At 40.8% G+C, this 57,671-nt stretch carries 45 protein-coding genes and 1 pseudogene (2 of these 46 running past the window's edge); 9 read left to right on the top strand and 37 right to left on the bottom strand.

Annotation, left to right across the window (positions count from 1 at the left end; genetic code table 11):
- Nucleotides 1-769: the 5' portion of an AEC family transporter gene (locus ACZSMY_RS12085; RefSeq protein ID WP_256705012.1), read on the bottom strand. It extends 128 nt beyond the left edge of the window; only the first 769 of its 897 coding nucleotides appear in the window; the start codon lies at nt 767-769; its stop codon lies off the left edge, out of view.
- A 567-nt stretch (nt 770-1,336) separates the two neighbouring features.
- Here ACZSMY_RS12085 and ACZSMY_RS12090 point away from each other — a divergent pair.
- Nucleotides 1,337-2,197, top strand: coding sequence for a CvfB family protein (locus tag ACZSMY_RS12090; RefSeq protein WP_042530079.1), 861 nt, complete (start codon nt 1,337-1,339; stop codon nt 2,195-2,197).
- A gap of 57 nt (nt 2,198-2,254) precedes the next feature.
- Here ACZSMY_RS12090 and ACZSMY_RS12095 read toward each other — a convergent pair whose 3' ends face one another.
- Together ACZSMY_RS12095 and argJ are read right to left on the bottom strand one after the other, a co-directional pair.
- Nucleotides 2,255-2,539, bottom strand: coding sequence for a hypothetical protein (locus ACZSMY_RS12095; protein ID WP_042530077.1), 285 nt, complete (start codon nt 2,537-2,539; stop codon nt 2,255-2,257).
- 105 nt (nt 2,540-2,644) lie between these two features.
- Nucleotides 2,645-3,835 (bottom strand): bifunctional glutamate N-acetyltransferase/amino-acid acetyltransferase ArgJ, encoded by a 1,191-nt coding sequence (gene argJ, locus ACZSMY_RS12100; RefSeq protein ID WP_289584425.1) that lies wholly within the window; start codon nt 3,833-3,835, stop codon nt 2,645-2,647.
- 1,243 nt (nt 3,836-5,078) lie between these two features.
- Here argJ and ACZSMY_RS12105 point away from each other — a divergent pair.
- Nucleotides 5,079-6,776 carry a M3 family oligoendopeptidase gene (locus ACZSMY_RS12105; protein WP_042530073.1) on the top strand — a complete coding sequence of 566 codons (1,698 nt, stop codon included), beginning with the start codon at nt 5,079-5,081 and terminating at the stop codon, nt 6,774-6,776.
- Nucleotides 6,777-6,888: 112 nt separating this feature from the next.
- Nucleotides 6,889-7,674 carry a Cof-type HAD-IIB family hydrolase gene (locus ACZSMY_RS12110; protein WP_042530071.1) on the top strand — a complete coding sequence of 262 codons (786 nt, stop codon included), beginning with the start codon at nt 6,889-6,891 and terminating at the stop codon, nt 7,672-7,674.
- A gap of 62 nt (nt 7,675-7,736) precedes the next feature.
- Here ACZSMY_RS12110 and ACZSMY_RS12115 read toward each other — a convergent pair whose 3' ends face one another.
- From ACZSMY_RS12115 to ilvD, 26 genes and pseudogenes are all read right to left on the bottom strand, one after another.
- Nucleotides 7,737-8,885 (bottom strand): mannitol-1-phosphate 5-dehydrogenase, encoded by a 1,149-nt coding sequence (locus ACZSMY_RS12115; RefSeq protein WP_042530069.1) that lies wholly within the window; start codon nt 8,883-8,885, stop codon nt 7,737-7,739.
- Nucleotides 8,885-9,325 carry a PTS mannitol transporter subunit IIA gene (locus tag ACZSMY_RS12120; protein WP_042530067.1) on the bottom strand — a complete coding sequence of 147 codons (441 nt, stop codon included), beginning with the start codon at nt 9,323-9,325 and terminating at the stop codon, nt 8,885-8,887. The genes ACZSMY_RS12115 and ACZSMY_RS12120 overlap by 1 nt, the downstream gene beginning before the upstream one ends.
- Before the next feature lie 50 nt (nt 9,326-9,375).
- Nucleotides 9,376-11,469 (bottom strand): BglG family transcription antiterminator, encoded by a 2,094-nt coding sequence (locus ACZSMY_RS12125; RefSeq protein WP_212928339.1) that lies wholly within the window; start codon nt 11,467-11,469, stop codon nt 9,376-9,378.
- 78 nt (nt 11,470-11,547) lie between these two features.
- Nucleotides 11,548-12,978: a PTS mannitol transporter subunit IIBC gene (locus tag ACZSMY_RS12130; RefSeq protein WP_256705016.1), complete on the bottom strand. Its 1,431-nt coding sequence runs from the start codon at nt 12,976-12,978 to the stop codon at nt 11,548-11,550.
- Nucleotides 12,979-13,258: 280 nt separating this feature from the next.
- Nucleotides 13,259-13,786, bottom strand: a complete 528-nt coding sequence (locus ACZSMY_RS12135; protein ID WP_193065510.1) for a chromate transporter — start codon at nt 13,784-13,786, stop codon at nt 13,259-13,261.
- A complete protein-coding gene (locus ACZSMY_RS12140) occupies nt 13,783-14,346 on the bottom strand; it encodes a chromate transporter (protein WP_193065509.1) in 564 nt (187 codons plus the stop codon). The genes ACZSMY_RS12135 and ACZSMY_RS12140 overlap by 4 nt, the downstream gene beginning before the upstream one ends.
- A gap of 40 nt (nt 14,347-14,386) precedes the next feature.
- Complete coding sequence (locus ACZSMY_RS12145) at nt 14,387-15,997, bottom strand: gamma-glutamyltransferase family protein (protein ID WP_425313005.1); 1,611 nt, start codon at nt 15,995-15,997, stop codon at nt 14,387-14,389.
- Nucleotides 15,998-16,207: 210 nt separating this feature from the next.
- A complete protein-coding gene (locus ACZSMY_RS12150; protein ID WP_042530059.1) occupies nt 16,208-16,693 on the bottom strand; it encodes a DUF751 domain-containing protein in 486 nt (161 codons plus the stop codon).
- Complete coding sequence (locus ACZSMY_RS12155) at nt 16,690-17,481, bottom strand: DUF3100 domain-containing protein (RefSeq protein ID WP_465147820.1); 792 nt, start codon at nt 17,479-17,481, stop codon at nt 16,690-16,692. Before ACZSMY_RS12155 ends, ACZSMY_RS12150 begins: the two co-directional genes overlap by 4 nt.
- A gap of 77 nt (nt 17,482-17,558) precedes the next feature.
- Nucleotides 17,559-18,827, bottom strand: coding sequence for a M20/M25/M40 family metallo-hydrolase (locus tag ACZSMY_RS12160; RefSeq protein ID WP_465147821.1), 1,269 nt, complete (start codon nt 18,825-18,827; stop codon nt 17,559-17,561).
- Nucleotides 18,828-19,043: 216 nt separating this feature from the next.
- Nucleotides 19,044-20,888 (bottom strand): asparagine synthase (glutamine-hydrolyzing), encoded by a 1,845-nt coding sequence (asnB, locus tag ACZSMY_RS12165; RefSeq protein ID WP_212928343.1) that lies wholly within the window; start codon nt 20,886-20,888, stop codon nt 19,044-19,046.
- A 186-nt stretch (nt 20,889-21,074) separates the two neighbouring features.
- The gene (gene rpiA, locus ACZSMY_RS12170) at nt 21,075-21,755 is read right to left on the bottom strand and encodes a ribose-5-phosphate isomerase RpiA (RefSeq protein ID WP_042530051.1); all 681 of its coding nucleotides are present in this window, start codon (nt 21,753-21,755) and stop codon (nt 21,075-21,077) included.
- A 1,889-nt stretch (nt 21,756-23,644) separates the two neighbouring features.
- A pseudogene (tnpA, locus tag ACZSMY_RS12175) lies at nt 23,645-24,031 on the bottom strand (IS200/IS605 family transposase).
- Nucleotides 24,032-24,276: 245 nt separating this feature from the next.
- On the bottom strand, nt 24,277-26,124 hold the full coding sequence (gene opp4A, locus ACZSMY_RS12180; RefSeq protein WP_042530047.1) for an oligopeptide ABC transporter substrate-binding protein: 1,848 nt from the start codon (nt 26,122-26,124) through the stop codon (nt 24,277-24,279).
- A 126-nt stretch (nt 26,125-26,250) separates the two neighbouring features.
- Nucleotides 26,251-27,144 (bottom strand): ABC transporter permease, encoded by an 894-nt coding sequence (locus ACZSMY_RS12185; protein WP_042530044.1) that lies wholly within the window; start codon nt 27,142-27,144, stop codon nt 26,251-26,253.
- 30 nt (nt 27,145-27,174) lie between these two features.
- Nucleotides 27,175-28,137 (bottom strand): oligopeptide ABC transporter permease, encoded by a 963-nt coding sequence (opp4B, locus tag ACZSMY_RS12190; RefSeq protein WP_042530042.1) that lies wholly within the window; start codon nt 28,135-28,137, stop codon nt 27,175-27,177.
- 7 nt (nt 28,138-28,144) lie between these two features.
- Entirely contained in the window at nt 28,145-29,077 is a 933-nt protein-coding gene (locus ACZSMY_RS12195) for an ABC transporter ATP-binding protein (protein ID WP_193065373.1), read from the bottom strand.
- A complete protein-coding gene (locus ACZSMY_RS12200) occupies nt 29,064-30,071 on the bottom strand; it encodes an ABC transporter ATP-binding protein (protein ID WP_042530038.1) in 1,008 nt (335 codons plus the stop codon). The genes ACZSMY_RS12195 and ACZSMY_RS12200 overlap by 14 nt, the downstream gene beginning before the upstream one ends.
- A 990-nt stretch (nt 30,072-31,061) precedes the next feature.
- Nucleotides 31,062-32,078 carry a threonine ammonia-lyase gene (ilvA, locus tag ACZSMY_RS12205; protein WP_042530036.1) on the bottom strand — a complete coding sequence of 339 codons (1,017 nt, stop codon included), beginning with the start codon at nt 32,076-32,078 and terminating at the stop codon, nt 31,062-31,064.
- 77 nt (nt 32,079-32,155) lie between these two features.
- Nucleotides 32,156-32,737, bottom strand: coding sequence for a 3-isopropylmalate dehydratase small subunit (leuD, locus tag ACZSMY_RS12210; protein WP_289585271.1), 582 nt, complete (start codon nt 32,735-32,737; stop codon nt 32,156-32,158).
- 12 nt (nt 32,738-32,749) lie between these two features.
- Nucleotides 32,750-34,156 (bottom strand): 3-isopropylmalate dehydratase large subunit, encoded by a 1,407-nt coding sequence (gene leuC / locus ACZSMY_RS12215; protein WP_465147822.1) that lies wholly within the window; start codon nt 34,154-34,156, stop codon nt 32,750-32,752.
- 51 nt (nt 34,157-34,207) lie between these two features.
- On the bottom strand, nt 34,208-35,314 hold the full coding sequence (gene leuB / locus ACZSMY_RS12220) for a 3-isopropylmalate dehydrogenase (RefSeq protein WP_212928347.1): 1,107 nt from the start codon (nt 35,312-35,314) through the stop codon (nt 34,208-34,210).
- Nucleotides 35,315-35,716: 402 nt separating this feature from the next.
- Nucleotides 35,717-36,754: a ketol-acid reductoisomerase gene (ilvC, locus tag ACZSMY_RS12225; protein WP_465147823.1), complete on the bottom strand. Its 1,038-nt coding sequence runs from the start codon at nt 36,752-36,754 to the stop codon at nt 35,717-35,719.
- 44 nt (nt 36,755-36,798) lie between these two features.
- Nucleotides 36,799-37,326: an acetolactate synthase small subunit gene (gene ilvN, locus ACZSMY_RS12230; RefSeq protein WP_042530026.1), complete on the bottom strand. Its 528-nt coding sequence runs from the start codon at nt 37,324-37,326 to the stop codon at nt 36,799-36,801.
- A 1-nt stretch (nt 37,327) separates the two neighbouring features.
- The gene (gene ilvB, locus ACZSMY_RS12235) at nt 37,328-39,049 is read right to left on the bottom strand and encodes a biosynthetic-type acetolactate synthase large subunit (RefSeq protein WP_193065369.1); all 1,722 of its coding nucleotides are present in this window, start codon (nt 39,047-39,049) and stop codon (nt 37,328-37,330) included.
- A gap of 846 nt (nt 39,050-39,895) precedes the next feature.
- The gene (ilvD, locus tag ACZSMY_RS12240) at nt 39,896-41,581 is read right to left on the bottom strand and encodes a dihydroxy-acid dehydratase (RefSeq protein ID WP_256705021.1); all 1,686 of its coding nucleotides are present in this window, start codon (nt 41,579-41,581) and stop codon (nt 39,896-39,898) included.
- A gap of 502 nt (nt 41,582-42,083) precedes the next feature.
- Between ilvD and ACZSMY_RS12245 the strand changes: the two genes are divergently transcribed.
- The gene (locus ACZSMY_RS12245) at nt 42,084-43,241 is read left to right on the top strand and encodes a pyridoxal-phosphate-dependent aminotransferase family protein (protein ID WP_212928349.1); all 1,158 of its coding nucleotides are present in this window, start codon (nt 42,084-42,086) and stop codon (nt 43,239-43,241) included.
- 3 nt (nt 43,242-43,244) lie between these two features.
- The gene (gene serA / locus ACZSMY_RS12250) at nt 43,245-44,831 is read left to right on the top strand and encodes a phosphoglycerate dehydrogenase (RefSeq protein ID WP_042530017.1); all 1,587 of its coding nucleotides are present in this window, start codon (nt 43,245-43,247) and stop codon (nt 44,829-44,831) included.
- A 103-nt stretch (nt 44,832-44,934) separates the two neighbouring features.
- On the opposite strand, the gene ACZSMY_RS12255 is transcribed toward serA, so the two are convergent.
- Nucleotides 44,935-45,717, bottom strand: coding sequence for an HAD family hydrolase (locus ACZSMY_RS12255; protein ID WP_465147824.1), 783 nt, complete (start codon nt 45,715-45,717; stop codon nt 44,935-44,937).
- A 139-nt stretch (nt 45,718-45,856) separates the two neighbouring features.
- Here ACZSMY_RS12255 and ACZSMY_RS12260 point away from each other — a divergent pair, with 139 nt between their 5' ends.
- Nucleotides 45,857-46,951, top strand: coding sequence for a branched-chain amino acid aminotransferase (locus ACZSMY_RS12260; protein WP_042530013.1), 1,095 nt, complete (start codon nt 45,857-45,859; stop codon nt 46,949-46,951).
- A gap of 250 nt (nt 46,952-47,201) precedes the next feature.
- Here the strand turns inward: ACZSMY_RS12260 and ACZSMY_RS12265 are convergent, their stop codons facing one another.
- Both ACZSMY_RS12265 and ACZSMY_RS12270 read right to left on the bottom strand, forming a co-directional pair.
- The gene (locus tag ACZSMY_RS12265) at nt 47,202-48,119 is read right to left on the bottom strand and encodes an aldo/keto reductase (RefSeq protein ID WP_042530011.1); all 918 of its coding nucleotides are present in this window, start codon (nt 48,117-48,119) and stop codon (nt 47,202-47,204) included.
- Nucleotides 48,120-48,684: 565 nt separating this feature from the next.
- Complete coding sequence (locus ACZSMY_RS12270; RefSeq protein WP_042530005.1) at nt 48,685-48,885, bottom strand: alpha/beta-type small acid-soluble spore protein; 201 nt, start codon at nt 48,883-48,885, stop codon at nt 48,685-48,687.
- A 170-nt stretch (nt 48,886-49,055) separates the two neighbouring features.
- Between ACZSMY_RS12270 and ACZSMY_RS12275 the strand changes: the two genes are divergently transcribed.
- Complete coding sequence (locus tag ACZSMY_RS12275) at nt 49,056-49,517, top strand: SRPBCC family protein (protein WP_212928352.1); 462 nt, start codon at nt 49,056-49,058, stop codon at nt 49,515-49,517.
- A gap of 81 nt (nt 49,518-49,598) precedes the next feature.
- Complete coding sequence (locus ACZSMY_RS12280; protein ID WP_193065277.1) at nt 49,599-50,465, top strand: YitT family protein; 867 nt, start codon at nt 49,599-49,601, stop codon at nt 50,463-50,465.
- Nucleotides 50,466-50,530: 65 nt separating this feature from the next.
- Here ACZSMY_RS12280 and ACZSMY_RS12285 read toward each other — a convergent pair whose 3' ends face one another.
- Together ACZSMY_RS12285 and mbcS are read right to left on the bottom strand one after the other, a co-directional pair.
- A complete protein-coding gene (locus ACZSMY_RS12285) occupies nt 50,531-51,472 on the bottom strand; it encodes a dipeptidase (protein ID WP_465147825.1) in 942 nt (313 codons plus the stop codon).
- A 10-nt stretch (nt 51,473-51,482) separates the two neighbouring features.
- A complete protein-coding gene (gene mbcS / locus ACZSMY_RS12290; RefSeq protein WP_455725954.1) occupies nt 51,483-53,063 on the bottom strand; it encodes an acyl-CoA synthetase MbcS in 1,581 nt (526 codons plus the stop codon).
- A 210-nt stretch (nt 53,064-53,273) separates the two neighbouring features.
- Here mbcS and ACZSMY_RS12295 point away from each other — a divergent pair, with 210 nt between their 5' ends.
- A complete protein-coding gene (locus ACZSMY_RS12295) occupies nt 53,274-54,272 on the top strand; it encodes a YcjF family protein (RefSeq protein ID WP_465147826.1) in 999 nt (332 codons plus the stop codon).
- A 97-nt stretch (nt 54,273-54,369) separates the two neighbouring features.
- Here ACZSMY_RS12295 and ACZSMY_RS12300 read toward each other — a convergent pair whose 3' ends face one another.
- From ACZSMY_RS12300 to yhbH, 3 genes are all read right to left on the bottom strand, one after another.
- Nucleotides 54,370-54,927: a GNAT family N-acetyltransferase gene (locus ACZSMY_RS12300; protein ID WP_042529993.1), complete on the bottom strand. Its 558-nt coding sequence runs from the start codon at nt 54,925-54,927 to the stop codon at nt 54,370-54,372.
- A gap of 182 nt (nt 54,928-55,109) precedes the next feature.
- Entirely contained in the window at nt 55,110-56,522 is a 1,413-nt protein-coding gene (locus ACZSMY_RS12305; RefSeq protein WP_226895206.1) for a SpoVR family protein, read from the bottom strand.
- Nucleotides 56,523-56,640: 118 nt separating this feature from the next.
- Nucleotides 56,641-57,671 carry the 3' portion of a sporulation protein YhbH gene (yhbH, locus tag ACZSMY_RS12310; protein WP_139089015.1) on the bottom strand. The gene runs 136 nt beyond the window's last position, so the window shows 1,031 of its 1,167 coding nt (coding positions 137-1,167); its start codon lies off the right edge, out of view; its stop codon occupies nt 56,641-56,643.

A 57,671-nucleotide genomic window follows, 5' to 3' on the forward strand; every position in this document is an offset into this window, starting at 1 on the left:
TCGGCATGGCAGAAATAATAATCAACACCGTCCCGATCAACGGGTCCATCGGCACAAGCCACACAAAGATGGCTGCCAGAATCGGTGCAGCAATCATTTTTAAGGTAACGGAAGAAAGCACAACCTGCCAATCTATCTTTAATGCCGTTAATGATCCCAGCTGCATACCGAGCATAATCATCATCACCGGAATAGCGGCGTCTCCGACCATTTCAATTGTAGAATGGATATAATCTGGTATTGTAATAGATTGCAGCGAAAAGAAAAAGGCTAATATCGCCGCATAGGTTGTCGGCATTTTTAAGATATTCATAAATGCTCTCCGCATCCCACTCGTACTTCTGGACGCATAGTAAATGCCGAAGAAATTATTCTGCAGGGATTGAACTACCATGATAAAAATGGCATAAGGTACTGCTGCATTGCCGATACTATATAAAACTACCGGCAGACCATAATTCCCCGAATTCATAAAGCCGGTTGAAAGAATGGCAGCACTCTCTTTATTTCCATCCCAGCCAAAGATTTTTGCCAGCATTTTATTAATAAATACCATGATATAAAATAAGGCAAACATATAAATGAGAATCACTAAAAATCCAGAATCAAATTCTGCATCATACAATGTTACAAATACCAGCGCCGGTGAAAGGATATATAAACAGACAGCAGACACCGACCGCACATCCAGCACACGGATACGCTGCAGGATAAACCCAGTTGCAAAAACAGCCATAATCGGTAAAATAACTTCAATAAATAATAACATATGTACATCTCCACGCTTTTTTTCAATTAATTCAAGTGTATCATATGGCGTCAACTCTATTTTTATGCCAAACTGTCATCAGCTGTAAATACCCTTCAAAATAAAGCATCTATTTGGTTACCATTCCTTAAGAAAATCCTCACAAACTAAAAAAAGTTGACAAATCGAAAGAAAAAGTACATACTAGTAGAGTTAAGAAGTAACAGTTGTGATTTGGCATTCTGTGAAGCTTTTTGTAAATGCTTATTCACACTGGCGCGGCTAAGGGGCCGCAAGGATGCAGCAGAAGGTTTGGGGCTGCATTGCTTAAGTTAGAAAAGATGATTTTAGAATATTTACCGCGGACATTCCGTAAGCGTTATACGGATAGATGGCTCAGCAAATCTAACTGAGTCAGGACAAATAAACGAATCATATGATTTAGGAATGGATTTAATTTCTCCTGAATTTTATGTTCCAACTTAAAATTAATTTTGATATCACGTGTTACTTTAATCATAAAGGGGTACTCTTTAAAGAGAGTATCCCTTTTCCAAATTTCACATATTTTTGAAAGGAGCATCTAATATGCCGACAGACTTGCCAATCGGTTCCATTATAGCCATGACCGTTTTACGAAAAATAGATACCGGATATGTTTTATCTGCTTATGGAGAAGAAGTGCTGCTTCATCATAACGAAGCACAATCCGCCTTAGAGCTGGATCAATCTGTGGATGTCTTCCTCTATGTAAATAAAAAAGGACAGGTAAATGCCACTACATATTTGCCCTCTGTCACACTTGGATTATATGACTGGGCGGAGGTTGTGGGTGTTCTTCCCCGTTTAGGTGTTTTCGTCAACATCGGCACCTCGAAGGATATTCTTGTCTCCAAAGACTCCCTGCCTTTATTTCAGGAAAGCTGGCCGCGCTCCGGAGACCGTTTATATATCACGCTGCAGCTTGATAAAAAAGGACGCCTGTTAGGTGTGCCTGCTTCTGAAAACATTATTGCGAATAATGTTTTTGCCGCACCGGAACAACTGAACCAGCAAACGGTTATTGGCACAGTTTATTATACGAATAAAGAAGGGGCAGCGATTATCACCAGTGAAGGCTATCGCGGTTTTATCCATCGAACAGAGCGAAAAATGGAACCTCGCGTCGGACAGGTGATTGAAGGAAGAGTGATTGCCGTGAAAGAAGACGGCTCTATTAATGTCTCTCTCCGCCCGCTGAAGCAGGATAGTTTATCCGATGATGCAGATGCTATTTTAAAGCATCTGGAAGCGAATAACGGCGCCATCCCTTTTCATGATAAAAGCGACCCCGAAGAAATCCGGGCCACGTTTCAAATCAGTAAATCTGCTTTTAAACGTGCAGTAGGAACATTATTAAAGCGGGGACAAATCAAACAGGAAAATGAACAAATCATTAAAGTGGAATAATCCAGTCATAAAAATAAAAGCAATGTCTGCTTTTTCGTACAGACATTGCTTTTATTTTTATGCTGCTGTATTTTTGTAAGAATCTAAAACTGCTGATATAATGAACCCAATTGCTCCCGCAAACATACAGGCAATTCCGATTCCGCCAAATCCAGCTCCTGCAAAATCAACTTTTGGTGCGATTGATGCTACAAGAATCAATAAAATTCCCACAAGTGCTAAGAATAGATTTGGATAATAACCAGCATGGGATTCTTTGGAAGTCATTCTAACGAGAAAAATACTGATAAGTGCTGTAATCGCTGTTAAAATAGCTCCAAATGTGATAACCGCTTCTACCATTTCCTCACCCCGCCATTAATTAATTACACTACTTTTAGTCTACAATTGAAGAATAAGAAAGTCAATATTCATCTCATCTGCACAAGGAGGAATATTGAAAAGGTATCAGGTTGTATATTCGCCATTAATCCGCACATAATCATAAGACAGATCGCATCCCCAGACAGTAGCCTGATCTGTCCCCAGCGCTAAAGACACCGTTATCTTTATTTCCGGATTCTCCAGATAGGATTGAATTTGGTCCAGGTTCTCCTTATCGCCAATCGGTTTTCCTTGATAAATTAAGGTATCTCCAAAATAAATTGCTATCTTTTCCAGATCCACTTCTATTTCATCTTCACATTTTCCGATTGCCATGGCGATACGCCCCCAATTGGCGTCTTCTCCAAAAATAGCCGTTTTCACAAGTGGCGAATTAACAATGCTTTTCCCTATCTTCTTCGCTTGCAGAAAACTGGAAGCTTCATTTACAGTTACCTCCACCAGCTTGGTTGCTCCTTCTCCATCACGGGCAATTTCTTTAGCCAGATCGATACTCATTGCTGTCAGAGCTTCTTTGAATGCTTGTAAATCTACCTTTCCAGCAGCCCCGTTTGCCATAATTGCTACCGTATCACTTGTACTCGTATCCGTATCAATACTGACCATATTAAATGATTGATTGACCGCTTCCTTCAATAATTTCTCCAGCTCATCTGCAGAAATAGCTGCATCTGTAACAAAATAAGAAAGCATCGTAGCCATATTCGGCTCTATCATTCCAGAGCCCTTCGCCATTCCAACCAGGGTAGCATCACCGATTTTGCACATTTTTAGTTTGGGATAGGTGTCTGTTGTCATTATTGCTTCCGCCGATTTATCTAATCCGCCTTCCACCAGATTATTTTTAAGATTTTTTATGCCTGCCCGCATCTTATCCATTGGCAGCTGGTACCCTATCACTCCTGTCGATGAAGGTAAAATATCCTCTGGAGCGATGTCTAATTCCGCAGCAATTAATTCGTTTAACTCGATCACATTTTTTATGCCTTCTTCTCCTGTCGCTACGTTTGCATTTTTACTATTGATCGCAAAGCATTGTAATTTTCCATTCGCAACATTTTGCTTTCCAATAGGAATAGGCGCTCCGCAAAATCTGCTTTGTGTAAACATGGCAGCCGCATTTGCCAGCTCTGTTGATAAGATAACCGTGAAATCCAGAGTTTCATCTTTGATTCCCAGGCTTTTCGAACATGTATAAAAACCTTCAGGCATATTTTCTAAAATATATTCCTTATCTTTCAGTAAATTTTTCATTTTTATGTACTGCCCCTTTTATTTAAAATCTCAACTTTCGCACATTAAAAAGTAACTTCATTTCCATAGAAACAGGAGTTGATTGTTCCTTCGCTAACACCCTTGATAAAGATTATAGAAGGTGAAGTGTAAAGCACCGCTGCGGCGACCATTTAGCTTCCCTAGGGGCACGCTCTTCAGCTAACTTTTTCCAAGAAGAGCACTTAGCAAAAGTGGATCTTCAGATGGTGCTGATCCCTCAGGAGTCAAAACGGTCCGCCTCCGCTAGCAGGATATTCTATGCGTGAAAAACAACTCACCAAACAGAAGTTTAATCAGATAGAACCTATTTTTCATGCTGCATGGTAACATGATCCGCCAAGATTCCTTTCTGTGCATCGAAGCGATTCCCTGTATTTCATATCCATGCTGTCATGATTGGTTATTCAAGCGAAAGCTGCTATTTCCTTCAGCTTATTAAAATCTTATTTCTTTCATTCGCTGTAGAATCCTGTCAGAGCGCAGGCCAACCACGCAGACTCCTATGAGAACAGGGCGAGCTGAAGATCCACTTGAAAAGCGGTTTTCTTTTCAAGTTAGCTGAAGCCGTCCCCATGGCAGACTAAAAGCGCAACGTCCTGGGGTTGCGATTACTCACCCCATCGAAAAGAGTTGTTGCAACGTCTGCACTAGTACGTCCTGGGACTGCGATTACTCGTCCCATCGAAAACATTTGTACGTCGGAAAGCGGAGTGGTTGGCCGGAGCGGAGCTATGCACCATCATCAATTCCAAAAAGGCCGGATATTTCACCAAAATGCAAGCATGGTAATGAAGAACATGTTCATCTTGGAATAGCAATATATATTTGCTTATTCTTAGGTGCGAAAATTGAGTTAATATCTTAAAATATACTAATCTATAGTTGTCGTAAGAAACTTTCTGATGAAAAATAATATATAATAAATATGCACTAAAATGATTAAATATGCAATATGTATTTTGAAATTATTCGAATAAATAGACGGGTAACATGCAGGGGACCCAAGATAGCACTTTTTCTTCTAAAGAAAACATGACATTCACAAATGCTTTAGCTAGGACTCGGACTTGCGATTACTCGTCCCATCAAAAGCACTGCACTTATACTTTATTCCTTTAATTCTTTATACTTAAAGTGCAAAAATAGAATACAATTCCCATAAATGGAGGTATACTTATAATTGGTATATATTTCTATGATATGAATATAAGGAGGAGGAAATATGCAAACGTTCGCAAATTACGCCTATGAACGACCGGATCTCCCGAAAGTGAAAGAGGATTTTTATCAAAAGCTGGAGCAATTCCAAAACGCTGCTTCCATGGAGCAGGCAATCACTGCTATTGATACCATTAACGCGATTCGGAATCACCTTTCAACCATGTATAATCTTGTATTCATCCGTGCTTCCATCGATACCCGCGATGCATTTTATCACGAAGAACGGGATTTTTTTGATGCGCATCTTCCGGAAATTCAGGAATTATCTACCGCATTTTATAAAGAACTCCTGAAATCTCCTTACGAAGCCCAGCTTCGAGATAAGTATGGTTCCCAATTATTTGATTTGGCGGAATGTGAAATCAAGGCTTTCTCGAAAGAAATCATTCCACTGCTGCAGACAGAAAATAAGCTGACCTCTGCTTACTCCAAATTAATTGCATCTGCCGACATTGAATTCCGGGGTGAATCATATACGCTGGCACAGCTCGGCCCATTTGCAGAGGACCCGGACCGCCAAACCCGAAAAGAAGCATTGGAGGCCAGACAAAGCTTTTTTGCAGACAATAAAGAAAAGCTGGATCGCCTCTATGACGATTTAGTGAAAACACGTCAACAAATTGCGGAAAAGCTAGGTTTCAAAAACTTTGTTGATGTTGGCTATCTTCGCATGCAGCGTGTTGATTATAACGCAGAAATGGTCCAGCGTTACCGCAAACAAGTGGAGGAAGTCATTGTACCGATTGCCACAAAGCTTTATGAAAAACAGGCTAAACGAATTGGTGTAGATTCCTTGAAATTCTATGATGAAGCCTTTGTTTTCGCTTCTGGAAATGCCGCTCCGAAGGGCAATCCAGATTGGATTATTAAAAATGGCAAGCAAATGTATGATGAATTATCAGAGGAAACCAGTGCATTCTTTCAGTTTATGCTGGACCGCGAGCTGCTGGATTTAGAGGCAAAAAAAGGCAAGGAGAGCGGCGGATATTGTACGTATATAGAAGATTATCAGTCTCCGTTTATTTTCTCTAATTTTAATGGAACCTCTGGAGATATCGATGTCTTGACGCATGAAGCAGGACATGCTTTTCAAGCTTATTCTAGCCGTCATTTTTCTGTGCCGGAATATTATTTTCCGACAAGCGAATCTGCTGAAATTCACTCCATGAGCATGGAATTTTTCACCTATCCGTGGATGGAAAATTTCTTTCAAGAGGATGTGGACAAATATAAGTATGCACATCTCTCTGACGCGATTCAATTTCTGCCATATGGCGTTGCAGTAGATGAATTCCAGCACCTTGTTTATAAAAATCCAGACTGGACATCAGAGGAGCGTAATCAGGCTTGGCGCAATCTGGAGAAGAAATACCTGCCGCATCGCGATTACAATGGAATAGAAAGCTTAGAATCAGGTGCTTTCTGGCAGAAGCAGGGGCATATCTATGAGGATCCGTTTTATTATATCGATTATACGCTCGCACAAATCTGTGCCTTTCAATTTTTAAAGAAATCACAGGAAAATCGGGAAAAAGCATGGCAGGACTATCTGGACCTGTGCAAACTCGGCGGCTCCAAGCCATTTTTAGAGCTTGTTCAATCTGCCGGTTTAGCGTCTCCTTTTGAAGAAGGAACGGTCGAAGCGGCGGTTGATTTTATTGAAGATTGGCTTGATCAGGTTGACGATCAGGCGCTATAACACATTTAGGTGAGAAGCTGATAAAGAAGGCTTCTCTCTTTTTTTGTCTGCTGGGTTTTGCCCTGACATTATGATAAAATAGGAGTAGTTTTAAGGAGAAAAGGAGATTACAATGACTTATCGCGCATTATTTTTAGATATTGACGGAACCATCCTGCAGCCGGACCACACCTACACGCCGTCCACGCAAGAAGCAATCCGGCAAGTAAAATCTGCTGGGTTAGATGTGTTTTTATGCACAGGCAGACCGTTTGTGGATATCCAAAATTTAGCCTCTAATTTTGAGATCACCTCCACGGTTACCTATAATGGCGCCTACGCGCTTCATCAAGGAGATGTTATTTTTAACGCACCGATGAAACAAGAGGATGTAGAGAAAATGGTATCCATTGCCGGTCAAAGTGAAAGTGAGCTGGTGCTCTACACAACCGAAAATAATTACTTCACTTCTCTAACGAATCCGTATGTGAAGGATTTCAATAACGTATTCCAGCTGCATCAAAATAAAATCTTCAGACCGGATGTCGCAGATAAAATTGTTTCAGCTTCCGCAATTAATGTGACAGAAGAGCAGGTAAAGGACTTTGAAATCACCGAGGATTACCACCTCTCCAAGGTCAACGTGCCTCATGCGAGTGAATCCTATGATGTGCTTCGGACTTCTGTCAATAAAGGGATTGCTATTAAACACATGCTGGAGCATCTGAATATCTCTCCTTCTGAGGTAATTGCTTTTGGAGACGGAATGAATGATAAAGAAATGCTCCAGTTTGTCGGCACAGGCATTGCCATGGGAAATGCCGATTCCAGATTAGTGGAATATGCGGACTTTCAAACAACATCAGTGACAGATTCAGGTATTTTTAACGGATTGAAAAAGCTTGGTCTGGTGAAATAGGTTAACGAAAAAGCATGGAAAGGCAGTATTTCCATGCTTTTTCTATCTAGCTAATATATCATTTAGCGCAGCTTCTCATACTCCAGCATGACCGCTTCCGTAATCGGATGATTCTGTTCTAATCCGCTTACCTCTGCAAAAGCTGCCGCCGGCCCTTTTTTTTGAATCATTCTTTGAAGCTTCACTGCTTCTTCATCGCTTTTATTTTGAAACCGTAAAGCAGCTGCCATCGCTTTGGCTAAATATGTCGGCGCAGCAGATGTAAATTCCAAATACATACTTGCCGGTCGTACAAATCTGTCTTTCGGCCCCAGCTTGCGAACCGGTCCTCTGCCCACACGGGTAACTTCATCGGAAATATGCGGGTTTTGGAATCGGCCGATGATTTTTTGGATATAGTCTGCATGCGCTTTGGCGTCAAATCCATAGGCTTCTATTAAAGCCTGGCCAGTCTCCTGTAATACGCCGTTTAAGGTATCCATCACCGCTTCACCCTGTAGTGCTTCATCAATGGTTTCATATCCATGGCAGCTTCCCAAATAAGCTGTCGCTGCATGCCCGGTATTGACAGTGAACAGCTTGCGCTCAATATATGGCCCAAGTTCTTCAACATAGGTGATTCCTTTAATATCAGGTAGCTCGCCTTGAATAAATGTCTTCTCCACGACCCATTCATAATAAGGCTCCACACGAACATCCAGCAAATTCGCATTTGTTTGATTCGGTACTATTCTATCTACTGCCGCATCTGGAAAACCAAATAAATCGTCAAAGCCTTCCTGATCTGTTTCACTGATTTCCTGGTAAACATATTCCTTTAATAACGTACTGCCGCCAATCATATTTTCGCAGGCAATGATGGCAAGCGGCTCGCGGTGAATATCGATTCTTTCCACAAGTCCTTTGGCAATCGCTTTTGCGATGACAGGCAAAATATTCGGCCCGACAGCGGTTGTAACGATATCCGCATCGATGATAGCATTCGTCACAGCCTTCGGGTCTTCTATACTGTTAATACCAGAAATATGTTCTACAGTGACCGCATCACTTGTTTCATCTGCAAAATGAACCTGGTATGATTTGTGTTGATTAATGCTTGAGATAATTTCATCGTTAACATCTACAAAGGTAACCTCGTACCCTGACTGATCCAGTAAAAGTCCAATAAAGCCCCTGCCGATATTTCCTGCACCGAAGTGAACCGCCTTCATCAGTCATTCACCTCATTAAGGGTTGCTATAATTTCCTCCTTAGTAGCTGCCTGTGTCAATTTCTCCACATTCTCTTCTTCTGAGCAGATAATAGCAATCTGCGATAATATTTCTAAATGCTCATCCCCTTTTCCCGCAATACCAATCAACAGTTTTACGATATTTCCATCGCCAAAATCAACGCCGTCTGGAACCGTGACAACTGACAGTCCGGTTGCTAAAACTTCTTTTTTCGCATCTTCTGTCCCGTGCGGAATAGCTAATGCATTTCCCATAAATGTCGTTGCAATCGCTTCACGCTCCAGCATCTTATCAATATAGCTTTCTTTCACATAACCATTATTTAATAAAATGCCGCCAACGTAACGAACCGCTTCCTCCTTAGATGCGAGCTGTACACCTAATTCAATATTCTCTGCGCTTAAAATTTCTTTTGTCATGGATATGCACTCCTTTTTTAAAACTTGGATAAAGTAACTACTTATCTTAATTAACGGTTTTCCTCTTGGTAAAACTTTTCCTGAATAAATAATTGAAACTGCTTTGTCAAAGCTTGCTTAATTTCTTTTTCTTCTGCTTCCTGAAGCAGCTTCAGATACGTATCATCCTGAATAATCAAACCGCTGATAAAGCTTAAAATATCTAATGCTTCCGGATGCACGGCTTCCGGAGCAAGCATGATCAAAATACGTGATACATCCATCTTTGTTCCGTCCATTGCCTCTACTTCTTCCTTCTTAGGTAATTGAAAAACATAGAATCCCGGCCCGTTAATCGTATCTGATCTGGTATGAAATAAAGCAAGCTTTGAATCAGGAATCCCTAAACCGCCCTGAGCTTCTCTCTTGGTCAATTTTTCAAACAGAATTTTTTGATTTTCAATCAGGCCGTGCTGCTGTAATTGAAGACAAATAGATGCCAAGAAACGCCGCTTCCCTTCTTTCAGATGAAATAATTTAAACCGGTTTAACACCTGTAAAATGGTGTCTGAATAACGATGCATTTCTTGAAGGTTTACTAGAAAATCTCCTTCCATCATCTTATTTGTTTTCACTGATGATGAAGGCCGTGTTAATGCTGCTTTTCGGATGGCTGTCTTCACTTTGGCAGCCTCGTCCTCTGTCAGCATCGGTGAAATGTGCACATAGCTTTGATTCAAATTTTCTAAAAGAACGGTCGAAACAATGACATCATATTCTAAAAACTCCTCTTGCTTTAAATCAAAAATGGATTGGTGCCTGGCCAGCTCTATTTCTGGAAATTTACGTTCTAATTTGGTGGCCAGCATTTTTGATGTCCCAATCCCTGTGGAACAAATAACCAGAACACGTACATCTTGACGCTCCTCGGTCTGCAGAAGTGTCGCTGCAAAATGCAGGACAATATAAGCAATTTCTTCTTCCGGAATCTGCAACTCCGGAAAGACAGATGCAGTACATGCTTCAATTATTTCGAAAAGCTCCATATAATCCCGTTTGATTTCTGCCAGCATCGGATTATGAATATTCATCTGCTGTTTCATTCGATAGATAGCTGGCTTTAAATGCGTGGTTAAATCGTTTAAAAAGCGGTTATTTGCCGATAAATCAATCTGCAGCTCTTCTCCTGCTTTGCGAATGAGCTCCTTCACCCGATGTGCCAGATCCATACTGGCCTCTTCCAGCAAATAGGATTGATTTTCTCTAAGCTTTGCTCCCATTAAATGCATCGTAATATAGCCAATCTCGTCCTCCGGAATCTCGATGGAAAAAGCAGTCTCCAGTTTTTCAATTAATTTAGCTGCAATGTGGTATTCCTGCTTCCCCTGAATCTCCTGTTTATACCCCTCATCAAAATGGATGGTATCTCCTTTTTGCAGTCTTTCAATCGCAAGCGCCAAATGAACAACCAGCCCGACATACGCACTGTCTGCCAAATGATAAGGAAGCTCCCTGCCGATTGCCTGCACCTGCTCTTCTATTTTCTCTAATTTCAGCGGGTCAACGAGACCTAATAACCGGTCAGAAATTGTTTCACCCTTTGCTTTTTCTTCCTTATTTTTTGCTTTGATTTTCTCCACAAATTCAAATAAATCAATATGACGGGAGATTAAATTACTTAATACAGCCCGTTTTTTCACTTCATCCCCTTGAATTTCTACGCCATATCCTTTTTTCCGGACAAGCTCTAAATCAAAAGTCTGGATACGCTTCTCAATGTCATCCAAATCCTGAGAAATTGTAGCGATCGTCACATTCAATTCACTGGAAAGGGTAAATAATTTAATCGGCTCATGAACTTGAATCAATGTATTCAATAAAATAGATTGTCTTTCTTCTTCCGATAATTCGACCCCGTCCAGCAGTGCAACCTGTTCTTTTAATTGCTGCTTCTGCTGCAACTTTCCGTTAATCCTAATTCCAGAACCTGCCTTTTTATAAAAAGTCAGTTGATAAGCCGCTAATACATCCTCTAATTTCTTTAGTTCACGGTGAATGGTTCTGGTACTGACGTTCAGTTTATCCGCTACTTGTTTTACTGTTTTGTCTTCTTCATCCGATAGTAAAAAAGACAGGATATTTCGTTCACGACTAGTAAGATACATTGCCATTCACCTCCCTTCCGCAGATAGCCTTCCCTTAATAGAGAAGGCTATTACTTTATTATAACTGCACAGAACACATCAATCCTTTAATCGTTCGACCAATTCATCGTAGCGCGGGCTGTTTAAGAAATTATCGACAGAAATATGCTCTGCATTCGGACGTTTTGCTTTCGCCCTGTCTGTCAGTGTTTTTTGCGTAATGATAATATCCGCATCATCCGGGATTTCATTTATTGCTTTATTGGTTACATCGATGGCAATATCGTTTTTCTTGAATTTATTCTTTAATAAGGAAGCTCCCATTGCACTGGAGCCCATTCCGGCATCACATGCAAAAATAATTTTATTCACTTCTGTTGGGTCCTTCACAGGTGTTTCGATATCCGCTTCTTCCTTTTCTCCTGTCAGAGAACTGCTGACACTGCTTTTCTTTCCTTTCATTGCTTCCATCTTTTCAGTAGAAGCGGTAAGATCCTCTTCCCCGCCTTTTGAAGTCTTCAGGATAAGGGAAGCAATACCAAAGGAAACGGCAGTTGCTATAATAACACTTAAAATAACTCCGACATAACTGTTAGCAGGTGTCATGAATATAACAGCGAAAATACTTCCTGGTGAGGCAGCAGCTCTCAACCCTGCATCAAATAATTGAAGTGTAAATATTCCTGACATACCACCAAAAATGGCTGCAATAATTAACGTAGGCTTCATTAAGATATAAGGGAAATAAATTTCATGAATACCACCTAAGAACTGAATAATTGCTGCCCCTGGCGCAGATGCTTTGGATACGCCTTTTCCAAAGAAAGCAAAAGCAAGTAATATTCCTAGACCAGGTCCAGGATTCGCTTCAAGAAGGAACAGAATAGATTTTCCTGTTTCTAATGACTGTTCTGATCCAAGCGGTGTCAGAATACCGTGGTTAATCGCGTTATTTAAAAATAGTGTCTTGGCAGGTTCGAGAATAATACTGGTTAACGGTAATAAACCCGCACTGACAATAGCTTCAACACCTCTTCCTAAAGCATTTGTTAAGCCAGAAACGATTGGTCCAATTCCAGCTACAGCAATCATCGCAAGGATAGCGGCTAAAATCCCAGATGAGAAATTATTATATAACATTTCAAAGCCCTGGCGAATTTTTGCCTGAAATAGATCATCCACTTTCTTCATCAGATAACCGGCTAACGGGCCCATTACCATCGCTCCAAGGAACATTGGCTGTTCTGCTCCGACAATAACCCCCATTGTCGCAATGGCACCTACAACTCCTCCACGGAAATCATAGACCATACGTCCGCCTGTGAAACCAATCAATAATGGCAATAAATATTTAATCATTGGATCAACTAAGCTAGCCATCGTTTCATTTGGAATCCAGCCATCCGGAATAAATAAAGCTGTAATTAACCCCCAAGCAATAAAAGCACCGATGTTCGGCATAATCATTCCACTGAGGTTACTTCCAAATTTTTGTACTTTTGCACGTAATCCACCGTTTTGTGTTGACATATTGTTAAACTCCTTTCCCTTTTGAATTCATTTCTTATCTTTATTTTATGCCGTGTCCTCTAGGGAAAACAACTTAATCAAAATGCAACTTTGTCACGTGTTTGTTGCCAAAACAATATTAGAGAATTGTCATGCTTGGATAGAAGAAGAGATGCGATATAGCGTTAAATGGGAAAAAAGAGACATCTGCCAGACAGGTAAAATATATCCTCTCTAACAAAATGTCTCTGGTAAGCCTCAACAAATTATCATGTTCTTCATTTTTTTTGACCAAGCAATTTCACAAGAAAAAGCCGCCATATAACATGGCTCCAGCAATAATAAATGCCGGATGCACCTGTTTTATTTCTATCAGATAAAAACTGATAACAACAATAATGGCTGTTTGCAGCAGTCCAATACTGATATATGCTTCTGTCCAGAAATTCCAGGCAATCACACCCAGCAGCACTGCAATAACTGGCTGGACAAATACCGTCAGCCGATGGACGCGTTCGGATTTTTTATATTTGAGTAAAATGCCGCCCAGTAAAATCATTAAAATCAACGAAGGGGCAACCGTGGCAAAGATTCCGACAATGGAGCCTGCCACACCGCCTAGTTCATAGCCGACGTATCCTGCCATTTTGGTGGCTATCGGTCCGGGCAGTGAATTGGCAAAGGCCAGCACCTCTCCAAATTCCTGCACAGACATCCACCCATAATTACGCACGACCTCATTTTCGACCAGGGTTATCGAAGCAGGACCGCCTCCATAGCCGATGATTCCCGGAATAAAGAAAGCAACAAAAATATCCCATAAAATCATGAGCGTTCACCTTCTTTCTCCTTCTTTTTCACCGGAAGAGCAAAAGCGATAATTAAGAGAAAGCCAATCACAATGCCCGGATGAATATGCAGGTAATTTAGCACTACAAATATCACCGCAATCATGATAATCGCACGTATCCAGCCGAGACCTTTTCCCGCTTTATGAAGGAACTGCCACGTCAGAACAGCCATCATCATCCCGACAACAGCTACCACCGCTGCAGTCATGCCCTTCACCCAATCAAATTCGCGGACCTCTGATAGCGTTCTTAATAAAATAATAACTAATAAAACCGTTGGAATCACAGAAGCAACCAACGCATTCAGCATACCAATCCAGCCGGAGACACGATAGCCGATATAGCCTGCCAGCTTGGTGGCTATCGGTCCAGGCAGGGTATTGCTGATGGATAACATATCAGTAAATTCGTCCTCATCCATCCATTTATACTTCTCGACAGCTTCCTTCCGCATAAGCGGGATCGAGGCCGGCCCGCCGCCAAAGCCCAGCATTCCTATCCGGAAGAAAGCGATAAAAATATCCCATTGCTTTTTCATGAATATAACAATCCTTCTTTATCTCATTTTCAAGCCTGTTCTACCATACAGCGATATGCCCGTCTGTTCTGGACTCGGTTCCTCCAGAGAGCACGCCGGTTTCCGGGTTGCGCCAGATGATTTGCCCGCGTCCGAAGCTGTTCGGCTCCAGCTGTATGTGTATATCATGTCCTTTTTGACGCAATTCTTGAGCAATCGTATACGGAAATCGATGCTCTACCTCTATCCTTTTCTCTTTCAACCATTGCCATCTCGGTGCATCCAAAGCAGCCTGCGGATGAAGTCCAAAATCAATCGTATTCATCACAACCTGAACATGTCCCTGCGGCTGCATAAACCCTCCCATCACGCCGAATGGGCCAATTGCTACATTGTTCTTTGTAATAAAACCGGGAATAATCGTATGATAGGTTCTTTTCCCGCCTGCCAGCACATTGACGTGCGTCTCATCCATAGAGAAATCCCATCCTCGATTTTGCATCGCAATCCCTGTTCCGGGAATCACTACTCCTGAACCAAAGCCCTTATAATTACTCTGGATAAAGGAAACCATATTCCCTTCTTCATCTGCTGTTGCTAAATAAACTGTTCCGCTGCCAGCAGGGTCTCCTGCATTAGGAAGAATCGCTTCCTCGCCAATCAATGCCCTTCTCGAAGCCGCATATTCCTCACTCAAGAGCTGCTTCGTTGTATAGCGCATTTGGATTTCCTCGGTAATATGCCGCTTCCCGTCTTCAAAAGCCAGCTTCATCGCTTCCATTTGCTTATGATATGTATCTACCGATTCCTTGGCTGTCATCGAATAGCCTTTTAAAATATTCAACGCTTTCAGCGCAATGATTCCCTGCCCGTTCGGAGGAATCTCCCAAACATCATACCCCCGGTAATTGACCTTTATCGGAGCTACCCATTCTGTTTCATGCTTTTCTAAATCCGTCTTTGTTAAAAAACCGCCGGCTTCCTCAGAGGCCCGGGCAATTTTGTCAGCCAGCTCTCCTTCATAAAAAGAAGCGGCATCCGTTTCTGCAATCGCTTCTAACGTCGCTGCATGATCAGCTGATTTCCAGATTTCCCCCACTTTAGGAGCTCTGCCGTCAGGTGCAAAGGTTTCAAACCAGGCAGCAAAATCATAGCCCTCTTCCTTTTGATACATTTGATAGGCTTTCTTCCAGAAGCGTGCTAATATTGGCGATACCGGAAAGCCTTCCCGGGCATATTCAATAGCCGGCTGCAGCGTTTCTTTTAAAGACAATTTGCCAAATCGTCTGGACAACTCTGCCCATGCTTTAGGTACACCAGGCACCGTTACAGGTATCCACCCGAATGGAGGAATCGTATCATATCCTTTTTCTTTGACTGCCTCTATGGAAATATGTTCAGGAGACCTTCCGCTGCCATTCAAACCATGCAGCTCTCCTTTTGTCCATACAAGGGCAAACGCATCTCCGCCAATTCCATTGGATGTCGGCTCTACCACTGTTAAACAGGCCGCTGTCGCAATCGCAGCATCAATGGCATTGCCGCCTTTTTTCAAAATTTCTAACCCCGCCTCCGCTGCCAAAGGCTGGCTCGTCGCAACCATCCCTTTTTTTGCGTATATGGATTCTCTTGCAATTGCATAAGGATTAAATTTTTGATGTATCTGCTCCATCTGCTCATCCTTTCAAGGACTATTTTGTTATCGTCTGACCGGCAAGAAAAACCGGATATCCCATCAAAAAAACACGGAATATGAAAGACTCTATCCCCTTTCTTTAAGTCTATCATACTTGTTCTGGAATCTGTAAGCGTTCTTGCTAATCTATCCATCTAAAAAAAGACTCTTCCTGCCATTCATAGGAAAAGTCTTTTCAAATCAAATTTAATTACCTGCGAAAAACAGTCCAAGCTGTGCTAATAAGGCACTGCACAGATACGTTCCTGCAAATACAAAGACAGCAACAATCGCAATTTTCCAGGAGGTTCTCCGCAAATCAACAAGCCGGTTGGCTACGGAAATACCGGCAACCGTCAAAATTGGTGTTGTAATCGCAAGAAAGTCTACAGACTGGATTGCTTCAACGAAAAAATCTGAAATCAGGCACATCGTTAAAGATGTAATTGATACCCAGCCTAAAATAGGAAAATCACGGATGACTTTGATTGGAACTAATTTCATAAGATCAGCAATAATCACACCCATAAATGAAAATAACCAAAGGATTCCTAACCCGACAAAGGTCATGGATGTAATTGGTGTCGAATCCGGGTTTTTAATCAGCTTGATTTCTTGTGCAAATAAAATCAATGCTACACTTAATAAAAGTACGAACGCATATCGGATATAACGGCGCATGGTCGGGTTCATTTTTTGTCACCTCTAACTAAGAACTTATATACAACCTGCTGTAACGGAGCGGCAAGGAATACCATCGTAAATGTACCGATAAAGCTGGTTAACAGCTGACTGGCGGAAGCATAGGCTAAAATGGTGTTTTCCATTTCAGGAACTCTTGCTACCAGCGTGGCAGATGCCGCACTCATCATGCTTCCTGAACCTACTCCAGAAGCCATCGCAAGTGCCTCAACACGAATACCGAAATCAAGCAAAATCGGTGCAAATATACTAAAGAACATCGTCCCGAATAACGTACCGATGACATAAAGCGAGATAACTCCCCGCCCTTCCGGAGATTCCAATGTATACTTTTCGGAAATATACGCAAGCTCTCCTTCCCTTCCTAATCCTAAGGTGGCTCCAATTGCTTCGCGGCGCAAGCCTATCAATATAGCAATTGGCAGTCCGAAAAGAACTGTTCCCAGATTACCAATCTCCTGAATAATAAACACCCAGCCGACCTGCAGAATCTCTCTGATCTGCGGAGCAACATCGGACCCGTACCGAGCCATTAATGGAAGCATAATAAAAATTAAATATTTGCTTGCAAAATCAACATTCTTCTTACTGTATATCTTTTTCAGAATACCTTTCCGCAAAAACGGCAGAGCAAGGATCATCGTAATGGCAATCGCAAAAACTAATGGAAGCATCGAAATGGTCATTGAACCGATTGTAAACGATTGAATACCAATCAGCTCAGCTGCCGCAATAACTGCCAGGACAAACAATACAAAATAAACAAAATTTTTCACCATATCTATTCCCCAATTCTTAAAGTACGTGTTTAAAAAGCCCCTTTTATTAGGCCTTTTGAACATCCTTTTAAACGCAACTAGTTGGAACCATCCACAATCTGATTAATCACCGAAAGATATTCCGAATAAGAACGTTTGTACAATTTTTCCTTGTCCACATTTTCATCTATATTTTCTAATACTTCCGCAACAAATTCCGGGAAAATGCTATAAATAAATTCCGGATCCACATCAATGAAATCATCACCATGAATCGTTCCTGTAAAGCCGCTGTAGCCGATTTGGATACATGGAATCATATACGATAAATCACCAATATCCCCAGCCGCACTAATAAAGCTCTCGTTATCGATTTCATCAATTTCCGAAAAATTATCAAAAACAGCTTGTACAAAGGTGGAAAGGTATCTGTTCTGAATAAACGGAAGGTACCCCATTTGTGTATGTGTTCCCACGTCCCCCTGCAGGGCAATCGCGCTTCCCTTAGCTGCATCATCCAGTTTGGCTGCCGCTTCTTTTAAATAATCCACGGTTTTTGTCCGGAGATCGGTGCCAACTGTGATTTCATTCGGAACCACATTGGTCGACATATCGGAGCCCATTACAATAGGATTAATACGAACATGCTCCTTCTCATCCAGCTGCTGTCTCATTAAACCGACTGCAGTATTGAAAACCGTGGACATGCTGTAGGCATTCTTGCTGGAAAACGGATCAAAACCGGCATGCGTTGCTTTTCCTTTAAAGGTATACTTTTTATAAAGAAAACCAGCTAAATCGCAATTCACATTCACTGTCCAGTTATCAAACTCGCCGCCAATGGCATGTACGCAAATAGCTAAATCGATATCATCAAAAACACCCAGCTTCATCAATTCCGGCTTGCCGCCATAATGCGTGATCGTTCCCTGTTCAATCAATGCATCACGATAAGCCAAATCTAAATACTCTTCTGCTGGGACAAAGATAAAACTTATTTTATTTTTCCAATTCTTGCTGGCATTCGTCTTCACGTAATAACGATAGATTGCCAGTGCGATGCCCACTTGCGTATAGTGTCCACAGTTATGAGCCGCTCCGGTCTCTTTATCAGCGTACATATGTGATGGTGCATACACTGCATCCAGCTCAGCAATAAACGCAATATGTGTATCCCCTTCTTCGGGCCCTAATGTCGTCTTGAATCCTGTCGTACTGAAATGCTCGATGTCCACATCTGGATCAACTTCCTTTAAAAAGCGGATGATATTCTCTTTTGTCCGCTGTTCTTTATAGCCTAATTCCGGGTGGTAATAAATATCCTCTGCCACGTCTTTTATCAGCTGATATTGCTCTTTAAAAAACATAATGGATTCTGAACGCTCCTTTTCAACATGTTAAAGTGTTAAAGCATGATAATATCTTATCATTCGACAAATTTCACGTCAATACAGCTTTTTCACACTTTTTTGATATTATTTTGAACATCATGGTACAGGCTTCCAAAAAAGAAAAAGCATAGGAAACAGAGGTATCATAAAAAATCTGCTTCCTACACTTTTTTTGCTATATCAACCGCATGCCTATTCACTGACTTCAATATCATATTTCCGTAACCAATAATCAATCTGGCAGAGATGAGCAATTAACTGCGGCCCTCTCATCAGCTGACCATACCACGGATCCTTGAACTCTTTCCCCGTGCTTTCTACAATTTTCTCTACCTTATCCTTCTTCAAAAACTCAAAGATCCTTGCTTCGGAGTCGGTTAAAATCTTCCGCATCCACTGCGACACCTGCTCCGTATATTCCGGCTGAAATGTCCTTGGATAAGGGCTCTTCTTCCGGTAAAGCACCTCTTGCGGCAGAACGCCTTCCATCGCCTTTCGTAAGATCCCTTTCTCCCTGCCATTTGCCATTTTCATTTCCCAGGGAATATTCCAGACATATTCCACAAGATGATGATCTGCATATGGAACACGCACTTCCAGCCCTGCACCCATGCTCATTCGATCTTTTCTGTCCAGAAGCTGGGACATAAACCACTGCATATTTAAATAAAACAATTCCCTGCGCCTTGCATCTACCTTGCTTTCTCCATCGAGGCGAGGCGTTTCATCTATTGTCGTTTGATATCTGTCCTGCACATAATCTGCAATTTGTAATTTGCTCTGCCAATCATCATGCAATAATTCAACTCTTCCATCTAAAGACCGAATCCATGGAAAGCTGTCTCCCACGGCCGTCGGATCATGGAACCAAGGGTACCCGCCGAATATTTCATCTGCACACTCTCCAGACAAAGCCACGGTTGTATGCTTCTTCATTTGCTGGCAGCACCATAATAAGGAGGAATCAATATCTGCCTGCCCCGGCTGGTCTCTCACTTCGACCGCTTCTTTCAGCAGGGAAGCAAGCTCCATCCCTGTAATCACTTCTTCATGATGATCTGTTGAGAAAGCTTCCACCATTTTTTCAATCCATTGCTGATCACTGGAAGGCTGAAATTTACTCTCCTGAAAATGCTTTTTATTACCTTGGTAATCGAGGGAGAAGGTCGATAAAGCGCCCAGTCCTTTTTCTTTGTAGTGATTTGCCGCTATGGCTGTAATTGCACTGGAATCTAAACCGCCTGACAGGAAGGTAGCCACAGGTACATCTGCTACAAGCTGCCTTTGAACGGAATCGATAAACAGCGTCCGTACTTTTTCTGCTGTCTCTTCTAAGGAATCCTTATGCTCTTTACTTTCTAAATTCCAATAACGCCAGACCTTTATTCCTTCTCTCGAAACAGCCATCGCATGCCCGGCTCTTAATTCATTGACATCTTTAAACAACCCATGCCCCGGTGTTCTGGAAGGCCCCAAACCAAAGACCTCCGAGAGCCCGGTCCGATCAATTTTTGTTGTTACCTGCGGATGCGCAAGAAGCGCTTTTATTTCGGAACCGAACACAAACGTTTTTCCTTTTTCACTGTAAAAAAACGGCTTTACCCCTAAACGGTCACGTGCAATAAACAGCTTCTCCGCCGCATTATCCCAAATAGCAAACGCAAAAATACCGTTTAAGTGGTCCACACAGTCTTCCTTCCATTCCATATAACTTGTTAACAGGACCTCTGTATCCGAGGATGTCGTAAATGTATACCCCCGCTGCATCAGGCTTTTCCGTAATTCCTCTGTATTATAAAGCTCTCCGTTATAACAAATAACGTATTGCTTATGTTCCGCCTCTTTGGTCATCGGCTGTCTGCCGCCCTCTAAATCAATAACAGAAAGACGGGTATGGCCAAATCCTACGTGACCATCCAGCCAATAATCCGTTGCATCTGGACCGCGCAAAGACAATGTAGCTGCCATCTTTTCTAATGTGTCTCTCTCGTCCCTCGCACGTTTATCCCAGCTAATGAATCCGGTAATTCCACACAAATGGCCTCATCCTCTCTGGCAATGTCTCCAGTTCCACATTAGCCTATGCTATGCCGGCCAAGTTCGTGCATAACCAGAGGAATGTTTGGTTAGAAAAATGGATTGTTATGAAGGTGTTCAAGTTTCATTTCATACTTTCCGCCAAAATAAAAAGACCATCTTCACGATGATCCTTCATTTGCAAATTTATTTATCTTTTATCGTTACACCCTCTGAGCTTCCGATGATGACAGTATCCGCCATATCAATGAACAGACCAGTTTCCACCACACCTGCAATCGCCTGTATTTTCCGGTCTAAGTCAGCTGGATCCTCTATCCTTTCAAACGGACAGTCTACAATATAATTTCCATTATCGGTGACAAGCGGCTCTCCATCCTTCAAACGAAGCACCGGCACACAGTCAAGCTTCTCTATTTCATGAGCTGTACGTTCCCAGGCAAACGGCAGGATTTCTACCGGCAAAGCATACGCTCCTAAATGGTCAACCATTTTTGACTCGTCCACGATAATAATTAACTTCTCGGCAGCCTGCGCAATGATTTTCTCTCTAAATAACGCTGCACCGCCGCCCTTGATTAATTGAAAATCCGGATCCACTTCATCTGAGCCGTCAATGGTTACATCCAATTCCTTTGTTTCCGCAAAATTAGTCAGAGGAACGCCGAATTCCTTTGCCCATGCACCGGTCTGAATAGAAGATGGAATTCCTTCTATTTGAATGCCTTCCTGCTCAATTCTTTCACCTAAAGCGCGAACAAGCCAATATACCGTGGAACCTGAACCTAAACCGACTTTCATTCCATCCTTCACGAAGGTCGCCGCTTTTTCGCCGACTGCTTTCTTTAATTGCTCCTGTGTATTCATCATATTTGCCTCCTGAATGAAGATTCTTAATATCCGAGATGATCTGACGCTTATAAATTACTCATTATGTATCCGTATCCATTATAGCGCAAATGAGAGTTTTTAGAAATAATCAAATATGTAATTTGAATGAATTTAATGGCAAACAAGTATGATGGTCCCCGCGTCAACCGTCAACTTACAAAGAAGCATTATTATGATATAATCCACCATATAGGGAACACTTATCGAGATGGGAGTGAACTGGCAATGAAACGAGTTTAGCAGAGATTTTTCGGAATGAAGGCAAAGCGGAAGACAGATCAGCTTTAGCTAACACAACCGTTGAACTAATTACAAAGTTTTCAACTCCAATTCCTGAAGACTGGAAGAATAAACTGCACCAACAAGAAATAAGCACATTGGGGTCACTTATCAAGCAAGTAGATGAATTTCAAACCACAGAGGAAATAAACCAATATTTATAATAGATAAAACACGGGGATTTCCGTGTTTTTTTTGTACCTGTAGAAATGTAAAGCTTCAGTACCTTTTTTGATGAAATTTTTAAGTACAAACAATATCAAACGTTAACTAACAAGAACGTTCCCAAGGACCAGCATGTAATATTGAAGCATACTCTTTAATGAATAAGCATAAATGGTTATTTTCCAGTAATACCCTTTATTAATCAATGCTCCTGCAACAGCTTCATCAATGGACTTTTTAAAATGCTCGTCTACATTTATATAATAGTTAGTTGGCGTTAGATACTGATTGTGTCTTTCGGGTTGTAATCCATAACAATGCCACTAATTGCATTTAAAACTGATTTGGAGGATTCTTTTCTGTCATCCTAATATACAACCTTGTTGCCAAGACCATTCACATATTCCCGATACTTACTTAGAGTGACAATATAAGAATCGTGTACAAATGGCTTAAAACGATTCAATGTATCTTCAACCATCAAGTTGTCACTAGATAAATTAATAAACTACTTCGATTTTTATTCAGTAGATTAAGGATATATTCTGTTTCCTGCTTCCCTAGCTAAAGCTAAACTGACAGTATTCATGTGGTCATCTCATTTATTTAATTTATATTAAGAAAAAGAGCCACCACCTGAAAAGTTGATAGCTCTTTGATAGGGTGGAAGGATTTATTGCAGTTTTATTTCATTTTTTCTTACTGGTTAGGGAGGTTAAAACATCTACATAGGTGTTAGCATTTAAATATAGGAGTGAACCTGAGTTTTGTGAACAGTGCAGATGCAGCAATAGGACCAGATAGGACAGAAAAAGAAGGTTTATCCACTTACTGATACTTTCCAAGATGCTGAAGCACAAGGTAAAGGAGTCAGAACACAATATGAATTTTGGAACGGGAATGCTTCTCCATCTTCCCATAAAATAAAAAATAAAAGTGTTACAATAGAGTAAGATAAGAATTGAAGGGAAGTGAGTAAGGTGGAATCAAAATTTAAATTTAAATTGAAACAAATACTAATACTTCTAGCTTTTGTTGCAGTGCTGATAATTCTTAATATCACGTTAGAATTTTCACCCTTAGCAAATATTCTGGTTATGGTTCCCTTTATTTTGCTAGGATGTTGGTTCACTTACCAAAATTATAAAAGAAGAGAGACGGAGATTAAACATTCCAATAAAAAGGATTACTCTTAGGGGAAATCAGGCAGTCGAAAAACCCTCGGCTGCCTATTTTCATGTTGAAAATGGCTCCAAATTGACCGTAATTATTTGGTATAATAGAAGTACCCCACAAAGGCAGTGATGAGCTTGTTTCACACTAGAAAACACACGCAAAACGAAATCGATTTTGTTTAGAAGACTTAGTTCCCCAAGATCAATTACTACGAAAAATAGATAAATACATTGATTTCTCTTTTATTATTTAAAAAGTAAAACCTTATTATTGTGATGATAAGTTCCACCCGTGGCGCAAAAGTACCCTCTTGCCCACAAATGCTGTCCCCAATATCTTTTCTTTAGTTCTGGAAATTCGTCTTGTAATAACCTTGATGATCTTCCTTTCAGATATTACATGATTTTACTTGGGGCAACACTTGGTGTACAAGATAATAATAAATGGATATGATCTTTGCAAACACTATCTTGCAAGATGGTTATTCCTCTTGCTTCACAACCTTGCCTAATCAATTCTCTTGCTCTTACTACTATATGTCCTTGCAACACCTTATATCTATACTTCGTTACCCATATAACATGATACTTAATATCATATACTGCATAACCGCTTTTTCTATATCCGTCCATACCATCACCTCTTCTGTTAGTATGGACAAAAAAGATAAGGCTAAAAGCGGATACCGTCTAAAGACGGTGGAGTTAGTCCACGCATTTGGAAATTAAAACTTCAGCACTTCTTTTAATGAAACAAGCAGTCTCTGTCCGAGATTTTTGTGAAACAGGGCCAAAACTGTCATGGATAATTATTCTTGATTAAGAATACACCCTAAAAGAAAAGACCCGCAAGCTGCGAGTCTTTCCCAATCATTCTATTAAGGCAATACTGGTTCGTCCTGAGTCACACCAACTTCATAACGAAGTATTTCCTGTCCTTCTTGTCGAATATCCCAATTTACTACGCGTTCGTTAACCGGAGCTAATTCTGCACGGTAAACCGTTGGGAACACAGGCACTTGTTCTACCATATATTCTTGCCACTCACTATACACTTCTTGTCGATATTCTAGATCCATCGCTTCTGGAGAAACTCCTTCTTCTAGAAGACGTGTATTTTCTTCATCCTCCCAGCGAGTGAAATTATATATTACATTTGGTCCCCATAAGCCTGTCGGGTCAACATCCGTTCCTACTGACCAAGCAGCTGAATAAACATCAATGTCTGGATCATCATTACCCTGCTGTCCAATTCGATCATAGAAATCATTAAATTCTAATAAACGTCCATCAATTTTTTCGACTTTAATTCCAACTTGTTCCCATGATTGGATATAATAATTTGCTAAAGGTTCTGCGGTGTCTCCGCCTTCCATCGTTGCATAATTAAGCACTAGCTCTTCTCCGTCTGGATTTTCACGGATGCCATCTCCGTCTACGTCTTCATAGCCGGCTTCATCTAAAATTTGATTTGCCATATCCGGGTCATAAGTTGGCGTTTCAATAGAGTCATCATGATAAATTTCATAGAAAGACGGCATTAATGTGGTTGCATTCCAACGTAATCCATTATAAAAGCGTTCTCCTACAGCATCATTATCTACTGCATACCACATTGCCCGGCGCAATTCGACATCGCCGACTTTTGAATTTTCTAAATCCATATCCACTTTTCCATTCTCATCATCCCATGTTCCTAGTTTAAATCCGACATATGAATAAGATCTGTCGAGTCTTCCTAAGAAATCTACATTTGTTAAAGAATCTACTACATCTGGATATTGATCCGTAGGGAAAGAATCCACCATATCTACTTCTCCAGTTTCCAAGGCCTGTACGACAGTTTGAGGAGCAATTACTTTTAGTGTTACTTTATCTAAAGAAGGCTCGCCTCTCCAATAATCCTCATTCTTCGTATATGTTACAGACTCACCTGGAGTGATAGACTCCACTTTAAACGGGCCAATCCCAATCGGGTTTTCACGTACCGCATCAGAAGAAGACATATCTGCTACTGGAATATCTTCAAAGATATGTTTTGGCAACGCATAAGACCATATTCCGCCTGAAAGTAAGGAAGGTGTTGCTTGTTTAAAGGTCATTTTCAACGTTTTGTCGTCAATAATCTCTAATCCTTCTATACTATCTGCTTCCCCATCATGATATTCTTCTGCACCGACGAGGTTTACAACATCCCCATAACGCGGACCGTCATAATCCGGGTCAGCTATAACTTCAATGGCAAATGCCCAATCCTCTGCAGTTACTGGTTCGCCATCATGCCAATTAACTTCATCACGAATTGTAAAAGTAAATTCATTTCCTTCCTCATTGACCTCAAATTGAGCTGCACCCTCTTGAGTATAAGTGAACGTATCGTCAACTTCTAAAAGCGCCTCATCGAACCAATCAATTACTTCCGAATCATATACGTCTGAATAAAAATTAAAATTCAAGGTTCCAGCAAAAACGGTATCTGATACAAGTCCAAAATTCAACTCTCCGCCATCCATTGCTTCCCCTTCTTTACTAGGACTAAAATCAGCTATATCATATATCTCCCCATCAGCTTCTTCTGAATCATTATTTTCTTCTGAACCGCTATCTCCGCTGTCTCCGCCTCCGTCACCCTCAGCATCATCAGAACCGCCGCTGCAGGCTGCAAGTACAAGAAGTAGAACCAACATCATTGCAAATAAAAGCTTGCTAAATTTTGCTTTACTCATCCTTGTAAACCTCCCTTTTAATTATATTTCTTTTACGCCGGCAAGGACTACCGGCAATATATACTAAACATCAAGCTGCTGTAAGCAATTGATGTAAGTAATTGATGTAAGTAACAGAATAAATTTCTAACCTCTCCGTTGTCTTGCATCTGCCGCACGCCGCAATGCTTCTCCGACATTACGGACACTTAGCATTAATAATAGAATCAATACTGCAGCCGGCACCCATATCCACCAGCGAAATTCCAATGTTTGCGGATTTGTTGCATAAGCTAATAATGTTCCTAAACTCGGCGTGTCCTCAGGAAAACCAAATCCTAGAAAGGATAATCCAGACTCTATTCCAATATTTTGCGCTAAATTCAACGTCATCGTTACGATAATTAAGGATGTAATGTTGGGTAAAACCTGTTTAAAAATAATGCTAAAGTTAGAAGAGCCTAATGTTTTCGATGCTTGTGCATAATCAAGCTCTTTCTCCTGCAATGCTTTGGAGCGGATTAACCTTGCTATTCCCATCCAGTTAAAGGCTGCCATAATGACAGCGAAAGTGAAGATATCATAACTTGGTGTCATCGTTACAAAAACAATAATAATCATTAGAAATGGCAATACCATAAAGAAGTCGATAATACGCATCATGAAATTATCGATGTGCCCTCCAAAATAACCAGATACAACACCAAAAGCGATTCCGAATACCCCGCTTATAACTGTTACTAAAAACCCAATTGCTAAAGAATTACGTGTGCCAATAATTAATTGGCCAAATACATCACGTCCGCCATAATCTGTTCCTAATATAAATTGGTCAGAAGGCGGTTCATTAATAGCGAATAGATCCACCGTCACAATTTCAGCCTGATTTAGAAATAAAGAAATTCCAAATACGAAAGCGGTAATTAAAATTAAGAAAATCAATGAAACCAAAGCCAGTTTATCCCGAACCAACTCCCTTAATAAGATATTAAGGGAAGAAGGACTCTTTTGTTCAGCAATTTTAGCCGTATTAGCTTCCATATATTATTCACCTCAGTGTCTGTCAAAATTCTATTTAATACGGATCCTCGGATCTACCATACCTAAGATAATATCCGATAATAAAGCACCTAAGATGCTGGCAATACCGAATAATAAGGTAAGTGCTGTCACAACACTAAAATCACGCTGCCCGATTGATTCTAAGAATAAAAGCCCCATCCCTGGATAACCGAAAATCCTCTCGACAAACACAGTACCTGTAATTAAAGATGTGATTTCCCAGCCAAAGAAAGCTGCAATCGGCAGGACTGAGTTCCGGAAAATATGTCTGTTATAAACACGGTTTTCAGAAGCTCCCTTTGCTCTTGCTGTAATAATAAAATCCTTTTGCTTTGTATCAACAATTTCACTTCTTAAATATTGCACCGTGCCGACAACAGAAATCAATGCGATGGATATTCCTGGTAAAAGTGAATGATTTAATTTACTCAGGTAATATTCCATTGTCCCGGGTTGCATTCCAGGAGCCACACTGCCGCTTGTCGGAAACCATCCCAGCTGGTACCCAAAAATCCAAAGAATAACTAAAGCGAATATAAAAATAGGTGTAGCAAAACCAAGGTAGGTGTAGCCTGTAATTGCTGAGTCCAAAGGCGAATCATTATAACGCCCGCTGATAAGTCCAAGCGGGATGGCAATTAAATATGTAAATACAAGTGCAACAACAGATAACAGGACTGTATTATTTAATCGCTCAGAAATGACCGCTGTTACATCCGTTTTAAATCGATAGGACTGTCCTAAATCTCCCTGTACCAGGCCAGTAACCCAATCTGCATATTGGATATACCATGGATTATTAAGCCCTAACCGCTCACGCTGAATTTCCAAAGCTTCCTGTGTAATTGTCGGATCAATCAAACCGGTGAGTGCATCCCCAGGCATAAGCTGTGCCATAATAAATACAAGCACACTTAAAAATACAATTTGGGGAAATGTAATTAATAGCCTTCTAACAATAAATTTCCACATAGACGAATCAACCTTTCTCTGGCAAAGCAACTTTATGAGTGCTAGAAATAGACTGAAGACCAAAAGCCAGCCCGTTACCGTCAAAATACCTATCATAAGACTCACGATATTCTTTTGCTATTTCTTGCCGGAATTTAAATTGCCTCTCACGATTTTTAGGATCAATATCGGGAATAGCTGCAATTAACCGTTTTGTATAAATGTGCTGTGGGTTTTCAAAGATGTCTTTTGTGCTGCCCTGTTCCACATACCTTCCTTTATACATGATTGAGATATTGTCACACATATGCTTTACCACTCCCAAATCATGGCTGATAAAGAGATAGGTTAGATTCAATTCTTTCTGGATTTCCTGAAGAAAATTAAGCACCTGCGCCTGTACAGAAACATCCAAAGCAGACACAGGTTCATCTGCAATAATCAGTTTCGGTTTTAAAGCAATCGCTCTGGCAATTCCGATACGCTGTCTCTGCCCGCCAGAAAATTCATGCGGATATTTAAAAATACTGTCAGAACTCACATTAACGATATCTAAAAGCTCCTGTACACGTTTCCTCTCTTCTAATTTTGATAATTTTTCATAGTTCCGAAGGGGCTCTGCCACAATGTCCAATACCCTTTTTCTCGGATTTAACGAAGAATAAGGATCTTGAAAAATCATTTGGACATCTTTTCGGAAGTCTTTGGTTTTTGCTTTTTTATCAGTAACGTCTTTTCCATTAAACAATACTTGTCCAGAGGTCACATCTTCCAAACCAATAATCGCACGCCCTGTGGTTGATTTTCCAGAACCAGATTCTCCTACCAATCCATATGTCTTCCCTTGCTCCAGTTCAAAAGACACCCCGTCAACCGCACGTATATGATCAACCGTTCGATTTAAAATTCCACCCTTAATCGGGAAGTATACTTGTAAATCTTTCACCTCAAGAAACGCCATTTTCCTGTTCCTCCTTATTATCCGGGAAGTAAAAATGCTTATAACAAGTACATCTGACAAAATGCCCAGGTTCCACTTCATGTAAGTCTGGGTTCTCCTCGTGATGAGATGCATCGACCCAAGGGATACGCTCTGCAAAACGACAGCCTGTTCTCGGCAGGTTTTTTAACGTCGGCACAACACCTTGAATCACATGAAGCCTGTCCTGTCCTTCTGTCGGCACCGAATTTAATAAGGATCTTGTATAAGGATGAAGCGGATTAGCAAACAACTTATCCACAGGTGCTATTTCTACAATTTGCCCAGCATACATAACCGCCACCCGGTCAGCCATTTCCGCAACAACGCCTAAATCATGAGTAATCAAAATAATCCCTGCATGTATTTTTTGTTTTAATTCTTGGATTAAATCAAGAATTTGCGCCTGAATCGTCACATCCAAAGCAGTAGTCGGCTCATCAGCAATCAACAGCTCTGGATCATTGGCAATTGCAATTGCTATAATGACACGCTGCCTCATCCCTCCGGATAATTCATGTGGAAATTGCTCATAAACTCGCTCTGGTCTTGGAATGCCTACTAAATTAAGCAATTCAATCGTGCGTTTCTTTCTGCCCTGCTGCCCCAGTTTTTTATTATGCAAAAATAAGTTCTCTTCAATTTGCCTGCCAATGGGCATCAATGGGTTTAATGCAGTCAGCGGATCCTGGAAAATCATCGCCATCTCGTCTCCGCGTATTTTGTTCAGCTTCGATTTTGGCATCTTAACAATATTTTGATTATTTAACGAAATTTCTCCCTCTATTTTCGCTCTCGTGTGTAAACGCATGATTGAAAATGCCAAAGCGCTTTTTCCTGAACCGGATTCTCCAACAATCCCCAATATTTCATTTTTATTCAACGTAAGCGTTACATCATCCACCGCTGCGTAATATTCATCGTCAATCCGAAAAGATGTTTTAAGGTTTTTTATTTTTAGCAATTCATTACTCAAACCCGTGTCCCCCCTTACTCAAATTGTTTTCTCTACGCTGTATGAATCTCTCCGTAAAAATTCAGCCCCCTCCTTTTCTATTTATTGAATACTCAGATGACAAAAATTTGAGTAATTTCTGAATAAAAAAATGCATGTACACTCATTCATTTTAATTAATTCCTAACTAAAAAGATTTGTACAAACATTCCTGGTCTAAGCTCTGCTCTTCTACTAAATCATATCTGTTTTATCACGGAGAACCGTCCGTTATCTCCTTGAATCACTCAACTTCCACTGGCTGAAGTTTCGTTTTATAATTGCTGCAGCAATCATCTATGATATAAATCTAGTGCACCGATTAAGCGACTGTTTTATCTCGTATAACATTATGTAGTATGATAAAAGTATAACTGTTGAAATTTTTCTGAAAATTGTCCGTAAATAAACGAGAATTTTATCGCTTTAATACAGTAAAATCTATTCTATTTTCTCTCATCTCTGGCTCTTATAAAATATTGCATTTTTATTTCAAAAAGTTAAAGTTCGAAAACTTATCGTAAACAAACCTTAATATACTTTGAAATTATAGTTTATAACCTCCCTAAAATCAATAGGTTTTGACAAAAAATAAAATTGGAAACGATATACATTTTTTTCTTTACGACATTAAAATCCTTTAAAACCAAGGGCTTATTCCAATAATTTACTACAAAAACCGGAATAATTTTTTTCATTCTTTCTCTTTTCTTTCGTGTCGTTTTATCGGTCAGAGTCATCTACATACCGTCATTTTTAACATATATTAACAATTTAATAAAGGTGGATATACCTTTAAAACAGGATTAAATTGGATATTTTAACGTTAAACATTTATCTATTATCTTGAAATGATTTTAGAAAATGCAACAAAATTTGATTTTATCTGCAGACCTTTTTGTTTCTATTCATTTTTCACAACACTAAAAAACTTCATTCCATAAGGTTTCCCTTACGGAATGAAGTTTCATTTTACAAAGCGACATATGATTTTACTTTTTTTGGCTTATACTTTTCGGATAACTCTTGAATTCGCTGCATGTTCCCGATATCGAGGTTCCCACCACTCACGATGACTCCGCAATGTCTAGAACGAAGCTGATGATGATGTGCGAATAGGGCTGCCAGAGCGGCTGCTCCAGCTCCTTCCATCAATGTTTTATTCCGTTCAAGCATATATATAATCGCTGCAGCAATTTGTTCATCAGTTACAGTGACAATATCATCGACATATTCCCGGATGATCGGTAAAGTATGCTTTCCGGGTTCCTTTACTGCAATACCTTCTGCAATGGTGTTCACCTGCGTCCATTTTTTCACCTGTTTAGTGCGATAGCTGTCATAAATAGCTGCAGCTCCTTCAGCCTGTACACCAATCACTTTGATATTTCGGTTGATATGCTTAGCAGCAACTGCAATTCCACTGATTAAACCGCCGCCGCCAATTGGTACTAAAATCGTATCGATACGGTCTTCCTGACGCAGCAGCTCCATAGCAATAGTACCTTGTCCAGCCATAATATCATGATCGTCGAAAGGATGAATATAGGTTGCGCCAGTTTTCAGCTGATGCTCCAGTGAGGCCTGATAAGCTTCTTGAAAGCTCTCTCCTGTCAGGATAACATCTGCACCATAATTTCTGGTTGCATTCACTTTCGCAAGCGGTGTGCCCTCTGACATAAATATTGTTGCCTTCACACCTAATTTGGATGCGGCATGTGCAACTCCCTGCGCATGATTTCCGGCAGATGCAGTAATAACACCATTCTCAAGCTCTTCATCTGTCATCTGCATCAGTTTGTAGCTTGCGCCCCGAAACTTAAATGCACCCGTTTTTTGCTGATTTTCCATCTTACAATAGACATGCTTCCCTACTAATTCATCTGTTGTATGTGATGTTAACAGCGGTGTTTGATGAACAATTGGCTTTAATTTCTTCCATGCTTGATATACTTTTTCACCAGTTAAGCGATCCCCAAGTGAATCCACACTCCTTCAGTCCTCTTATTCATTATAGTTTTCTATCTATCTCTCTATCTTCTCATAATTAAAGCTGCTTATCATCTCTAAGCACGTTTTTCTTCAAATGCCTTAATCGCATCTTCTTCTAAAAGCGTCAGTGCGATATCGTCCCAGCCGTTAAGAAGCTTTTCCTTATGGTAAGCTGGAATATCAAAGGAAACAACCGTGCCATCTGCATCTGTAATTCTCTGATTTTCTAGATCAACATCCAGGGTTAAACCATCTTCCGCTTTTTTCATCCATTGCTGCACCTGTTCTTCATTCATCTTTATTACTAATATGCCGTTTTTCAACGAATTATTATAAAAAATATCGGCAAAGTCCGGAGCAATAATTACTTTAAATCCGTAATCCTCCAATGCCCATGGTGCATGCTCACGGGAGGAGCCGCAGCCAAAATTATCGCCTGCTAAAAGCACTGTAGCATTTTCATATTTTGGCTGATTTAAAACAAAATCATCGCGTAAGTTCCCGTCATCGTCAAAACGCCAATGGAAAAATAAAAATTCACCAAAGCCGGTGCGTTCAATTCGTTTTAAAAATTGCTTCGGTATAATCTGATCTGTATCTACGTTACTGCGATTTAACGGAGCAGCAATTCCTTTATGCTCTTTAAAAGCTTCCATCATCTACTCCTCCTAACTCGGTACTCCAACATATTTTCTCACGTCTACAAAATGTCCTTCAATGGCTGCTGCAGCCGCCATTTCTGGACTTACCAAGTGTGTGCGCGCTCCATTTCCTTGTCTTCCTTCAAAGTTCCGGTTTGACGTCGATGCACATCTGCCGCCAGCAGGGACAATATCATCATTCATTCCCAGACACATACTGCAGCCTGAATTTCTCCACTCAAATCCGGCATCTATAAAGATTTTATCAAGGCCGATTTCCTCCGCCTGCTGTTTTACCAAAAATGATCCAGGTACCACGATTGCTTTAATACCGTCTTTTACCTTCTTGCCTTCTACAATTTTCGAGGCTTTTTTCAGGTCGCTCAATCGGGAATTCGTACAAGACCCAATAAAGACATGATCGACATGAATCGATGTGATCGACTGATTTTCTTCTAAATCCATATAGGTCAGAGCACGTTCTACTTCGTCCGGATACTCCGAGTCGGCAATTGTCGGTGTAGAAGCATTGACTGGAACGCCCATTCCAGGGTTTGTTCCCCAAGTTACCTGTGGTTCAATTTCGTCTGCATAGATGGTAACGGTATGATCAAATTCTGCACCTTCATCTGTTGCCAGTGCTAACCATTCTTCTGCTAAAGCTTCAAAAGCTTCTCCTTCTGGAACCATTTCACGGCCGCGAAGGAATTCTACGGTTGTTTCATCCGGACTGATTAAACCGGCACGTGCGCCAGCTTCAATGGACATATTACAAACCGTCATTCTCTCTTCCATCGTTAATTTACGAATGGCGTCACCAGTGTATTCCATTACATATCCTGTTCCAAAACGAACGCCGAATTTTGCAATAATCGCCAGAATCAAATCTTTCGCTGTCACTCCAACACCTAAATCTCCAACGACTTGAACATTCAATGTTTTAGGTTTGTCTTGCCAGATTGTCTGTGTTGCCAAAACATGCTCTACTTCACTGGTTCCAATCCCAAATGCAAATGCTCCAAATGCTCCATGTGTGGATGTATGGCTATCCCCGCAAACAATGGTTTTTCCCGGTTGGGTTAAACCTAACTGCGGCCCAATGATATGGACAATCCCTTGATCCGGATGATACATATCCGCCAGCTTCACGCCAAAATCGGCACAATTCTTTTTTAGAGCTTCCATTTGTTTTTTGGAAATTTCGTCCTTCATGTTTTCTCTGTTAATAGTTGGAACGTTGTGATCCATTGTAGCAAAGGTTAAATCCGGACGCCTTACCTTTCGTCCATTCAGCCTTAAACCTTCAAACGCCTGCGGAGACGTTACCTCATGAACAAGATGCTGGTCGATATATAAAAGAGCCGGCTTTCCTTCCTCTTCTTTTACAACATGCTTATTCCAAATTTTTTCAAATGCTGTCAAAGCCTTTCCCAATTTCTACACCTCCGAAACGATACATATCATCCTTAAAATAGTTCAACTTCCTTATACATAAGAGCTACAAATTGAATCAGAAATACACTTTGTCGTTAAATTTTCGATAATCGCTTCTGTTATTTCATCTGTACTCATTTGTTTGCCATCTTTAATTTTTAAATCTGCTGTATGATAGCCCTGCTCCAGGCAATCCATCACCGCGGATTCGATTGCTTTCGCTTCTTCCTGCATCCCCAGGGAGTATTCCAGCATTAATGCCGTGGATAAAATCATGCCGATTGGATTCGCAATCCCTTTTCCAGCGATATCAGGAGCTGAACCATGGACCGGCTCATACATTCCTAAACCGTCTGTACGGACACTTGCTGATGGAAGCATGCCAAGCGATCCTGTCAGAACCGAAGCTTCATCGCTTAAAATGTCGCCAAATAAATTCTCTGTGACAACTACATCAAATCCGCTTGGATTGGTAATCAGCTTCATTGCAGCGGCATCTACCAGCAAATGCTCTACTTCTACATCTGGATAACCAGCTGCTTTTTCATTCACGATTTCTCTCCAGACCCGGCTGGATTCTAATACATTTGCTTTATCCACCGAAGTTAAATGCTTATTACGGATTTGTGCAGACTCAAAGCCCTTTTCTACGATTCTTTCAATCTCGTGTCTCGAATAAGCGAGTGTATCTACCACGTCTTCTCCATTGTTTCTGCGTTCACTAGGTTCGCCGAAATACAAACCGCCAGTCAATTCACGAACAATCATCATATCAGAATCTTTGACAATTTCTTCTTTTAAAGGAGAGGCATGTAACAGGGGCGGGAATGTCTTCACAGGGCGCAGATTTGCAAATAAGCCTAAGCCTTTGCGAATTCCCAGCAACCCTTTTTCCGGTCTGAATTCCGGCGGCTGATTATCCCATTTAGGACCTCCCACTGACCCGAGCAAGACAGCATCTGCTTCGTTACATGCATGAAGTGTATCATCTGGCAATGGCACACCATAACGGTCAAGAGCATCTCCGCCAATTGCACACTCCTGGAGAATAAACCGATGATGATATTCACTTTCAATCGCTGCGAGTACCTTTTTTGCTGACTCCATAATTTCTTTACCAATTCCATCTCCAGGTAACAGGACAATTTTCTTTTCCATTATTATTTCTCCTTCTTCTTACTCGTGAACGAGCTGTTTAATAGTAGTATTCTTTTGAACAAAGTAACATTTCACCGCTTGAACAAATGCATTTATGGAAGTTTGTCGAAACACGTCACATCTCCTGCAAATCATTCGGCATCTCCAAATTTCTCTTTCACCTAAGAAAGGCTGTTTACACCTGTTTCGACAATTTCCTCAGGTGCCTTCTTTTGATTGATACGCTATATACAAACAGGGCTGCAAGGAAGATCTGAATAGCTGGTTTCATACGTCCATTGAAGGAGGCTGGAAATCCAGCCTCCATTCAATCCATCTTCTATTTTTCAAGCTGCTTAGATTATTAGTTTAAATCAACTCTGGGTGACTGCTCACCGTCTTTAAAGAGCCGTATCAAAAAATTTAATTTTGCGCGTGTGCTTTTTCATTTTTTTCTGCTACATCGTTAATTGGTTTTTTAACGAATGGCATTAAAGCACGCAGTTCTCTTCCAACAACTTCAATTTGATGTTGATTTTCACGACGATTGATTGCGTTAAACTGCGGACGGCCTGTTTGGTTTTCGGAAATCCATCCTTTCGCAAAGGTACCATTTTGGATATCAGAAAGAATATCCTTCATACGCTCTTTTGTTCCTTCATCAACAACACGAGGACCAGATACGAAGTCGCCCCATTGTGCTGTATCGGAGATAGAATAACGCATGTTTTCTAATCCACCTTCATAAAGCAGGTCAACGATTAGTTTTAATTCATGCAGACACTCAAAGTATGCTACTTCCGGCTGATAACCTGCTTCTGTCAATGTTTCAAATCCTGCTTTTACAAGTGCAGTAGCTCCACCGCACAGTACAGCCTGTTCTCCGAATAGATCTGTTTCTGTTTCTTCCTGGAAGCTGGTTTCCAATACGCCTGCTCTTGCTGCGCCGATACCATAAGAGTAAGCAAGTGCTACTTCTTTTGCATTTCCAGTGTAATCTTGTTCCACACCGTATAATCCTGGTACGCCAGCTCCTTCTTCATACGTGCGTCGTACTAAATGTCCAGGTCCTTTTGGTGCTGCTAAGAACACATCTACATTTGAAGGAGGCACGATTTGTGTAAAGTGGATATTAAATCCATGAGCAAATGCTAATGCATTTCCTTCCTGCAAGTTATCCTTGATGCTTTCTTCATATACTTTTGGCTGCATTTCATCTGGAAGTAATACCATTACTAAATCAGCCTGAGCTGTTGCTTCTGCTACTGAAAATACTTCAAAACCGTCTGCTTCTGCTTTTTGCTGTGACTTTCCTGAACGCAAGCCGACGATAACATCAAATCCCGAATCTCTTAAGTTCATTGCATGTGCATGACCTTGTGAACCATATCCAATAATTGCGATTTTTTTATCTCTTAGTACCTCTTGATTGATATCCTTGTTGTATAATACTTTTGCCATAATGTAATCTCCCTCTCATCTTTGTTTATTATTATAATTATTTATTATCCATGGGCTGACATATTGTTCAGCTCACTAAAACCTTGTTCAGGTTGATAACCTCTTGGAAATGCTGTTAATCCTGTTTTTGTTAAATCTTTGATGCCATATGGCCGCAGCAGTCCAATCAATGCATCGACTTTTTCCGGCTTGCCGGTAACCTGTATCATCAGGCTGTCTTTGCTGATATCAATCACATCTGCACGGAATGCCGTAATCAGTGTCATAATTTCAGGTCTCGTCTGATTGTTCGCGACCACTTTTACTAAAGCGAGTTCTCTAGTCACAATGGCTTTATCTGTGACATCTAAAACCTTAATGACATCGATTTGTTTATTCAGCTGCTTCGTTAATTGCTCCAGCTTCTGCTTATCCGAAATTTCGACAACAAATGTCATTTTGGAAATACCTTTTACATCCGAAGCGCCGACAGAAATACTTTCAATATTGAACTGGCGTCTGTGGAGCATGCCAGTGATTCGATTTAATACCCCGCCGCGATCTTGAACGGTGGCAATGATTATCCGTTTCATTTTATTTTGTCACCCCAATCATTTCGTGCATTCCTTTGCCTGGTGCAATCATCGGGTATACACATGTCTGTCTTTCAATCCGGCAGTCAATAACAACCGGGCCATCATGCGAGAAAGCTTCCTCCAGCGCATCTGGAACATTCTTTTCATCCTCTACACGCATTCCTTTGATTCCATAACTCTCTGCCAGTTTCACAAAATCAGGGTTTTCTGAAAATAAGGAATGAGAGTAACGTTCTTCATAAAATGTTTCCTGCCACTGTCTTACCATTCCAAGTGCTTCATTATTCAGAATAACCACTTTTACTGGCAAATTCTGTGTTTTCAAGATAGACAGCTCCTGCAATGTCATTTGAAAACCGCCATCTCCTACGATAGAGATAACCATCTTATCCGGCTTGGCGATTTGTGCGCCGATTGCTGCAGGAAAACCAAAGCCCATCGTGCCAAGCCCTCCAGAAGTCACCCAATTATCCGGGTTCTTGAAGGTGTAGAACTGAGCTGCCCACATTTGATGCTGTCCTACATCGGTTGTCACAACCGCTTCTCCATTCGACTTTTCATATACCTGCTCGATTAGCCATTGCGGGCTGATTGGGTTATCCTCGCGGTTGTACCATAACGGATATTCTTTTTGATTCTTCTTGATTTTATCTAACCAGGCTGTATAATCTCCGCGGTTTACTTCCTGCTGCAGAAGTACGTTCAACGCCTGTTTCGCATCTGCTACGATTGGGATTGCTGTTTCAACGTTTTTCCCTATTTCAGCTGGGTCAATATCGATATGAGCTACTTTTGCATTAGGAGCAAAATGCTGCAGATTTCCAGTCAATCGATCATCAAACCGTGCTCCGATATTGATAAGCAAGTCACTTTCATAAATGGCTCTATTTGCTGCATACGTTCCATGCATTCCGCCCATGCCAAGCGACAGGTTATCTCCGCCGGGATAGCTTCCCAGTCCCAGCAGTGTCGTGACAACCGGAATCTCCCAATTGTTGACAAATTGCTTTAACTCTTCTGTTGCTCCTGCAATTAAAATTCCTGCTCCAGCGAGTATGACCGGCTTTTCTGCTTTGCTTAGTTCATCCGTTACTTTTGAGATTTGCATCGGGTTCGGATAAACTGTCGGCTGATAGCCCGGCAAATAAAAATCATCCTCGTAATCATTGATTGTTACAGTTTCGGAAATACTTTTAGGAATGTCAATAACTACCGGACCTGGTCTCCCTGTTGTTGCAACATGAAATGCCTCGTTCACGATTCTCGGCAAGTCCGCGATATCATTTACCTGGTAATTATACTTTGTAACTGGTGTCGTGATTCCCATGACATCTGCTTCCTGAAAAGCATCTGTTCCAATAACCTGTTTCGCAACCTGTCCCGTGAATACAACTAATGGAATCGAATCCATCATAGCATCTGTAATTCCTGTAATTAAATTCGTTGCCCCCGGGCCTGATGTTGCAATAACAACACCTGGTTTCCCTGACACTCTTGCATAACCTTCCGCCGCATGTATGGAGCCTTGCTCATGTCGCGAAAGTACATGCTTGAAGGTTGTATCGTTACGGTGCAGCGCATCATAAATTGGTAAAACAGCACCCCCCGGGTAACCAAACACTACTTCAACACCTGCTTTTTCCAATGCCTGAACTAACAAATCAGACCCTGTGACCAAATTACTCTTCACTTCCACCCCTTGATTTGCATTAACTTTCACAACAATGCCCCTCCTTTTTCTTTTGAAAACGTGCCATTCACCACGCTTTTGGATGAATGATTGTGTTACACAAACGGAATACGCTGATATTTTCCTATTTGCTAAAAAAACTGAAATTTTCAATTAAACTAACTATTTGTCATGCGATTGGTTTCGGGTTTTTACGAAAATAATTAAAAAAGACCCTTTTCCCCCCATGTACATGCTTTCTTATCATGTATGGGGCGAAAAGGATCTGCTTTTCACGGTACCACCCAGTTTTACAAAGTTCTTTCAAACTTTGCCTCAATAGCTGCTAGAGCTATGTTTGATAACAGGTACATAGATTACCATGCACCTGGTCACATATAATTGGAATATTCCTTTCCATGTGACACTCAGGGACGATGTCGGAATAAGTAGCTATTCTGGGCTTCCAGCACCCCCAGATCTCTGTGAAAGCTATGGTCTTTTCCTTTTTTCCCGTCAACGTATTTAATATATTGGTGAAGTAATAACTTCTTGATATTTTAAAAATGTTTCGTTAAGAAATATCTTATATTGCGAACAATCATATCTTGTTTCTGTATGATAGTCAATAGTATTTTGTAATTTTTTTAATAATTCTATTTAGTCTGATTTTATGTATGCGTTTACATTGCTGATATATATTGTCATCGTACTTTTTGTTAAAATTAGATTACAGCTTATTTTTCTTAGGTTAGATACTTTGGCAAAGTGCTTATACTGCTGCTTCAAGCCGGCCATCCTAACAAATTAATTTAAATCCCGCTCCATTTAAACATGAAGAACCTCCATCAGATGATAATCGAATCACCTGATGAAGGTTCTATAAATTTAATTATGTTAATCACGATTCAAATAGTCAGTGACAGCACCTTTAGAAGAACATTTTACATTATGTGCGTATTTGCCTAAGATACCTTTTTTATATAATTCCGGCGCTTCCCATGCTTTACGACGCTTGTCCAATTCTTCATCAGACAGATCCACAAAGATTTCCTTCGTGGATGAATCGATAGTGATACTGTCGCCTTCTTCAAGGAGTGCGATTGGTCCGCCAGATTGTGCTTCCGGAGAGATATGTCCTACTACTAAACCATGTGTGCCCCCAGAAAAACGTCCATCTGTCAGCAATGCTACGGTTTCTCCCATTCCTTTCCCGACTAGAATACTGGAAATAGAAAGCATTTCCGGCATCCCTGGTGCGCCTTTTGGACCTACATAACGGATAATAAGTACATCGCCGTCTTTAATTTCATTATTCATCACGGCTTTTGTTGCTTCTGCTTCGGTATTAAATACGCGTGCAGGACCGGTATGTCTGGTTACTTTCACTCCGGATACTTTTGCTACCGCGCCTGTTGGAGAAAGGTTCCCTTTTAGAACAATCAAAGGTCCATCTTCTCTTTTTGGTTCATTTAATGGCATAATTACTTTTTGACCTTCTTTTAATGATGGTGCATCCTCTAAATTCTCTTTAATAGTTTTCCCAGTAACCGTCATACAGTCTCCATGCAGATAGCCATTTTCATAAAGCATTTTCATTACTGCCTGGACACCGCCAACATTGTGAAGATCCTGGAATACAAATTGCCCGCTTGGCTTTAAATCAGCAAGATGCGGCACTTTTTCCTGAAGACGGTTAAAGTCGTCTATGGTTAAGTCCACTTCTGCTGCATGAGCAACTGCCAGCAAGTGAAGAATAGCATTCGTAGAGCCGCCTAGTGCCATCACAACAGTAATCGCATTTTCAAAAGCCTCTTTAGTCATTATATCTTTTGGATAGATTCCTTTTTCCAACAATGTTCTGATGGCTTCCCCTGCTGCTTCCACATCGGCAAGTTTTTCCTGTGATTCTGCCGGATTGGAAGAGCTTCCCGGTAAGCTTAATCCCATGGCTTCTGCTGCGGAAGCCATTGTATTTGCGGTATACATCCCGCCGCATGCCCCTGCGCCCGGACAGGCATGACATTCAATCCGATTCATCTGTTTATCATCGATTTTCCCTGCATTATGCTGCCCGACACCTTCAAATACAGAAACAATATCAATGTCTTTTCCATCAAGATTTCCAGGTGCAATGGTTCCGCCATATACAAAAATTGCCGGAACCTCTGCATTGGCAATTGCCATCATACATCCAGGGATATTCTTATCACAAGCGCCTATCGCAACGAGACCGTCTAAATTTTCTGCCCCGACAACTGTTTCGATGGAGTCAGCAATCAAATCTCTGCTAGGAAGAGAATAGCGCATTCCCTGTGTTCCCATAGAAATACCGTCAGATACGGTGATTGTGTTAAAAATTAACGGCACACCGTCAACTTTTCTAACTCCTTTTTTAGCAACTAAAGCTAAATCATTCAAATGGATATTACACGGCGTTACCTCTGCCCATGTACTGGCAACTCCGACCATCGGTTTTTTAAAATCCTCATCGGTCACCCCGACTGCACGTAGCATCGCCCTATTAGGAGCTCGCATGGTGCCGTCAAAAGCTTTACTTTTTATCCTTAAATCTTTCTCCATTTTTACACCTTCCTTTTTCGACTATTATAGGTATAATATTCGCATAGTTCAATTTATTTAGTGTTTTTTCTTTTTTATAAACATCCTGGAAAGCGATTTCTATGCCGGAATGAACGGGTTTTAAATTTTTTAATGTCTCTCCTTAACGACAATTCTCTTCTCTGCTGCGCCCATATAATATGTAACTTTATATTGACAATACGGTTGAGGTTGCTATATTGGTAAGAAATACTTTTTCATATGAATCTGCATTTTTAAATACTTTTATGTTAAAATATCCGTATGTTATTAATTGGATATCGATAAACATCCGTTTTTAACCTCACAAAAGTATCTTAACCTTATAAAAAATGTTACATTGTTTGCCAATAAAACATTTTAAAGACATTGTATTTTTTTATAAAACTGGATTCTTGAAAAGTTGCTATCATATCCAATAATACCAGTTTGGTACTTATTGATATTCCATTTATTAAATTCATTTTAAAGGAGCTTACCATTCATGCTAAAAGATCAGCACATTCTAAGAATACCTGGGCCGAGTCCTATCCCTCCAAGTGTAGGGCGCGCAATGAACCAGACTATGATCGGTCACCGCGGGAAAGAAACGAAAGAATTATTAGAACGGATTCTTCCAAAGCTAAAATCTGTATTTGGAACGAAGCAGGATGTGATTCCTGTTGCCGGGAGCGGGACAGCAGGTTTAGAAATGGCTGTCAGCAACGCTGCACACCCGGGAGATGATGTTCTTGTTATCGTCAGCGGAGCATTTGGTGATCGTTTTGCAAAAATATGCGATGCTTTTCAATTAAAGCTGCACCGAATTGATGTGGAATGGGGAGATACAATTGACCCTCAAGCCGTTCAAGAATATTTACAAGCACATCCGGAAATCAAGGTAGTCTTTGCTACATATTGTGAAACCTCTACCGGTATTTTAAATCCAATTGAGCAGCTTGCCAAAACCGTACATGAATCTTCTGATGCTCTTTTCGTTGTGGATGGTGTGTCCTGCCTGGGCGGCGTGGAAGCTAACATGGACGAATGGGGTGTGGACATTTATGTAACAGGTTCGCAAAAGGCATTTATGCTGCCGGCCGGTTTAATGTTCATTGCAGCAAGCGAGCGTGCCTGGAAGGTTATTGAAGACAATCCGCAGCCGCGCTTCTATTTAGATATGCGCGTTTACCGGAAAAACTTAGAAAAAGTATCTACACCGTATACACCTGCGCTTTCCCTTTTATTTGGACTCGATCAAGTTCTGAATCTGCTGGAAGAGGAAGGCCTGGAAAATGTGTACCGCCGGCATATCGTTATGCGTGATATGACAAGAGCTGCTTTTAAAGCACTGGATATTCCTTTACTGGCAGCAGATGAAGATGCTTCTCCAACCGTAACAGCGGTCCGGCCGGCGGACTTTGATTCAGAGGCGCTCCGTTCTGCAGTCAAGGAACAGTTCAATTTAACCATGGCCGGCGGACAGCAGCACCTGAAAGGATCGATTTTCCGTGTCGGGCACATGGGCTATTGCTCTCCTGCTGACGTGCTGCAAACAATCAGCTTAATCGAAATCGGTCTTGTGAAAATCGGAAAAGATATCCAGCTTGGCAAAGGGGTTCAGGCTGCCCAAGAAATTTATTTGCAACAGGAGGAAAAGTAACTCATGACATATCGTGTATTAGTCAGTGATCCATTAAGTGACGAAGGAATTAAACCATTAAGAGAAATCGAAAATATAGAGATTGTTAAAAATCCAGGCTGGGATGAAGCAGCGCTCTTAGAAAATATCGACCAATTCGATGCTTTACTCGTTCGCAGCCAGACACAGGTTACACGTCCTTTACTGGAAAAAGCATCCCGCTTGAAAATTGTCGGACGTGCCGGAGTCGGCGTAGATAATATTGATTTGGAAGCAGCAACAGAAAATGGAATTATTGTCGTAAATGCACCGAACGGAAATACCAATTCTGCTGCTGAGCATACTGTGGCCATGATTATGTCCCTGTCCAGAAATATCCCGCAGGCTTTCTATGCTTTAAAACAAAAGCAATGGGACCGCAAACGTTTTGTCGGTGTGGAATTAAAACAAAAAACACTGGGCGTTGTAGGGCTGGGAAGAATTGGTGCCGAAGTAGCGAAACGCGCCAAAGGACAGCGCATGAATGTAGTTGCTTATGACCCATTCTTAACCGATGAAAAAGCAGAGCGGATGGGAATAACAAATGCTACGTTAGAGGAAGTGCTTCGAGCGGGTGATTTCATTACAGTGCATACACCGCTGTTAAAAGAAACAAAACATCTAATTAACGCAGAAGCCTTTGAATTGATGAAGGATGGCGTACAAATTGTTAACTGCGCCCGCGGCGGAATTATTGATGAGGATGCTTTGTATGACGCGATTGTTTCTGGAAAAGTAGCGGGTGCGGCATTGGATGTATTTGAGCAGGAGCCTTTTACAGAACATAAATTACTCACCCTGCCAGAGGTTGTGGCAACACCGCATTTAGGCGCCAGCACAATCGAAGCGCAAGAGATTGTAGCCATCGATGTCAGCCATGATGTTATCCGCTTCTTAGAAGGTAAAGCAGTCCGCCACCCAGTGAACATGCCTTCTATCCCTAGTGAAGCAATGCATCAAATCGAGCCTTATTTCTATTTAGCGGAAAAACTGGGTACATTTATTATCGATTTAGCAAATGAAGTCATAAATGACATTCGTATTACGTACTCCGGCGAATTAAGTGACATCGAAACAGGTCCGGTCACTCGCAATGCAGTGAAAGGTATCCTGAAACGATTCCTCGGCAGCCGTGTAAATGATGTCAACGCATTATACTTGGCGGATCGTAAAGGAATTACTGTCAGCGAAAGCAAAACATCGGCACAAAAAGGATTTACAAATCTGATTACGATAGAAGTAACTGGACCTTCCGGAAGCAGAAAAGTTGCCGGAACACTATTAAACGGTCTCGGAGCACGCCTTGTCCGTGTTGATGGCTATCAGGTGGATGCGACTCCAGAAGGACATATGGTTGTTATCCAGCATATTGACCAGCCTGGTGTTATCGGACGCATGGGAAGTGCATTTGCAGAGCATAATATCAACATTGCTACCATGCAGGTGGATCGTTCAGATGTAGGTGGAAATGCCATTATGCTGCTGACCATTGATCGTCATTTAGAAGATAAAGCTCTTTCCGAAATTGCATTATTAGACGAAATTAAATCTGTTACTGCGATTGATTTGTAAAATATATTAAAAAAACCGTTTGAACCACGGCGTGCAGCTGTGTTCTAACGGTTTTTTATGGATAAAATTCCTTTATAAATTAAGGCTCCAGACATCCCCCCAATTAAGGTTGCAGGATATTTTTTAACTCCGTAAGTGATTTGATTTCATAGGCTGGTTCGATGTCCGTCCTATTTTCTGCATCAAATCGATTCAACCAGACAGAATCAATACCTGTCCGATTAGCTCCAATAATATCTGTATTCAAATTATCACCGACCATGACTGCCTCTTCCGGATCAATAGCGAGATGCTGTAAAACATGATGAAATATCTCCGGATCTGGTTTTCCTGTTCCGATATCTCCAGAGATAAAAATTTTCTCGAAATAAGGAGGTAATTCAGGTGAAATCTCTAATTTAAGGTTTTGGAGACTTGGCGAACCATTTGTAACCAAAGCAAGGCGATAATCCTTTCCCAGCTCTGTAAGAACAGACAAAGCATCCTCAAATAAATGCGGGCTCTCTATCCGATATGATCTAAAAGCCTCTGCCAATTTTTTAGCAAGTTCCGGCAGATCCGCCCCAGTATCTTTTAACCCCTCCAGCCAGGCTTTCTCCTGGTATACAGGAGCGATTTCCCACAGCTTGCGGAACTCCTCCCCCGGGTCTTCAAACGTTGCCCACAGACCTTCAAATGGATTGATGCCAATTTTTTGTGTATAAGCATAGGTCGGGTAAGAAGCATATAATTCTCTTGCCCTCGTACGAACATTTTTTTCCAATTCAACCGGATTAGTACCTGCTTCCTTTTCCGCCAGCCGACATGTTAAATCAAAAGCATCCTGTACACTTTTTTTGTCCCATAAGATTGTATCGTCCAAATCAAATAATACCATTTTTTTCATTATTCATTTCCTCACTTTTCCATTTTAATCGTACCCGTAATCATAATTTAATAAATTAATTTAAAATTTAGTCTTGCTAAAATCTTTGATATGTCTTATGATATATAGAAATTTAATCAATGGCAAGGAGACTTTTGATATGGAAGAACAAACTATTCGCGTGCAGCGTTGTGAGACAAAAAAAGAAAAGCCACAGGATGATCAATTAAGTTTTGGGAAGATTTTCACGGACCATATGTTTGTGATGGATTATTCAGAACCGTTAGGGTGGCATAATGCGAGCATTGTACCATATCAACCACTACAAATTGAACCTTCTGCAATGGTATTCCACTATGCACAGTCTGTTTTTGAAGGTTTAAAAGCCTATCGTACGGATAACGGAAGCATTGAATTATTTCGTCCAGAGAAAAACATGGAACGTTTAAACAGATCAAATGATCGTTTATGTATCCCTCCGATTGACGAAGAATTTGCTTTAAAAGCCATTAAACAACTGGTTTCAATTGATCGTGATTGGGTCCCTCATACAGAAGGTACATCGCTATATATTCGCCCGTTTATTATTTCAACAGAAACTTACATCGGCGTGTCTGCATCTACACGCTATAAATTTATTGTCATTTTATCACCGGTAGGCGCTTATTATAAAGAAGGCATCAACCCGGTAAAAATTGCAGTAGAAGATGAATATGTACGTACCGTAAAAGGCGGTACCGGCGAAGCGAAAACAGGAGGAAACTATGCTGCAAGCTTAAAAGCACAGGAGCTGGTTGCTCAAACTGGTTATACGCAGGTTCTCTGGCTGGACGGTGTAGAAAAGAAATATATTGAAGAAGTTGGAAGCATGAATGTTTTCTTCAAAATCAACGGTGAAGTAATCACACCTAAACTGAACGGCAGCATCCTTTCCGGAATTACACGTTCCAGCGTCATCGAGCTGTTACAGCACTGGGATATCCCGGTGGTTGAAAAACGCATTTCTATCGAAGAATTGTATGAAGCTTACCAAAGAGGAGAATTAGAAGAAGCATTCGGTTCTGGTACAGCTGCAGTTATCTCTCCGATCGGCGAATTAAAATGGGGAGATAAACAACTGATTATCAACGATGGAAAAACAGGAGATATCTCGAAAAAAGTCTACGATACGATTACAGGTATTCAATATGGCCATATGGAAGATCCATTTAACTGGATGCAAAATATTGAAACCGAAAGTCCTGTAAAGCATTAATATTGAAAAACCAGACTGGAAAAATCCAGCCTGGTTTTTTTAGTTTCATAATATAAAACGAAACTTCATTCAGTGGGCGTTTTTGCTTTTCTCCCGCTGAATTAACCTAAGTGATTCAGGGAGTTAGCGTCCGTTATCTCCCGTCTAAATAAATTTATTTTCGTTCTTTATTTTGAGGCGGGAGTTTTACGGACGATTCTCCGTGATAATCAATAATTATCTGATGCTGTATACATTTTTAGAGCTTTCTTTACAGTAATTTATTACCTGCAGATTGCCATAATTGATACCATTCTTCTCTCGTAAGCGTAATATCCGCTGCTTTTACCATTTCCGACAAACGTTTTGGAGTCATTGTTCCAATAATTGTTTGTATATTCGCAGGGTGACGCAATATCCATGCTATTGCTATCGTCTCACGGGCCACACCATATTTTTCTCCAAGCCTGTCCAGTTCTTTATTTAATTCCGGATAAGCATCCCGATCCATAATAAACCCGCCGAAGAAACCGTAACGGAGCGGGGACCAGGCCTGAATTGTCATATTATTTATCTGGCTATAATCAATCACTCCGCCATCTAAATCCTTTGCCTGATCAAAGGCCGTATTTGCATATAATCCCTGATCAATCATACCGGAATTTGTAACACTTAACTGTAACTGATTAGCCACGAGATCCTGCTCCACATATTTTTTTAATAACTCGATTTGACGCGGCCGGAAGTTACTTACCCCAAAATGCCGGACTTTCCCGCTTTTTTCTAACTCTGAAAATGCTTCTGCCACTTCTTCCGGCTCCATCAGCGCGTCCGGACGGTGAATCAGAAATACATCTAAGTAATCTGTCTTCAAACGCTTTAAGCTTTCTTCAACAGATGAAATCAAATATTCCTTGGAAGAATCATAAAATCCGTTACGGATGCCTGCTTTCGACTGAATTATCATTTTTTCGCGAATAGCGGGGCTCATATTAATCGCATCCGCAAATACCGACTCAGACTTTCCTTTTCCGTAGATATCTGCATGGTCAAAAAAATCGATTCCATGATCCAATGCATTATGAATCACTTTATTCGCTTGCTCTTTCGTACTTTGCTGCATCACCATACATCCCAAAGAAATGACTGGAACAGATAATTCGCTGTTTCCCAATTGTATACGCTTCATAATAATTCCCTCCCTGCTTTCTATTTTATCACAAGCTTCGACATTCCCGATAATAATCCGAGCTTGTTTTACTTTTTTCTTTATGGGAAATCAAGAACGTCAATGAACCTTTAAAACATCGGTGTTCTTGCCAAAGAGATGTCCGCTACGACGGGTTTCGATGGGACGAGTAATCGCAAAAGCTCTTCGATGGGACGAGTAATCGCAGTCCCAGTCCCAGTGTGAAGACCCCGTAGAAAAAAAGCGAACTTCTTTTTTCTACCCGCAGGGCATAAGTGCGACTTTGCTTCTGTCTGCGCCTGACGGCTTGCCAATCAGCAAGTCTTCTTTAAAGGAGATGAGCTCGGGGCCCATGGAAAGCGTAGTGTTTTTCCACAACGGTCGCATTAACCTGACAACGTTGAAGATTACTCCCTCAATGAAACCCATTGGAGCGAATATATTCAGCATTTTTTTATATACTTTCCTATTCTACAAGAAAAACCTGTGGTGAGAAGGAGTTTCTCACCACAGGTTTTTCTATTCAGAACATTAGAGCGGGTAATTTTTCAAGCTGAAAGTCAGGTTATTTTTTCCGATTCGCAATGCTGCCCTCAGCCATTTGAATCATTCGTTTAACCATCTCACCGCCGACCGCACCGTTTTCACGAGCAGTCGTGTCAGCTCCTAAATTCACATGCATTTCATCAGCGATTTCCTCTTTCATCTGATTCACTGCACGTTCTGCTTGCGGTACTAACAACGCATTTCTTCGTTTGTCAGCCACCAGAGACCCTCCTCTTTTATTCAAAAGCAAGTATCATACTTGCTTGCTCCTATCTTGTGCAGAACGTTATAAACTATACAAGAAGTTTTAGCATAAGTGCTGGAAATTGTACATATGTATATCAAGGTGATTAAAAAAAGCTGAAAGCATTTTTAAGGAGGAACTACTTGATGTTAAAAGCAGATTACAGTATGGATATTAACCTGCCTCAATCAGACGTATGGCGTTATTTAGAAGATTGGTCTAATTGGGCGAAGCAGGTGCCCGGTTATCAAACACATAAGAACATATCCCCGACAGACTCGATTTGGGAGCTTCACGGAAAAGCAGGCTCCATTACTAAGGATGTAAAGCTCTATGTCAAAATCATAGAAATAACATCTCCGTCTACCGTTCAATTTCGGGTTCGTGATTCAGAAGACCGTTGTTTAGGAAGCGGCTGTTTTGAGCTTTCCCAGCTTTCTTCCCGTTCCTCCACACTGACCTGTCTATTAGAGCTTGAATTAAAAGGTTTAACAGGAAAAATAAGCGCACCATTGATTGGCTCCCTCCTTCCCGGCTTGTTGGAAAAGTTTGTCCAGCGAATTGCAAAGCCTCTGACAGAAGCGGATTCTGTTGCTTTACCACTTTAAAGCTATGCTGTTTACTCTTATTCTCAACAGTGATACATTTATATAGGTCTAATTATCATTGTCGGGAAAGGAACATAGCACATGGTTAACGCAAAACAATCGCATGCATGGAAGCAATATGCCTATATTATTATTGGAGCAACCATTGTCGGACTATCCTATAATATTTTCTTCCTGCCAGCACGATTAGCTGCTGGAGGTCTGTCCGGAATCAGCACGATATTATTTGAATTATATACGATTAATCCAGCACTCAGCCAATTTATCATTAATATCCCTATTTTTATTATTGGATGGATTACTTTAGGGAAGGATTTCAGCCTAAAAACATTGATTGGAACGTTTTGGGTTCCATTTGTCATTTTTTTATCAGGAGATATTCCGATTACAGTGACCAATCCATTTCTGAGCGCACTTTACGGCGGACTTATTCTTGGTGCGGGATTAGGGATTGTATATAAAGGAAATGGTTCTACCGGGGGTACAGCAGCTATTGCCCAAATTGTGAAGAAATTCACTGGTATTTCCAGCGGCTACTCGCAATTTATCGTAGATGGACTCGTTGTGATTACTTCGATTTTTGTATTCAGCTTCGAACTGACACTGTTTGCATTAATGGCAATTTATATCAGCGGTAAAGCAATAGATATTGTCCAATTACGAACATCCGCAACGAAGCTGGTAATGATTATCACGGATGAGGAAGAAAAAGTACAGCAGCTTATTCAGAACGGTATTGACCGGGGTCTTACGAAAATCCGTTCTGTCGGCGGTTATACGAAATTGGATAAAACCATGATACTGGTGGTGGCACAGCAGGCGGAAGCAGTTAAGCTGAAGAAATTATTACAGGAAGAAACACCTGACGCTTTCACTATTTTTATCAGTGCATCCGAAATTCTCGGGAGAGGCTTCTCACTCGATAAATACGATGGACAAAAATTTTAAAACAGGAATGGAAAGAGCCAGAATATCCGGATATTCTGGCTCTTTTGCTATCTATATGGTTTTTTCTATGCCGGCAGCATATTCATTATATTTTGATAAGCAAAACCTCTGACCTGCTCCTCTGAATAATGTTTTTGCAGTTCATTCAGCAAATACGTATAGCCCGAGGCGTCCGGAATATGATCAATATAACAGCTGATGCCGTCAAAGTCTGATCCAAAACCAATATTCTTCTCTCCGCCAAGAGCACAGACATGATCAATATGCTCCAAAAGGTCAGCAACCGTTGCTGTTTCTGCCCCTTTTTTCAAGAAGACCGGATAGAGCGCAAAATGAATAGGCGCTTTTTTTTCAATCAATGCTTTCAACTGGTCATCGTATAGGTTTCTTGGATGCTCACAAATTGCCCGGGCGTTTGAATGCGAAGCAATTGGATAATCAGCCAGCTCCATCACATCCCAAAATGCTCGAACAGAAAGATGAGATACATCTGTCAAAACATTATTCGCATTATTTAACTGGACTACTTTCTTGCCTAATCTGGTAAGTCCGGCTCCCCGGGGTTCTTCAGCGCCATCAGCACATAGATTTGCCGGATTCCATGTCAATCCAACAGATTTAACTCCCATTTGGTAAAGCGTCTTTAGTTTTTCAAGATCATTGTCAATTGCTTCGGCTCCTTCTAACGTCAATACGGCACCAATCTCATCGGAAGCAAGCGAATGAATATCCTTCCAGTTTTGAATAAACCGTACCTTCTCATTCTTTCCCACAATTTCTTCATGAAAAATGGCTGCCTGCTCTTGCGCATACTTCCATTGATCTGTTGTCGCCACATTTTCCGGATCAACAAAAATCGCAAAGAACTGGACCGCAACATTTCCCGCTTCTAACAGCTTCAGATTCGTTTCTATCTCCGGCGCATCTCGAAAATCAAGCTTTCTTTGCTCCAAGCGTGCTGTCTGTAATTTAAGCAGTGCGTCACAATGCGTATCGATTACCTTCATGCTGTCTCCCTCACTTAAAAGAATTATTATATTCTTTCTGTCTTAACTCCACACGCCGAATTTTACCAGAGGATGTTTTCGGCAATTCAGAAACAAATTCAATTTTTCGCGGATACTTATATGGTGCGATTTCATGCTTTACATAGCTCTGCAGGGCTGCAACTACTTCGCTATTTCCAATAATATTATCTTGTAAAATAACAAATGCCTTTACAACATTGCCTCTTACCGGGTCTGGGCTGGCAACGACAGCACATTCTTTCACATCCGGATGTTTTACGAGCGTATCCTCCACTTCAAAAGGTCCAATCGTATAGCCGGAGCTGATAATAATATCATCGCTTCTTCCTTCAAACCAGAAATAACCGTCCTCATCCATGCTTGCCTGGTCTCCGGTAACATAATAATCTCCGCGCTGTGTTCTTTTCGTTTTTTCCTCGTCTTTATAATACCCTTTAAACAAAGCAGCTGTATCAAGCGGAATGGCAATATCTCCAACCTCACCAGTTTTCACCAGCTTCCCGTCTTCATCAATAATAACGACATCATTTCCCGGAGTTGGTTTCCCCATTGAACCCGGGCGTACTTCCATCCCTTTTAAGAATCCGAGCAGCAAGGTACTTTCTGTCTGCCCGTAACCATCTCTGACTGTCACATCAAAATGATGTCTGAACTTATCAATCACTTCACGGTTTAAAGGTTCTCCGGCAGAAACTGTGCTATGCAGTGCATTCAAATTGTAATCATCTAAATTAGAAAGCTTCGCCATTAAACGGTACTCTGTCGGCGTACAGCAAAGCACATTAACCTGATGCTTTTCCAGCAGCTCCAAATATTTTGCTGCATCGAATCTTCCTGAATAGACAAACGCTGTTGCTCCCATCCCCATAATGGATAAAAATGGACTCCATACCCATTTCTGCCATCCGGGTGCAGCAGTTGCCCAAACCGTATCGCCATCTTGAATACTGAGCCAATAACGAGGAGCAGAGGACATATGTGCAAATCCCCAGCCATGAGAATGAATAACTGCCTTTGGATTCCCTGTTGTTCCGGATGTATAAGATAAAATGGCAATATCGTCTCTTGATGTTTCTACCGTTTCTAACTGATCAGAAGCTGCTGCTTTTTCTTTATCAATTGATACCCAGTCTTCTATCTCTTTTCCCACACTGAATTTAGCAAGCTGCTCATACTCTACAACTCTTTTAAACTCTTCCACACATGCTTCTGTCGCAACAACTGCATCAATTTCGCCATGTGAGATACGAAATTGCAAATCCTTGGTCCGCAGCATCTCAGAGCTTGGTATAATAATCATTCCTGTTTTTAAGGCTGCAATATATAGTTCATACGCTTCAATACAGCGCGGCAGCATAATCATTATTTTATCTCCGCGTTTTAAACCGTGATTTAACAGGATATTCCCTGCCTTATTTGCATTCTTTATCAGATTCGTATACGTGATTTCTTTTATATCTCCATTTTCTTCTTCTAAAATAACCGCTTTTCTTCCTTCATCTGCAGCATATTTTTCAAATTCAGAAGTAATATTATATAATGCAGGTGCAATCAAATCTGATTTTTTCATCTTATTCCTCCTCAAATTAGTACCTCGTACTATACGTTAGTCATTATATCAAGAAATAAGAACAAGTTCAAAAGGATTTAAATTTTCTGATAGGATTAAAGGTATAAAATTCTTCCTTCTCTCTTTTAGACAGCTAAAATTATATCCCTCTGTAAATAATGGTGTATGATAATAATTAAAAGGGAATAGTAACAGGAGGGAGTGTTGCTGATGTCAGCATTTAATGAGAAAGATTTCGATAAAGCTTATAATGAGGAAACGAAAAAAATAAATAAACAGCTCGATAAAGATATTATTTTCGCCATGATTGGGGACATCAATACGGGAAAATCATCTACCATTAACCAGCTTATTGGTGATGATGTCGCCAAAGTCGGTGCACGTCCTGGAGAAACGATTGGTATTGATAAATATGTATACCGGGACAAAATTATTTTCGCAGATACGCCCGGGCTTGATGATATCAACCACACTAATTCGGAAGAAACCTTTCGCTTTTACCGCGAAGCAGATGTCATTTTATTTTTCCTAAACGCAGCTGGAACAGTTTTTTCAGAAGGGGAAAGAAAGTCATTTGAAACCATCAGAAAAGAAAATAAGCAGATTGTTTTTATTTTAAATAAAATTGATGCAGCAGATGATATCCCGGCTCTCGTTCAATATGTGAAGGAGCATACGTCAAAACGTTATCCGGTTATCCCGATTTCCTCCCGGACCGGAGAGAATATTGATAAATTACGGAATGAGATATTAGAAATCCTGAAAAAAAAAGAAAAGGAAATTCAATTCGCAAGACTTATTAAAGAAAAGTCGCAGACGGCGAACAAATGGATTTTAGGCGCTTCGGCCTCAGCAACTGCTGTCGGAGCAACACCGCTTCCTGGATCAGATTTTATTCCATTGACAGGAATCCAAGTCGGGTTAATGATTAGACTGGCAACCTTATATGAAAAACCATTATCCAAAAAGAAAGCAAAGGAGCTGACAATTGCCACGATTACTGGTAATATCGGCAAAACTATCTTTCGTCAGGTCTCCAAATTTGTTCCTGGTGCAGGCTCTGTCATCGGCGGAAGTGTTGCAGGCGGGATGACACTTGCGATGGGGTATTCGGTGAAATATGCTTATGAAAATAATATTGAATTGAATGCAGAGACGCTGAAGTCTCTTTACAGTTATTTTTATAAAAGAGGGAAACAAGAGGAGTAGGAAGAAAAGGACTAAAAAATAGAATAAAGAAAAGGAAAAGAACGATTGCTTCTAATCTGCGAAGCAATCGTTCTTTTCCTCTATTATGGCGATATACTTACCCCTCAAACTCGCTCTTTAAAATAGAATATATCTTAATATCCTCTTGTTTCCCTTTTCTCCGCATCGACTTTCTCAATGTTCCTTCATAGATCATCCCTGTTTTTTCCATTAATTTATAGGAAGCTTCATTTTTCGGATGGCATCTTGCATGAATCCGTTCCAGCTTCACTTCTTCAAAACCAAAACGAACGATTTCCTGAACAGCTTCTGTTCCAATTCCCTTTCGCCAATATTTTCTAGAAAGCGCATAGGCGAGCTCGGCAGAATAATGCTTTTGATTCCAAGATAAGTCAATGGTGCCGATAACACGATTGTTTTCCTTCCAGACAATGACCCACGTTGCTCCCATATGACGTTTGTTACTAGCTAATATGAACTCTATAAAGCCTTCCGTATCCGCAAGCGTCTGATGCGCTCTCCAGGTCAGATATGTTGTTAGATTTAGGTCAGAAGCATAATCAAAAATATCCTGCAAATCTGTTTTTTCTACATTCCTTAAAATGAGGCGGTCCGTTTTCAATACTGGAAATGGACTAAACGGATTATTATTCACTTCCTCTCCTCCCTCTTCACGTAAAAAATTATTACAATTATATCCAAAAACAATCGTGTTTCCAAGTACTTTCTATATTACGAAATAGGAGACAAAACTAAAATGGATAACAAAAGAGACTCTTTCCTGTGTAGGTGCGAAAATAAAAGGCTGGCCAACTATCTAACCAGCCTTCACCCTATTCAAATCCGCTGCTTATGCATATCCTTCCCATCATACGTATACAGTGTTTCTTTTCCTTCAATAATTGTTTCTAAATGCACGGCTCTTCCCCATAATTGATAGACATATGGTAAAACATGCTCCAAATATTTAATATCCAGCTCAATACCTTCAAAACCATGCCGCAGATAGAGCTCTCCATTACGAAGATAGTCGCCATTTTCTACAGTAATATATGGAAAACCGCCGTTTACACGCTGAGAAACAAGCTGATCGCGTACTTCTACATAATCCTTTTCTGTAATCCGATAATCTCTTCCTTTTTTCTCAAAAAGATACATATCCTCTTTTGCGACCAATTCCTTCGTTAAATAGTTGCGGATAAAGGAAATATCAGACTCCATTTCCCTTACTTCAAAAATTTTATCTCTTCCTTTATTCGGTTCACATCCATTTCTTATCATTTCTTCCGTTGGATTATTATAACGCTCTTCAATATCCTCAAAGATTTTTATTCCTAAATAATATGGATTAATGGATGTCCGGGACGGCTGCACCACGCCGGCATTCAATTTTGCATATTCTAACGTTTCCGAGGAGGTTAAATCTAATTCCCGCATTATGCGCTGATGCCAATAGGATGCCCAGCCTTCATTCATTACCTTCGTTTCTAACTGCGGCCAGAAATAAAGCATTTCCTCGCGCATCATCGTTAATACGTCACGCTGCCAGTCTTCCAGTTCTCTGCTGTATTCTTCAATAAATAATAATAAGTCCTTTTCTGGAAAGGGGGGAATTTTCTTTTGTCTTTTTACCTTTTTCGTCTGCGAGCTTTTGCCACGCTGATCTAAACTCCACAGATCATCGTACTCACCGCGTTTTTTGTGAGTGTCCTCCTCTATCATATCATCCGCTGCTTTGGGTGGCAGTTTAAACCGGACAATTGAAGGATCAATATGCTCCTGAATCGATAAAATTGCATCTAAAAAGCTCTCCACCTCTTCTTTTCCATGCACCATTTCATAATGGGCGATACGCTCTGCTGTTGCTGTCATACTTTCCACCATATCCTTGCGCGTATTTGCAAAGCGGATATTATTCTTAAAGAAATCACAATGCGCCAGAACATGGGCAATAATCAGCTTATTTTGAATCAGGCTGTTCGTATTTAACAAAAAGGCATAACAAGGATCCGAATTGATTACCAACTCATAAATTTGGCTCAGGCCTAAATCATATTGCAGCTTCATCTTATGGAATTGCTTACCAAAGCTCCAATGGGTAAAACGTGTCGGCATCCCATAAGCGCCAAATGTATAAATAATATCCGCCGGGCAAACCTCATAGCGCATCGGATAAAAATCCAGACCAAACCCTTTGGCTACCTCCGTAATTTCTTCGATAGCTTTTGTTAACTCCTTTGTTTCGCTCAAGTAGATTCCTCCCTTTATTCAGCTACTATTATAGTCTATGTCCTCTGAATAAAATCTTGCCATTCCTATAAAACAGCTCAAAGATTAGTATATTTCTTTGAGCTGTTCGTTTTATTTTCTATATGCGTGCTGCTGTCTTTTGAAAAAAGCTTTTCATCGCATGATAGACATCCGCTTTTTCTTTTAATACATAGTGCTTAAACTTCGGATGGTCAATCGTTTTATAAGCATTCATCAACGTAGAATAGCGGTTATAGCCATTGACTTCTCCGTAACCAAACATATTCGATTTCTCCATCAGCTGATGGACTAACTCAATGCATGTCTTGTTATCCGAGCTAATATTCTCTCCGTCTGAAAAATGAAAAGGATAAATATTATAGCGGGACGGGGGATATTTTTCTTCAATGACCTCCAGCGCTTTATAATACGCAGATGAACAAATCGTTCCGCCGCTCTCTCCTTTAGAGAAAAAAGCCTCTTCTGTCACCACTTTCGCCTCTGTATGGTGAGCAATAAATTCAAATTCAACACTTTCATATTTTGTTTTCAAAAAACGGTTCATCCAGAAAAAGAAGCTGCGGGCTATATACTTCTCAAATGCGCCCATCGAAGCACTTGTATCCATCATCGCCAGGACAACCGCTTTGGAATCGTGCCGGATGACTTCATTCCAGGTCTTAAAACGCAGATCATCGTTATAAATTGGCGTGATTTGTGCCTTTCCATCCCGCGCATTCCGCTTTAATGCGGTTAATATCGTTCGTTTCTTATCTACATTTCCCATTAACCCTTTTTTACGCACATCATTAAATTCGACTTTTTCCGTAATAATCTCTGATTTTTCTTTTTCCTGCAGATTAGGAAGCTCTAATTCTCGGAATAATGCGTCTTCTATCTCTGCAATGGATACTTCCGATTCATAATAATCCTGTCCCGGCTTATCCCCGGCTTTCTTGCCATTGCCGGCTCCCGCCTGCTGCCCGTCTCCAGGCGCGCGTGCGACGACATCTCCAACCTCTGAATCTCCATTTCCTTGCCCTACATGCTTTGATTTTTCATAGTTATATCTGATTTTATATTCATCCAGCGAACGAATCGGGATTTTCACTACATCCTTGCCATTGGACATAATGATATTTTCTTCAC

It is taken from the genome of Oceanobacillus sp. B139/18 (assembly GCF_055524595.1).

Excerpts from the sequence above, each read along its gene's own strand:
- argJ (WP_289584425.1), bottom strand. The coding sequence starts at position 3,835 with ATGAAAAATTTACTGAAAGATAAGGAATATATTTTAGAAAATATGCCT.
- ACZSMY_RS12195 (WP_193065373.1), bottom strand. The coding sequence starts at position 29,077 with ATGGCGTTTCTTGAGGTGAAAGATTTACAAGTATACTTCCCGATTAAG.
- ACZSMY_RS12155 (WP_465147820.1), bottom strand. The coding sequence starts at position 17,481 with ATGGTGAAAAATTTTGTTTATTTTGTATTGTTTGTCCTGGCAGTTATT.
- opp4B (WP_042530042.1), bottom strand. The coding sequence starts at position 28,137 with ATGTGGAAATTTATTGTTAGAAGGCTATTAATTACATTTCCCCAAATT.
- ACZSMY_RS12160 (WP_465147821.1), bottom strand. The coding sequence starts at position 18,827 with ATGTTTTTTAAAGAGCAATATCAGCTGATAAAAGACGTGGCAGAGGAT.
- ACZSMY_RS12260 (WP_042530013.1), top strand. The coding sequence starts at position 45,857 with ATGGAAGAACAAACTATTCGCGTGCAGCGTTGTGAGACAAAAAAAGAA.
- ACZSMY_RS12145 (WP_425313005.1), bottom strand. The coding sequence starts at position 15,997 with ATGGAGCAGATACATCAAAAATTTAATCCTTATGCAATTGCAAGAGAA.
- ACZSMY_RS12130 (WP_256705016.1), bottom strand. The coding sequence starts at position 12,978 with ATGTCAACACAAAACGGTGGATTACGTGCAAAAGTACAAAAATTTGGA.
- ACZSMY_RS12285 (WP_465147825.1), bottom strand. The coding sequence starts at position 51,472 with ATGAAGGTAATCGATACGCATTGTGACGCACTGCTTAAATTACAGACA.
- mbcS (WP_455725954.1), bottom strand. The coding sequence starts at position 53,063 with ATGAAAAAATCAGATTTGATTGCACCTGCATTATATAATATTACTTCT.
- ACZSMY_RS12120 (WP_042530067.1), bottom strand. The coding sequence starts at position 9,325 with ATGACAAAAGAAATTTTAAGCGCAGAGAATATTGAATTAGGTGTACAG.
- leuB (WP_212928347.1), bottom strand. The coding sequence starts at position 35,314 with ATGGAAAAGAAAATTGTCCTGTTACCTGGAGATGGAATTGGTAAAGAA.
- ACZSMY_RS12255 (WP_465147824.1), bottom strand. The coding sequence starts at position 45,717 with ATGAAAAAAATGGTATTATTTGATTTGGACGATACAATCTTATGGGAC.
- opp4A (WP_042530047.1), bottom strand. The coding sequence starts at position 26,124 with ATGAGTAAAGCAAAATTTAGCAAGCTTTTATTTGCAATGATGTTGGTT.
- ilvN (WP_042530026.1), bottom strand. The coding sequence starts at position 37,326 with ATGAAACGGATAATCATTGCCACCGTTCAAGATCGCGGCGGGGTATTA.
- leuD (WP_289585271.1), bottom strand. The coding sequence starts at position 32,737 with ATGGAAGCTTTTAAAGAGCATAAAGGAATTGCTGCTCCGTTAAATCGC.
- ACZSMY_RS12110 (WP_042530071.1), top strand. The coding sequence starts at position 6,889 with ATGACTTATCGCGCATTATTTTTAGATATTGACGGAACCATCCTGCAG.
- serA (WP_042530017.1), top strand. The coding sequence starts at position 43,245 with ATGACATATCGTGTATTAGTCAGTGATCCATTAAGTGACGAAGGAATT.
- ilvC (WP_465147823.1), bottom strand. The coding sequence starts at position 36,754 with ATGGCAAAAGTATTATACAACAAGGATATCAATCAAGAGGTACTAAGA.
- ACZSMY_RS12115 (WP_042530069.1), bottom strand. The coding sequence starts at position 8,885 with ATGAAGGCGGTTCACTTCGGTGCAGGAAATATCGGCAGGGGCTTTATT.
- ACZSMY_RS12280 (WP_193065277.1), top strand. The coding sequence starts at position 49,599 with ATGGTTAACGCAAAACAATCGCATGCATGGAAGCAATATGCCTATATT.
- rpiA (WP_042530051.1), bottom strand. The coding sequence starts at position 21,755 with ATGAATACACAGGAGCAATTAAAGAAAGCAGTCGGCGAAAAAGCGGCG.
- ACZSMY_RS12095 (WP_042530077.1), bottom strand. The coding sequence starts at position 2,539 with ATGGTAGAAGCGGTTATCACATTTGGAGCTATTTTAACAGCGATTACA.
- ACZSMY_RS12105 (WP_042530073.1), top strand. The coding sequence starts at position 5,079 with ATGCAAACGTTCGCAAATTACGCCTATGAACGACCGGATCTCCCGAAA.
- ACZSMY_RS12140 (WP_193065509.1), bottom strand. The coding sequence starts at position 14,346 with ATGAAAAAGCAATGGGATATTTTTATCGCTTTCTTCCGGATAGGAATG.
- ACZSMY_RS12245 (WP_212928349.1), top strand. The coding sequence starts at position 42,084 with ATGCTAAAAGATCAGCACATTCTAAGAATACCTGGGCCGAGTCCTATC.
- ilvD (WP_256705021.1), bottom strand. The coding sequence starts at position 41,581 with ATGGAGAAAGATTTAAGGATAAAAAGTAAAGCTTTTGACGGCACCATG.
- ACZSMY_RS12150 (WP_042530059.1), bottom strand. The coding sequence starts at position 16,693 with ATGAACCCGACCATGCGCCGTTATATCCGATATGCGTTCGTACTTTTA.
- ACZSMY_RS12125 (WP_212928339.1), bottom strand. The coding sequence starts at position 11,469 with ATGTATCTTACTAGTCGTGAACGAAATATCCTGTCTTTTTTACTATCG.
- ACZSMY_RS12185 (WP_042530044.1), bottom strand. The coding sequence starts at position 27,144 with ATGGAAGCTAATACGGCTAAAATTGCTGAACAAAAGAGTCCTTCTTCC.
- ACZSMY_RS12135 (WP_193065510.1), bottom strand. The coding sequence starts at position 13,786 with ATGATTTTATGGGATATTTTTGTTGCTTTCTTTATTCCGGGAATCATC.
- ACZSMY_RS12275 (WP_212928352.1), top strand. The coding sequence starts at position 49,056 with ATGTTAAAAGCAGATTACAGTATGGATATTAACCTGCCTCAATCAGAC.
- ACZSMY_RS12090 (WP_042530079.1), top strand. The coding sequence starts at position 1,337 with ATGCCGACAGACTTGCCAATCGGTTCCATTATAGCCATGACCGTTTTA.
- ACZSMY_RS12295 (WP_465147826.1), top strand. The coding sequence starts at position 53,274 with ATGTCAGCATTTAATGAGAAAGATTTCGATAAAGCTTATAATGAGGAA.
- ACZSMY_RS12265 (WP_042530011.1), bottom strand. The coding sequence starts at position 48,119 with ATGAAGCGTATACAATTGGGAAACAGCGAATTATCTGTTCCAGTCATT.